This is a genomic window from Pantoea dispersa, assembly GCF_019890955.1.
Classification (GTDB): Bacteria; Pseudomonadota; Gammaproteobacteria; order Enterobacterales; family Enterobacteriaceae; genus Pantoea; species Pantoea dispersa.
The window spans coordinates 3,538,083-3,595,753 of the sequence record NZ_CP082346.1; the positions used below are offsets into that span (position 1 = coordinate 3,538,083).

45 protein-coding genes (1 of these 45 only partly in view) are annotated in these 57,671 nt (G+C 58.3%); 17 read left to right on the top strand and 28 right to left on the bottom strand.

The features are described from left to right. Both abgT and K7H94_RS16605 read left to right on the top strand, forming a co-directional pair. On the top strand, nt 1-1,227 hold the 3' portion of the coding sequence (abgT, locus tag K7H94_RS16600; protein ID WP_058759275.1) for a p-aminobenzoyl-glutamate transporter. Its footprint begins 294 nt before the window's first position; only the last 1,227 of its 1,521 coding nucleotides appear in the window; its start codon lies beyond the left edge, outside the window; the stop codon is at nt 1,225-1,227. Nucleotides 1,228-1,413: 186 nt separating this feature from the next. Further along, complete coding sequence (locus tag K7H94_RS16605; protein ID WP_222951363.1) at nt 1,414-2,823, top strand: MFS transporter; 1,410 nt, start codon at nt 1,414-1,416, stop codon at nt 2,821-2,823. Nucleotides 2,824-2,963: 140 nt separating this feature from the next. On the opposite strand, the gene K7H94_RS16610 is transcribed toward K7H94_RS16605, so the two are convergent. The 4 genes from K7H94_RS16610 to K7H94_RS16625 all read right to left on the bottom strand — a co-directional run bounded on the left by K7H94_RS16610 (nt 2,964) and on the right by K7H94_RS16625 (nt 10,520). Beyond that, nucleotides 2,964-6,467, bottom strand: a complete 3,504-nt coding sequence (locus K7H94_RS16610) for an Ig-like domain-containing protein (RefSeq protein WP_222951364.1) — start codon at nt 6,465-6,467, stop codon at nt 2,964-2,966. Nucleotides 6,468-6,664: 197 nt separating this feature from the next. After that, nucleotides 6,665-7,984: a c-type cytochrome gene (locus tag K7H94_RS16615; RefSeq protein ID WP_222951365.1), complete on the bottom strand. Its 1,320-nt coding sequence runs from the start codon at nt 7,982-7,984 to the stop codon at nt 6,665-6,667. Between the two features lie 11 nt (nt 7,985-7,995). Beyond that, the gene (locus K7H94_RS16620; RefSeq protein ID WP_222951366.1) at nt 7,996-9,780 is read right to left on the bottom strand and encodes a GMC family oxidoreductase; all 1,785 of its coding nucleotides are present in this window, start codon (nt 9,778-9,780) and stop codon (nt 7,996-7,998) included. Nucleotides 9,781-9,782: 2 nt separating this feature from the next. Continuing rightward, a complete protein-coding gene (locus tag K7H94_RS16625) occupies nt 9,783-10,520 on the bottom strand; it encodes a gluconate 2-dehydrogenase subunit 3 family protein (protein WP_136545823.1) in 738 nt (245 codons plus the stop codon). A 294-nt stretch (nt 10,521-10,814) separates the two neighbouring features. On the opposite strand from K7H94_RS16625, the gene sbmA reads away from it, so the two are divergent. Then, complete coding sequence (gene sbmA / locus K7H94_RS16630) at nt 10,815-12,050, top strand: peptide antibiotic transporter SbmA (protein ID WP_021507809.1); 1,236 nt, start codon at nt 10,815-10,817, stop codon at nt 12,048-12,050. A gap of 202 nt (nt 12,051-12,252) precedes the next feature. Here sbmA and K7H94_RS16635 read toward each other — a convergent pair whose 3' ends face one another. The 4 genes from K7H94_RS16635 to K7H94_RS16650 form a co-directional block, all read right to left on the bottom strand. Further along, complete coding sequence (locus tag K7H94_RS16635; protein ID WP_222951367.1) at nt 12,253-13,893, bottom strand: dihydroxyacetone kinase subunit DhaK; 1,641 nt, start codon at nt 13,891-13,893, stop codon at nt 12,253-12,255. A gap of 121 nt (nt 13,894-14,014) precedes the next feature. After that, entirely contained in the window at nt 14,015-15,070 is a 1,056-nt protein-coding gene (yncE, locus tag K7H94_RS16640) for a 7-bladed beta-propeller protein YncE (RefSeq protein ID WP_222951368.1), read from the bottom strand. Nucleotides 15,071-15,281: 211 nt separating this feature from the next. After that, nucleotides 15,282-15,491: a YdgH/BhsA/McbA family protein gene (locus K7H94_RS16645; protein ID WP_058757538.1), complete on the bottom strand. Its 210-nt coding sequence runs from the start codon at nt 15,489-15,491 to the stop codon at nt 15,282-15,284. Between the two features lie 291 nt (nt 15,492-15,782). Next, complete coding sequence (locus K7H94_RS16650) at nt 15,783-16,970, bottom strand: MFS transporter (RefSeq protein WP_222951369.1); 1,188 nt, start codon at nt 16,968-16,970, stop codon at nt 15,783-15,785. Between the two features lie 102 nt (nt 16,971-17,072). Here K7H94_RS16650 and K7H94_RS16655 point away from each other — a divergent pair, with 102 nt between their 5' ends. Further along, nucleotides 17,073-18,029: an AraC family transcriptional regulator gene (locus tag K7H94_RS16655; RefSeq protein WP_021507815.1), complete on the top strand. Its 957-nt coding sequence runs from the start codon at nt 17,073-17,075 to the stop codon at nt 18,027-18,029. Nucleotides 18,030-18,032: 3 nt separating this feature from the next. Here K7H94_RS16655 and K7H94_RS16660 read toward each other — a convergent pair whose 3' ends face one another. Then, complete coding sequence (locus K7H94_RS16660) at nt 18,033-19,577, bottom strand: methyl-accepting chemotaxis protein (protein ID WP_222951370.1); 1,545 nt, start codon at nt 19,575-19,577, stop codon at nt 18,033-18,035. Nucleotides 19,578-19,950: 373 nt separating this feature from the next. After that, nucleotides 19,951-26,010, bottom strand: a complete 6,060-nt coding sequence (locus tag K7H94_RS16665) for an autotransporter outer membrane beta-barrel domain-containing protein (protein ID WP_222951371.1) — start codon at nt 26,008-26,010, stop codon at nt 19,951-19,953. Nucleotides 26,011-26,142: 132 nt separating this feature from the next. Between K7H94_RS16665 and K7H94_RS16670 the strand changes: the two genes are divergently transcribed. Beyond that, entirely contained in the window at nt 26,143-26,382 is a 240-nt protein-coding gene (locus K7H94_RS16670; protein WP_222951372.1) for a hypothetical protein, read from the top strand. A gap of 94 nt (nt 26,383-26,476) precedes the next feature. Here K7H94_RS16670 and murP read toward each other — a convergent pair whose 3' ends face one another. The 4 genes from murP to gltP all read right to left on the bottom strand — a co-directional run bounded on the left by murP (nt 26,477) and on the right by gltP (nt 30,843). After that, nucleotides 26,477-27,916, bottom strand: a complete 1,440-nt coding sequence (gene murP, locus K7H94_RS16675) for a PTS N-acetylmuramic acid transporter subunit IIBC (protein WP_058774923.1) — start codon at nt 27,914-27,916, stop codon at nt 26,477-26,479. Continuing rightward, nucleotides 27,916-28,827 (bottom strand): N-acetylmuramic acid 6-phosphate etherase, encoded by a 912-nt coding sequence (gene murQ, locus K7H94_RS16680; protein WP_088517831.1) that lies wholly within the window; start codon nt 28,825-28,827, stop codon nt 27,916-27,918. The genes murP and murQ overlap by 1 nt, the downstream gene beginning before the upstream one ends. Nucleotides 28,828-28,973: 146 nt before the next feature. Next, nucleotides 28,974-29,378 (bottom strand): type II toxin-antitoxin system HicB family antitoxin, encoded by a 405-nt coding sequence (locus K7H94_RS16685; RefSeq protein WP_222951373.1) that lies wholly within the window; start codon nt 29,376-29,378, stop codon nt 28,974-28,976. Between the two features lie 163 nt (nt 29,379-29,541). After that, on the bottom strand, nt 29,542-30,843 hold the full coding sequence (gltP, locus tag K7H94_RS16690; RefSeq protein ID WP_058757544.1) for a glutamate/aspartate:proton symporter GltP: 1,302 nt from the start codon (nt 30,841-30,843) through the stop codon (nt 29,542-29,544). 581 nt (nt 30,844-31,424) lie between these two features. Here gltP and acs point away from each other — a divergent pair. From acs to K7H94_RS16705, 3 genes are all read left to right on the top strand, one after another. Next, nucleotides 31,425-33,380, top strand: a complete 1,956-nt coding sequence (gene acs, locus K7H94_RS16695) for an acetate--CoA ligase (RefSeq protein WP_222951374.1) — start codon at nt 31,425-31,427, stop codon at nt 33,378-33,380. Nucleotides 33,381-33,553: 173 nt separating this feature from the next. Next, a complete protein-coding gene (locus K7H94_RS16700) occupies nt 33,554-33,883 on the top strand; it encodes a DUF485 domain-containing protein (protein ID WP_021313201.1) in 330 nt (109 codons plus the stop codon). Beyond that, nucleotides 33,880-35,532 carry a cation acetate symporter gene (locus tag K7H94_RS16705; protein ID WP_021507822.1) on the top strand — a complete coding sequence of 551 codons (1,653 nt, stop codon included), beginning with the start codon at nt 33,880-33,882 and terminating at the stop codon, nt 35,530-35,532. Before K7H94_RS16700 ends, K7H94_RS16705 begins: the two co-directional genes overlap by 4 nt. Nucleotides 35,533-35,657: 125 nt before the next feature. On the opposite strand, the gene K7H94_RS16710 is transcribed toward K7H94_RS16705, so the two are convergent. The 3 genes from K7H94_RS16710 to K7H94_RS16720 form a co-directional block, all read right to left on the bottom strand. After that, nucleotides 35,658-36,203, bottom strand: coding sequence for a YfaZ family outer membrane protein (locus tag K7H94_RS16710; RefSeq protein WP_031279754.1), 546 nt, complete (start codon nt 36,201-36,203; stop codon nt 35,658-35,660). A gap of 163 nt (nt 36,204-36,366) precedes the next feature. After that, nucleotides 36,367-37,062, bottom strand: a complete 696-nt coding sequence (locus tag K7H94_RS16715) for an LrgB family protein (protein WP_021507825.1) — start codon at nt 37,060-37,062, stop codon at nt 36,367-36,369. After that, the gene (locus K7H94_RS16720; RefSeq protein WP_021507826.1) at nt 37,055-37,480 is read right to left on the bottom strand and encodes a CidA/LrgA family protein; all 426 of its coding nucleotides are present in this window, start codon (nt 37,478-37,480) and stop codon (nt 37,055-37,057) included. The genes K7H94_RS16715 and K7H94_RS16720 overlap by 8 nt, the downstream gene beginning before the upstream one ends. 102 nt (nt 37,481-37,582) lie before the next feature. On the opposite strand from K7H94_RS16720, the gene K7H94_RS16725 reads away from it, so the two are divergent. Then, the gene (locus K7H94_RS16725) at nt 37,583-38,485 is read left to right on the top strand and encodes a LysR family transcriptional regulator (protein WP_021507827.1); all 903 of its coding nucleotides are present in this window, start codon (nt 37,583-37,585) and stop codon (nt 38,483-38,485) included. A gap of 60 nt (nt 38,486-38,545) precedes the next feature. Here the strand turns inward: K7H94_RS16725 and K7H94_RS16730 are convergent, their stop codons facing one another. The 4 genes from K7H94_RS16730 to soxR all read right to left on the bottom strand — a co-directional run bounded on the left by K7H94_RS16730 (nt 38,546) and on the right by soxR (nt 43,226). Then, nucleotides 38,546-40,195: a Na+/H+ antiporter gene (locus tag K7H94_RS16730; RefSeq protein WP_021507828.1), complete on the bottom strand. Its 1,650-nt coding sequence runs from the start codon at nt 40,193-40,195 to the stop codon at nt 38,546-38,548. Nucleotides 40,196-40,331: 136 nt separating this feature from the next. Next, complete coding sequence (locus tag K7H94_RS16735; protein WP_222951375.1) at nt 40,332-41,681, bottom strand: NCS2 family permease; 1,350 nt, start codon at nt 41,679-41,681, stop codon at nt 40,332-40,334. A gap of 356 nt (nt 41,682-42,037) precedes the next feature. After that, nucleotides 42,038-42,706: a glutathione S-transferase family protein gene (locus tag K7H94_RS16740; RefSeq protein WP_215800442.1), complete on the bottom strand. Its 669-nt coding sequence runs from the start codon at nt 42,704-42,706 to the stop codon at nt 42,038-42,040. A gap of 43 nt (nt 42,707-42,749) precedes the next feature. Continuing rightward, nucleotides 42,750-43,226, bottom strand: a complete 477-nt coding sequence (soxR, locus tag K7H94_RS16745; protein WP_021507832.1) for a redox-sensitive transcriptional activator SoxR — start codon at nt 43,224-43,226, stop codon at nt 42,750-42,752. Between the two features lie 99 nt (nt 43,227-43,325). Between soxR and soxS the strand changes: the two genes are divergently transcribed. Together soxS and K7H94_RS16755 are read left to right on the top strand one after the other, a co-directional pair. Then, nucleotides 43,326-43,754 carry a superoxide response transcriptional regulator SoxS gene (gene soxS / locus K7H94_RS16750; protein ID WP_058757551.1) on the top strand — a complete coding sequence of 143 codons (429 nt, stop codon included), beginning with the start codon at nt 43,326-43,328 and terminating at the stop codon, nt 43,752-43,754. A 244-nt stretch (nt 43,755-43,998) separates the two neighbouring features. Then, a complete protein-coding gene (locus tag K7H94_RS16755; RefSeq protein WP_010618515.1) occupies nt 43,999-44,280 on the top strand; it encodes a YjcB family protein in 282 nt (93 codons plus the stop codon). A 54-nt stretch (nt 44,281-44,334) separates the two neighbouring features. On the opposite strand, the gene K7H94_RS16760 is transcribed toward K7H94_RS16755, so the two are convergent. Further along, the gene (locus K7H94_RS16760; RefSeq protein ID WP_031279756.1) at nt 44,335-45,285 is read right to left on the bottom strand and encodes an ATP-grasp fold amidoligase family protein; all 951 of its coding nucleotides are present in this window, start codon (nt 45,283-45,285) and stop codon (nt 44,335-44,337) included. Nucleotides 45,286-45,293: 8 nt separating this feature from the next. Further along, nucleotides 45,294-46,550 carry an oligosaccharide flippase family protein gene (locus K7H94_RS16765; RefSeq protein WP_222951376.1) on the bottom strand — a complete coding sequence of 419 codons (1,257 nt, stop codon included), beginning with the start codon at nt 46,548-46,550 and terminating at the stop codon, nt 45,294-45,296. A 527-nt stretch (nt 46,551-47,077) separates the two neighbouring features. On the opposite strand from K7H94_RS16765, the gene K7H94_RS16770 reads away from it, so the two are divergent. Further along, nucleotides 47,078-47,473 (top strand): transposase, encoded by a 396-nt coding sequence (locus K7H94_RS16770; protein ID WP_031279757.1) that lies wholly within the window; start codon nt 47,078-47,080, stop codon nt 47,471-47,473. A 909-nt stretch (nt 47,474-48,382) separates the two neighbouring features. Here K7H94_RS16770 and K7H94_RS16775 read toward each other — a convergent pair. Together K7H94_RS16775 and K7H94_RS16780 are read right to left on the bottom strand one after the other, a co-directional pair. Further along, nucleotides 48,383-49,336, bottom strand: a complete 954-nt coding sequence (locus tag K7H94_RS16775; protein WP_058757553.1) for a DMT family transporter — start codon at nt 49,334-49,336, stop codon at nt 48,383-48,385. A 72-nt stretch (nt 49,337-49,408) separates the two neighbouring features. Further along, nucleotides 49,409-50,239 carry an AraC family transcriptional regulator gene (locus K7H94_RS16780; protein ID WP_058757554.1) on the bottom strand — a complete coding sequence of 277 codons (831 nt, stop codon included), beginning with the start codon at nt 50,237-50,239 and terminating at the stop codon, nt 49,409-49,411. A gap of 126 nt (nt 50,240-50,365) precedes the next feature. Between K7H94_RS16780 and K7H94_RS16785 the strand changes: the two genes are divergently transcribed. The 3 genes from K7H94_RS16785 (at nt 50,366) to K7H94_RS16795 (ending at nt 51,871) form a co-directional block, all read left to right on the top strand. Further along, complete coding sequence (locus K7H94_RS16785) at nt 50,366-50,893, top strand: isochorismatase family protein (RefSeq protein ID WP_222951377.1); 528 nt, start codon at nt 50,366-50,368, stop codon at nt 50,891-50,893. A 73-nt stretch (nt 50,894-50,966) separates the two neighbouring features. After that, nucleotides 50,967-51,410, top strand: coding sequence for a type II RES/Xre toxin-antitoxin system antitoxin (gene parS, locus K7H94_RS16790; protein ID WP_058757556.1), 444 nt, complete (start codon nt 50,967-50,969; stop codon nt 51,408-51,410). After that, entirely contained in the window at nt 51,407-51,871 is a 465-nt protein-coding gene (locus tag K7H94_RS16795) for an RES family NAD+ phosphorylase (protein ID WP_088515717.1), read from the top strand. The genes parS and K7H94_RS16795 overlap by 4 nt, the downstream gene beginning before the upstream one ends. 51 nt (nt 51,872-51,922) lie before the next feature. Here K7H94_RS16795 and ssb1 read toward each other — a convergent pair whose 3' ends face one another. Further along, nucleotides 51,923-52,465 carry a single-stranded DNA-binding protein SSB1 gene (ssb1, locus tag K7H94_RS16800; RefSeq protein ID WP_021507842.1) on the bottom strand — a complete coding sequence of 181 codons (543 nt, stop codon included), beginning with the start codon at nt 52,463-52,465 and terminating at the stop codon, nt 51,923-51,925. A gap of 221 nt (nt 52,466-52,686) precedes the next feature. On the opposite strand from ssb1, the gene uvrA reads away from it, so the two are divergent. After that, a complete protein-coding gene (gene uvrA, locus K7H94_RS16805) occupies nt 52,687-55,515 on the top strand; it encodes an excinuclease ABC subunit UvrA (protein WP_021507843.1) in 2,829 nt (942 codons plus the stop codon). A gap of 275 nt (nt 55,516-55,790) precedes the next feature. Next, the gene (locus K7H94_RS16810) at nt 55,791-56,855 is read left to right on the top strand and encodes an NAD(P)-dependent alcohol dehydrogenase (protein WP_058757558.1); all 1,065 of its coding nucleotides are present in this window, start codon (nt 55,791-55,793) and stop codon (nt 56,853-56,855) included. Here the strand turns inward: K7H94_RS16810 and K7H94_RS16815 are convergent, their stop codons facing one another. Both K7H94_RS16815 and K7H94_RS16820 read right to left on the bottom strand, forming a co-directional pair. Next, the gene (locus tag K7H94_RS16815; RefSeq protein WP_021507845.1) at nt 56,856-57,212 is read right to left on the bottom strand and encodes an MmcQ/YjbR family DNA-binding protein; all 357 of its coding nucleotides are present in this window, start codon (nt 57,210-57,212) and stop codon (nt 56,856-56,858) included. 3 nt (nt 57,213-57,215) lie between these two features. After that, a complete protein-coding gene (locus K7H94_RS16820; RefSeq protein WP_222951378.1) occupies nt 57,216-57,632 on the bottom strand; it encodes a secondary thiamine-phosphate synthase enzyme YjbQ in 417 nt (138 codons plus the stop codon). Nucleotides 57,633-57,671: the final 39 nt, after the last annotated feature.

The following is a 57,671-nucleotide window of genomic DNA, read 5'->3' on the forward strand; positions in this document are numbered from 1 at the left end:
GCCGGCCTGGCGGAAAAAGTCGGGCTGCTGCAGTCGCTGATGGTGAAGATGGCGTCACGCGTCAGCCGTCGCTACGCCAGCTATATGGTGCTGTTTATCGCGTTCTTCAGCCATATCTCTTCCGACGCCGCACTGGTGGTGATGCCGCCGCTCGGCGCGCTGATCTTCCTTGCCGTCGGGCGTCATCCGGTGGCGGGCCTGCTGGCGGCGATAGCCGGCGTCGCGTCGGGTTTTACCGCAAATCTGCTGATCGTCACCACCGACGTACTGCTCTCCGGCATCAGTACAGAGGCCGCCAAAGCGGTCAGCGACACGGTCCACGTCAGCGTGATCGATAACTGGTTCTTCATGGCCAGCTCGGTCATCGTACTGACCGTGGCCGGCGCGCTGCTGACCGATAAATTTGTCGAACCGCGCCTGCCCGTCTGGAACAGCGGCCATCACGATCGCCTGCCACCGCTGACGGCGCAGGAGAATCGCGGCCTGAAGGCGGCCGGTCTCGCCGCGCTGGTGTTCATCGGCGTGATGGCGCTGCTGGTGGTGCCGGAGCATGCGCCGCTGCGCAACCCGAAAACCGGCGGGATCATCCCTTCGCCGTTTATTCAGGGCATCGTGCCGATCATCATCCTGTTCTTCTTTGTGGTGGCGATTGCCTATGGCGCGGTGACGCAGCAGATTCGCCGCGCTGACGACATCCCCCGACTGCTGGTGGATCCGATGAAGAGCATGGCCGGTTTTATCGTCATGGTGTTTCCGCTGTCGCAGTTCGTGGCGTTCTTCAACTGGAGCAACATGGGCAAGTTTATGGCCATCGGCCTGACCGATATGCTGGAGAGCGCCGGCATCAGCGGTGCGCCGGCCTTTCTCGGCCTGATGTTCCTCTCGGCATTTCTGTGCATGTTTATCGCCAGCGGCTCGGCGATCTGGTCGATCCTCGCGCCGGTATTTGTGCCGATGTTTATGCTGCTCGGCTTTCACCCGGCGTTTGCCCAGATGATCTTCCGCATCGCCGATTCCGCCGTGCTGCCGCTGGCGCCGATGTCGCCGTTTCTGCCGCTGTTCCTCGGTTTCCTGCAGCGCTATCAAAAAGACGCGCAGCTCGGCACCTATTACGTGCTGATCTTCCCGTATCCGCTGGTGTTCTTTGTGACGTGGATCGCGCTGCTGCTGGTGTGGTATCTGCTGGGCCTGCCCATCGGTCCGGGCGTTTATCCGCATCTGCCCTGACCTGGCGCCATGGACGGCGTACCGCTTTCTGTGAACTGCAACGCACGTTGCCAAAATGTCACCGCTGCGCCTCTCGGCAACCCCGGACGAATTGATTATTCTGCTATTTCTTCGCTTGCTAACGGTTAATGATTTCTGACAAACCACCACCGGGCGGATCCTGCAAACACCGAGGTAACAATCATAATGACAACCACCTATTCGACAGGGGTGGCGACCGATCGCATCGCGACCGAACGCCAGACGCTGGCCGGGCGCATCGACGCTCTGCCCTCTTCCGCCGGGCTGTGGCGCTTTATTACGCTGCTGGCGCTCGGCGGCTTCTTCGAGCTGTACGATCTGTTTGAAACCGGCTACATCAGTACCGGGCTGGTGGCCGCAGGCGTGTTCCACACCGGCGCCGCAGGCGTGTTTGGTATCGCCGATCAGGCGGCGTTCGCCTCGGCGACCTTTCTCGGCCTGTTTGTCGGTGCCAGCCTGCTGACGCCCTATGCCGACCGCTTCGGCCGTCGCCTGACCTTTATGTGCGCGCTGGCGTGGTACGGTGCGTTCTCACTGCTGATGGCGTTCCAGCACAGCGCGGAGATGATTATTCTGTGCCGCTTCCTGGTCGGTATCGGTCTGGGCGTCGAGCTGGTGACCATCGATACCTATCTGTCGGAGTGGGTGCCGGCCCATCTGCGCAGCCGCGCGTTTGCCTTCTCTTTTTTCATTCAGTTCCTGTCGGTGCCGACGGTGGCGCTGATGTCCTGGTGGCTGGTACCGCAAACCCTGCTCGGCCTCGAAGGCTGGCGCTGGGTCGTGATCGCCGGTGCGCTGTGCTCGCTGGTGATCTGGTTTATCCGGAAAAATCTGCCGGAGTCGGCGCGCTGGCTGGCGCAGCAGGGGCGGCATCAGGACGCGCACCGGGTGCTGAGCGAGATGGAAAAACGCTGCGGCATCGCGCCGGGAGACGATTTCTCTCAGCGTGATGCGGCGACACAGCTGCCGAAAAAAGGGCGCTTTAGCGAAATCTGGGCACCGGCTTATCGCCAGCGTACGCTGATGCTGGTGGTGATGAACTTCTTCCAGGCGATTGGTTTCTTCGGCTTCGGTAACTGGCTGCCGGCGCTGCTGTCCGGCAAGGGCGCCACCGTTACCCACAGCCTGCTGTACGCCTTTTTCATCACGCTGGCCTATCCGCTCGGCTCGCTGATCTGCAGCCGCTACGCCGACCGGCTGGAAAACAAATGGCAGATCGTTTTTTCATCGCTGATGACGGTGGTGTTCGGCACACTGTTCGCGCTGACCAGCAACCCGCTGCTGATGGTGGTGTGCGGTTTCCTGATCACCTACAGCAACGCCTGGCTCACCTTCAGCTATCACGCGTATCAGACTGAGATCTTCCCGACGCACATTCGTGCGCGCGCCGTGGGCTTCTGCTATTCATTCAGCCGGCTGTCGACCGCTTTCAGCAGTATTTTGATTGGCCTGATTCTGCAGTATGCCGGCAGTCAGGGAGTGATCGTGTTTATCGTGCTGAGCATGCTGATGGTGATGCTGTCGGTCGGGATTTACGGGCCGAAGACGCGGGGACTGGATCTGGAAAACATTTAAACCGGACGGGCGCAGGGTGGGCGGCGGCCGGTTCAGCCCGGCAATGCACACCCTTTGGAGCGGCACGATTCATCGTGCGATAAATCGCGCCGCTACGTCCTGGTGCAAACTTTTGGGGGCGTTTCCGCCCCCCGCCAGATTTACACCAGTTCGGTTTTCACCCCCTCCTGGATCAGCACGTCGGCATCGACGCCGCTGTGGCTGTAAACCTGATATTTCACGCCAGCCACCGTGGTGCTGCCCTGCTGTTTCACCCAATCGCCCACGTCACCGCCGTCGCCGAGGATGTCATCCAGTTTTACCACGTCCTGCGCATCGCCTTTGATCAGCAGCTGGGTTTTGCCGTCTTTCACGAACAGATCCTGACTTCCAACCTGCAGGATATCGTCAACCGCTACGCTCAGGACGTTTTTGCCGTGACCCGTCATATCGATGGTGCTGCCCTGCTTGCCCTGCGCCAGCACATCGCTCAGGGAAACGGCGAATTCATCGCCCACGGTGATGACGGCAGGAACATCAAAGGCGGTGATACCGACATGATCGTCATGCATGCCCCATTCAACGTCACTGATGCGCACGCCGCCCGGATTGTTCACCGAATCCACTTCTGCCGGATTGACGCGCACCACGGCTGAACCGATCAGCTTACCGGCCGGGGCGTGGTACTCGACAATGTCGCTTCGCAGGGTGCCAGGGTGCGCCTTCAGCTCATAGCTGTGCAGCAATTTACCTTGCGTGTCATAGAAATCGATGTAATTGCCTTTGCTGTGCACATAATCCGATTTCAGCACCACTTTCTCCGCCACGCCGTCGAAATCCAGCTTCATCTGGCCGCCACGGCCAACAATGATTTCGCCATGCTTCAGCGTTTTTTGCTCGCCGCCGATATTCGGTCCTTTAATCAGCGTCATTTTCAGACTGTCGTCGATGGTATAACTGACCCCGGTTTTAAAATCGATATAGCGCGGATGACCGTTAGCATCTTTCACCAGATCAGGTTGTCCACGAACCCGGCTGATTTCTTTAACCCCGATGTTATCGATAGCGAAATCGTTGCCGTTACCGTTATTAACCTCATTGGTTACCGCCACGCGAACCACTTCTGTTTTGCTGGCGGTATACAGTCCGCTGAAATGATTCCAGGCAGCATCCAGGCCCATGTTGGGAATCACTTTCTGTCCATTAACGTCCAGACCGATTTTCGGTTTCAGGCTACCGCCAGGAATACGGTAGCCATCAAAATCGAACTGGTAGGTTTTACCCGCTTCGACCTGAATATAGCGATAAACCACTTCTCCTTTGAAGCCGTTGGTGTTTGAACCGTTGGTCATGGAACCCAACTCATAAGAGGAATTGCCTGCGCTCCAGCGCTTAACCGCGATGTTGTCATTTTTGTGATACAGACCGCTGGCGATCCAGCCCTGCTGGGTGCCGTCGTTGAAATTCCACAATAACCCCTTGTGATCGACCTTCGGCGGATCGACATTGATCTCCAGCAGAAAGGTTGGCGCATTCACATCACGAATGGCGCTATCACTGACCTGAAATTGCGTCAGTCCTTTCCACGGCGAGCGATCGTAAGACTGGTAGCTCCAGTTACCCGTAGCATCCGCTGTGACCGAGTCCATTAATACCCAGTGGCCCTCAATATGGCAGCCGAAAATGTACACCACCTTATTGGGTGCAGACGTGCCTTTCAGGGTTGGCGTCATATCATCGGTGATATCACCGCTTTTCAGCTGGCCCTGCTTTGGTCCGCTGTCATCCCACGCAGAAATAATCTCTGTCTTGCCGGAGATTATCGTCAGGTCGAAAACGTCGGCGGCGGCGTCACGCACCGGGCTGTCTGACACCTGGAACTCATATTTGCCAAAGCCGCCGCGTAACGCGCGCACTTCGCTTTGCCAGTGACCATGAGCATCCGCAACGGCGCTGCCGAGCGTCACCCATACTCCGTTCACGTGGCGGGCATAGATATAAACCACGCTGTTTGCTGCAGCATGGCCTTTCAGCGTTGGCGTCAGGTCATCTGTGACATCGCCCTGATGCAGCACGCCGGTCTGCGCGCCAAAATTATCCCAGGCAGAAACGATGCCGGGTTTTTCCGGCACCATGTTGAGACTGAACACCTCGGCGCTGGTGTCGCGATCGGGGGTTTTGGCAGCCTGAAACTCATAAGTGCCGTATCCCCCGCGCAGCGCGCGCACTTCCGTTATCCAGTTGCCCCAGGCATCGGCCTTAACGCTGCCTAACACCACCCAGTGGCCATCAATATGCCGCGCATGGATATACACCATGCTGTTGGCTTCGGCTTTGCCCTGCAGCGTCGGCGCCATGTCATCGGTGATGGCACCATTGATTAATTTGCCCTGCTCGGGCCCGACATTATCGTGCGCCGCGTTGATGGTGGGCTTCAGGCGGGTGCCGTTGTCTGACACATACAGGTCGAAAAGCGGCGCAGCGGGATCGCGCGTCGGGCTGTTACTGGCCTGGAAGTGATACGGGCCGGCACCGCCATCCAGTCGGGCGATTTCCACCTGCCAGTGGCCAAAGGCATCCGCCTGGGTGCTGCCTTTCAGCCACCAGCTGCCGTTTTCGCGCGTGGCATACACATAGACGATACTGTTGGCTTCCGCCGTGCCTTTGAGCGTGGGGGTGAAGTCATCGGTCAGCGCGCCGTTTTCCAGTTTGCCCTGTGCCGGGCCAAAATTATCAAGTGCATACTCAATCTTCACCGGCGCGGTGGGCACCACCGTATAGGTAAACGGCTCGCTCGCATGGCTCAACTCACCACGGTTATTTTGCGCGCGGGTGGTAATGGTGTTTTCACCGTAGCCCAGCAGATCAACGTTGCTCTCCCAGCGCCATTGCCCGTCAATCACCGGTGCCACGCCGACGCGTACCCCGTTGACGTAGATGATGACGTTTTCTGCATCCAGCGGCGCGTTGCCGCTCAGGCGCGGGCTGCGATCGTCGCTTGCGCTACCGGCTTTGATCACACCGGTATTCACCCCTTCATTATCAAATACTTCCAGCAGCTGCGGCTTATCGATGCGCGGCGTATTGACGAACAGCGTATAGACCGGGGAATCGACACTCACCTGACCAAATTTGTCGGTGGCGGTGACGGACAGGCGCTGTTCACCGTCGCTCAGTGCCGGCGTAATGGTCCACTGACCATTTTTCGCCGCCTGCACGCTGCCAGTCAGCACGCCGTTGCTGTACAGGCGGACAATGCTGTCCGGCTCGGCATAACCGGAAATAGCTGGCGTTTTATCATCGGTGAAGCCTTTATTGCCAACCGGGCCCTGCACCGGTCCAAAATCATCCAGTACGCGCATAATCGCCGGCATATCGGGCGGGCTGAGATCGACTTCCAGCCGCGTCTGGAACGGAATCCCGGCGTTGCCGGCCCGGTCGAAAAAGCGCACGGTGAGATTGTGGCTCCCCTCTTCCAGCCGCAGCGGCAGCTGATACTCCCAGCTGCCATCGGCCTGAACCTGGGTGGTAAACAGCTGGCCGTTAATGGCAAATTCGATATAGCTGACGCTCTTATCCTCAATCACCCCTTTCCAGTACTGATAAGGTGAATTGACGTAGTTCTCCTGCCCCGGTTTGGTCGGGTCGTAATAGCCTACAGACATATGGTCATCCTTTTCGCCAGAGTTAATATCGTTAAAGTAACGCTTAATAAGCGGCAGGGATTTTTAAACGCAGGGGAAGGAATCTCTTACAAGAAACGTCTGAAAGGAAAATCTAAGATAATGAATTTTAGTGGGATTTTTCGCACCCTTCAGGCCATGAACCGCGCCATGACCTGAAGGAAATGCTTAAGACAGACTTACTGCTTTTCCAGCACCCGGATATCCGCGCTGCCCTGTTTTGGCTGCACGCTGTCATCCTGGCGCAGTTTCGCCACCTGTTTCGCCGTGACTTTGGTCTGCACGCCGTTGCCCCAGCTGCTGCGGATAAAGTTCACCACATCCGCCACCTGACTGTCGTTCAGACGCCAGCCAAACGCCGGCATGGTGATCGCGGTCGGTGCGCCTTGCACGCCCGGCAGCGTGCCGCCGACCAGTGCGATGTGAATCAGCGACGTCGGATCCTCTGCCATCACCACCGGATTCCCGCGCAGTGCCGGGTAGAAGCGTTGATAGCCGCTGCCGTCGGTTTTATGACACGCCGCACAGCTGTCGACATACACGCCGGCACCCGGCTGGCTGTCGTCACCTTTCCACAGCGCCCGGGCCACTGCGTCATCCTCACGGAACACCGCCTGAGACGGATCTTTCGCACCCAGCGATTTCAGGTAACGGGCAATCGCGCTGATATCCGCATCGCTGAGATACTGCAGGCTGTGCTGCACCACCTCGGTCATGCCACCAAACGCCGCCGTGTGATCGTTACGGCCATAGCGCAGGAACTGCTGCAGATCCGCTTCGCTCCAGCGCCCCAGGCCATCGCGGTTGTCACCGCGCAGGTTGCTGGCGGTCCAGCCGTCAATCGGCGCGCTGCTGCCGGCAAGATAATCATTGCCCTGGCCGTTATTCAGCGCCTTCTCCTGCATGGTGAAGCTGCGCGGTGTGTGGCAGGCACCACAGTGGCCCAGCCCTTCCACCAGATAGCGACCGCGCGCCAGCGCCGGATCTTCCTGCGCGGCCGGCTGAAACGCCTTCACATCTGGCGCAAACAGGCCGCGCCAGATCGCCAGCGGCCAGCGCATCGACAGCGGCCACGGAATATCGCTCTCTTTGTTAGCCTGCGCCACCGGTGCCACGCCGTGCATGAAGTAGGCATACAGCGCCTTCATGTCGTCATCGCTGACCACCGCATAAGATGGATAGGGCATCGCCGGATAGAGCGTGTCGCCGTTTTTCGCCACGCCATGACGCACCGCTTTCTGGAAGTCGTCATAGCTGTAGTCACCAATGCCGGTTGCCTTATCCGGCGTGATATTGGTGGAGTAGATGGTGCCAATCGGCGTCGCCATCGGCAGGCCGCCGGCAAACGGTTTGCCGCCTGCGGTGCTGTGGCAGGCGACGCAGTCACCGGCGCGCGCCAGATACTCACCGCGCTGCACCAGCGCATCGGCGGCGGTGTCCTCCGCCAGCGCGGCGAACGACAGGGTGCCCAGCAACAGGGCTGTTAAACTTTTGATCATCGCCATGTTCCTTATGCCTGTACCAGCGGGCCGGGGTTCTTCAGATACTGTTCACGAATCGCTTTAGCGGACCAGTAGCTCAGGGCCGCCACCATGCCGGTGGGGTTGTAGCCCAGTCCCTGCGGGAAGGCAGAAGCGCCGGCGACAAATACGTTCGGCACATCCCAGCTTTGCAGATAGCGGTTCACCGCGCTGGTTTTAGGATCTTCTCCCATGATGGCGCCGCCGCTCATGTGTGTGGTCTGGTACACGGTGGTATCGAAATGGGCACCCGGCCCTTTCGCGCCGCCAATGATCATCTTCGGATTCATCGCTTCGGTGATTTTGCGCATCTTGCCGATCATGAACTGCGCCATTTTGATGTCGTTGTCCTGCCAGTCAAAGGTCATACGCAGCAGCGGCTGGCCGTAAGCATCTTTGTAGTTGGGATCGAGATCGAGGTAGTTAGCGCGATACGACTGGTGCGCACCGTGCGCATCCATCGACACGTGATGGTTATAGGTATCCGCCACCGCCGCTTTCCACTGGCTGCCCCAGTTCGGCGTGCCCTTTGGCGTCGGCAGGCCGGAGATCGGCTTGGTGCCCGCCTGGTTGACCCAGAACGGTGAACCGCCGACAAAGCCGTACGGGCCATGGTCAAAGTTATCGGCGTTGTAATCATCCACCGCCACGCCGGCGCCACCGGCACCGATGAACGGATTGGTGGTGGTGTTTTTATCAAACAGCGCCTTCAGCGTGGAGATGTTCTGGTAGGCAAAGTTACGGCCGACCACACCCTCGTTGCTGATAGGGTTGTACGGCTTGCCAATGCCGGATAGCAGCATCAGGTGCACGTTGTGGAACTGGAAGGCGGAGAGGATCACCAGATCCGCCGGCTGCTCTACTTCACGTCCCTGACCGTCCAGATAGGTGACGCCGGTCGCGCGTTTTTTATCGTCGGTCAGGTTGACGCGCAGCACATACGCGTTGTTGCGCAGCTCAAACTTCGGCTCCTGGCGCAGCGCGGGCAGAATGTTAACGTTCGGCGACGCTTTGGAGTACATGTAGCAGGCGTAGCCGCTGCAGTAGCCGCAGAAGTTACACGGCCCCATCTGCGCGCCGTAAGTATTGGTGTAAGGACCGGAAGTGTTGGCCGACGGCATATCGTAAGGGTGATAACCCACCGACTCCGCCGCCTGGGCAAACAGCTGGGCCGACCAGGTGCGCTTCTGCGCGGGCAGCGGGAAGTCGCTGGAGCGATCCGGCGCATACGGGTTGCCGCCTTTCTCTTTGCCCACCACTTTACCCTTGATTGACCAGGCGCTGCCGGAGGTGCCGAACACTTTTTCCGCCTGATCGAAGAACGGTTCCAGCTCGTCATAGCTGACGCCGAAATCCTGAATGGTCATGCCTTCCGGGATAAAGTTTTTGCCGTAACGCTGCTCGTAGTGACTGCGCAGGTTCAGCTCGACCGGGTCGACGCGGAAGTGCACGCCCGACCAGTGCAGGCCAGCGCCGCCGGTGCCGGTGCCCGGCAGGAATGCCGCCAGCTGACGATACGGTACGGCGGTTTGTGAGGCATCGTGACGGATAGTTACGGTGCTTTTTGACAGATCCTGGAACAGCTTTTTGCGGATGTTATAAGTCAGTTCATCAATCGACTGTGGATAGGATCCATCCGGATAGGTATCGCGATGCGGCCCGCGCTCCAGCGCCACCACATGCAGACCGGCCTCGGTCAGCTCTTTCGCCATGATCGCCCCGGCCCAGCCAAAACCGACGATCGCCACATCCACTTTTTTTAACGCATTTGCCACGGTTACGCCCTCTCGCCGCGAATATCAACTGACGGGAACGGATAACGTTCGCCGCGCTCTACCCAATCCATAAAGTCGGCGCGTGCACCGGGGAAGCCGATCAGCTTCCAGCCCACCATGCCCTGATTGCCGCCGTGGATCGGATCGCTGAAGTAGCCCTCGCGGGTGTTTTGCAACAGAAAGGCGAAGAAGGTTTTGGCCGGCACCTGCGGGAATTGCGCGCTGCCGTTTTCGAAGGCGCTCAGCAGCGCGTCCTGCTGCGTGGGCGTCAGCTCAGCAAATACCTTGCCGTGCTGCTGTTTGCTCCAGCCATCGGCATCGGCCAGGCCGAGACGGTAGATCTGCTGCGGCACCAGCGGCAGCTGATAGCCGAGCTCTTTCGGCAGATCCGGATTGAACGGTCCCTGCATATACCAGTTGCTGCCGGTGGCATACGGCGTATTCATCTGGCGATCGATAAACTCCGGTACGCCGGCTTCCAGCGCGCCAGGACCGCGTTCATCGTTGGGGATCAGGCGCGCCACGGCGGCTTTGATGAAGGCAAACTCTTCGGCGGTAAACCACACCGGTTGATATTCGCGCGCCTGCTGCGGCGCAGCGGCTGTAGACGCTGCCGCACCGGCGGCCATTGGCGCGACCAGTGCGCCCATCGCCGTACTGCCTACCGCCATTGCCGGCGCCAGGGTAATGGTTCTCAGCAGGAAATCCCGGCGAGTGTGACCCTTTTTTTCTTCTGACATGACATTGCCTCATTACCGCATATAATGCGGCATGAAAGTTAAGTAGTTGCGTTGTAATGATTTTTATTGGCGTTTTAAGGGATACAGCAAGACTGTTACCGGTAACAGTTGGCATAGTGTAACACCATCGCCGTTAATAATTTAGTTTCCCGAAACAAATGAGCACAAAAAACTTAACAACTAACTCTGCCGCTTTACATAAATGCGGCGATGCTGTCATCGTCGGATACAACCGACAACAGACAGATAAATGCCGGAAGCGGTATAAAGAGTACACACAACAGCGGAGTGCCTATGTTTAAGTCCTATTTTCCGCGGCCGGCGCTGTTTTTCAGCTCGGCCGCGATTTGGAGCCTGATTGCCATTTTTGCCTGGTTTGGCTTTTTCAATGATTTTCCGGCGCGCTTTCCCGCTTTGCAGGCGGCGATGCAGCAGCCGCTGCCGACCAACGCCAGCCGCTTTATCCACGCCAGCCAGCTGTGGTTTTATGCCTATTACTGGATCATGGGCGGCGCCTTTGCGCTGGTGTGGCGCATCATCGACAACCATCCGTGGCAGCGCTGGTCGGTATGGGGATCGTTACTGATTATCTTTGTCACCTGGTTTGGCGTGCAGGTAGGCGTCGGCGTTAACGCCTGGTATGGTCCGTTTTACGACATGATTCAGCAGGCGCTGACCAAAGCCGGCTCGGTGAGCATCAATCAGTTCTATGTGCAGGTGCTGGCGTTTCTCGGCATTGCGCTGATCGCGGTAGTGATCGGCGTGATGAACTCGTTTTTCGTCAGCCACTGGGTGTTCCGCTGGCGTACCGCGATGAACAACTACTACATGCATAACTGGCAGCGCCTGCGTCTGGTAGAAGGTGCCGCACAGCGTGTGCAGGAAGACACCATGCGCTTCGCCAGTACGCTGCAGGACTGGGGCATCAGCTTTATCCAGGCCATCATGACGCTGGTGGCGTTTCTGCCGGTACTGGTGACGCTATCGCATCATGTGAAAGAAGTGCCGATCCTCGGCAATATCCCTTATGCGCTGGTGATCGCCGCGCTGCTGTGGTCGCTGTTTGGTACCGCGCTGCTGGCGCTGGTGGGGATTAAACTGCCGGGGCTGGAGTTCCGCAATCAGCGGGTGGAAGCCGCGTACCGTAAAGAACTGGTGTACGGCGAGGACGATCCGCAGCGCGCCGCGCCGCCTACGGTGCAGGAGCTGTTCAGCCGCGTGCGTCACAACTATTTCCGCCTCTATTTCCACTATCTCTATTTCAACATCACGCGCATTCTCTATCTGCAGGTGGACAATGTGTTCGGGCTGTTCGTGCTGTTCCCCTCGATTGTTGCGGGCACCATCACGCTGGGGCTGCTTAACCAGATCACCAACGTGTTCGACCAGGTGCGCTCCTCCTTCCAGTATCTGATCACCTCGTGGTCCACGCTGATTACGCTGATGTCGATCTATAAACGTCTGCGCAGCTTCGAGCAAATTCTGCAGGATATTCCGCACGACGAAATGCTGCGCGAAGCCTCGGAGTAAGCGGAAAAAGCTGGGCGGCAGGAGCGCGCGCTATACTCCGACATCACTCCGGACAGTCCCCTCTCCCGCCCGCGGGAGAGGATTAGGGTGAGGGCCGGGTGCAGACCTGCACTGTACTCCGACATCGCTCAGAACAGTCCCCTCTCCCGCCTGCGGGAGAGGGTTAGGGTGAGGGCGAACCCCGCACCCATCCGCCCCATCCTCAGCCCGCCAGCACCCCAAACACCCTCTCGATGGCGTACGCGCCCGGATCCTTCACGCCATCCAGGCTCTGCTGATTGAGATAAGCCGAACGACCTGCCTTCGCACTCTGCATCTGCGCCGTCGCGTCGGCGCCCCGTTGCGCCGCCGCCGCCGCCGCAGCCAGCGACTCTCCGGCCGCTAACGCCTCCAGTGCCGGCTGCAGCGCATCCACCAGGGTGCGATGTCCCGGCTGCGCGCCGCCGTAGTGCTTCATCCGTTTCAGCCCGTGCATCAGCGCCTGCGGCAGCGTGCTGCCCTCCTCCAGCTGCTGTCCGGCCGAAGTAAACAGAATCGACATCAGCACGCCGCTCGATCCGCCCATCACCGTCGCCAGCTGTTCGCCCACCAGCGCCAGCAGCGTAGGCAGCTCATCCAGCGGCAACTGCTGTTCACGCAGGCCGCGCTGGATTTTCTTCGCGCCGGCGGCAAAGGTCGAGCCGGTATCGCCATCGCCGACTTTGGCATCCAGCGCATTCAGCTCGCTCTCCAGATCGATCAGCGTCTGCGTCACGCGCTCAACCACCTGCGCCACTTCAGCGTTATCGGAAGGATCGAAATCCAGCACGCTGCCGATGCGTTCAGCGCGCTGCAGGCTGATGGGCGCAAAGTCGTACATTGGCGTCCAGCCCAGCACCTGCACCGGCGCATGCAGCGCCTCGAAAAACGCCTCTTCCAGCGCCAGCAGCGTCAGCGAAAACCCTTTCATATCCAGCGCGCTGACCAGGGTTGCCGGGCCAATTAAATGGGTGATGCGTGCCGCCAGCGGCGACTGCAGTACTTCGCGCGTGAGCAGCGCCAGCTCCAGCTGGGAAAAGCCGCCGAGATTGTTGATCATCAACAGCGCCTGTTTGCCGTCGGGCAGCGCCTGCGCCAGCTGATCGGTCATGATGCTGGTAATTTTACGGCTGTTTTGCGTATCCAGCGTGATCACGCCCGGCTCACCGTGAATGCCCATCCCCAGCTCGCTGTGACCGGCTGCCACACGATCGTCGCGCTTTTCACCCGGAATATGACAGGTGGCAAACGCCAGGCCGATAGAGGACGTGGCGTCGATGGTGCGCTGCGCCAGCGCTTTTACCTCGTCAAGCGATTGGCCGTGCTCCGCAGCGAAGCCGGCGATTTTGTGCACCAGCACGGTGCCGGCAATGCCGCGTGGCTGCGGGTTCTCCGGCAGTGCGATATCGTCCTGCACCATCACCAGCTCCACCTTGTAACCGAGATTTTTCGCCTTCTCCGCGGCGAGACCAAAGTTGAGGCGGTCACCGGTGTAATTCTTCACAATCAGCAGACAGCCCGCCTCACCGGTGACGTTAACGATGGCGTTCAGCACCGCATCAACGCTCGGCGAGGCGAAGATATCGCCGCACACCGCAGCGGTCAGCATCCCTTTGCCGACAAAGCCCGCGTGCGCTGGTTCGTGGCCGGAGCCACCACCGGAAATCAGTGCGACTTTGCTTTTATCCCAGTCCGAACGCACCACCACGCGAATCTCATCGCCCAGATCGAGACGGGTCAGGTTGTGCCACGGTGTGCTGAGTAACACGCCTTCGATCGCTTCGTTCACCAGATCGTTTTTTTCATGCATAAAAAACTGGCTCATTGCACTCTCCCCTTAGGTGTTGTCGTCCTAAAGGTAGCGTAAGCCGGGCGGGAAAGGGGGGATCAAGGCCGGAAATGCAAAGGGCGACACACGTCGCCCCTGAGTTTCGGATAATTACGCCCTACAGCGCGATGCGTAACACGCTGTCCGGGTTTTTTGGCGGTTCCTTGCGTGAGCCCGGCTGCTTGATGCTGACGAACAGCGTGTTGCCATCGGCGGAGAGCGCCAGGCTGTTCGGCAGGCCCGGCGCTTTCACCGTGCGTTTCACTTTATAGCTGCTGGCATCGATGATGCTGATCTCACCGGCTTTACGGTGCGTGACATACAGCTCGTCACGGTCAGCATTGAACAGCACCGCCAGCGATTCCGGTACCTCAATACGCTGAATCACCTGCTGTGTCCGGGTATCCAGCACCAGCACCTGTGGCTGCTTCGCATCGCTGAGGAAAGCGCGGTGGCCTTTGCTATCCAGCGCAATATTCAGGAAAAAGTGCTCTTTATCACCGTCAATTTTCTGACGCTTTTCAATCGCGTTCAGGCGGGTATTGATGGTGACCAGCTCGCCATCGGCATTGGTGACATACAGTTTCTGCGCGGCAGCATCCAGTGCCAGCCCGGTGCCCATTTTGCCGGTATTCGGGATAGTGCTGATGAGCTGTAGCGTTTTGCCGTCCACCACCCACACCACGCTTTGCGCACCGAGACCGGTGATGTACACGCGATTGGTTAGCGCATCCGCGACCAGTTCACGCGGCTGCAGCGGACGAACCGTGTCACCGCGCTTGCGGCCATCCAGCACCAGCGTGTTGATCACCTCACCGCTGCTGGCATCCACTGCCGTCAGCGCACCGTTAACCGTGTTGCCAAAGTACAGCACGTTGGTGTGCTGATTGATGGCGGCACCAAAGGTCTTCAGCTCAGTGCTGATGGTTTGTTTCACCGCCAGATTCTGCGGATCGAGACGGTACACGGTACCGCCCTGCGGATTGCCGGCGTTTTGCGCCGTGGCGAGGAACAGCGCGTTGTCGCTGTTGCTGAAGGCCAGTTCGTAGGCACCTTTGGCGATCGGCTGATTGAGCGGCTGCGTTTCCGCCGCCTGCAGCGCGCTGCAGGACAGCAGCGCCGTGGCCACCAGTAGCGGACGCAGCGCCCACTGCATTGTTTTATTCGCTTTCATAACTTCTCCATAGCAAAACCACCGCCGTGCGGCAGTGAAATGAAAGCCCGACATTGCAACCAATAGGAAATTCAGCCCGAGGCGAGCCGATAAGGATGTTAGTTTTTGCGAATAATAATCATTTATGCGGAAAAGGGACAGGATTTTATGGCGTTAGCAACGCCGCCAGGGCGCCCGAAGGCACCCTGTCAGCACAGAGGGTAAGGCAAACTTATTGGGTCAGTTCTGCGGTCATGTGAACGCCGTTGTTGAAGTTGGCTTCAGTCACTTTGTAGGAAGCACCAAGTTCCTGTGCTTTAGCAGCGATTTGCGCTTCAGCACCGTCAAGCGTAGAGGCGGTAGCGGTCACGCTTTGCGCGAAGCTGGCAAATGGCAGAACAGAGAGAGCAATAACAGCAGCAAAAGTTTTGATGGTTTTCATGGTCATTTCCTTAATGATGTTTGGTTGAATAAGGCGACATCGCCTTGATAAGAGATATAGTAGGCCGGAAACCGATCAAAAAAAAGCGCAGAGATTTGCCTAAGTCATTCGAATATTTTGACTATAAAAAGCACATTTAGCGCAACCTGTGCGCAAAGGGTTAAAAAACCACAATTTGATTAAAAGGCAGGATTTATTGCTGTGATTGGTGAGACCAGGCATACGCGGCAAAAGCGGCGCCGCGACACACCCTGAAGCGTGTCGCGGCGCGCCTGATGGCGGTAAACGGATTTAACCGTGATGCCGCACGCGGGTAAAGATGGTGATGGCGGCCAGCAGCATCAGCACGCCGCTGGCAAGGAAGACGCCGCCCGCGCCCTGCAAATCGAACATCCAGCCACCGGCTGCCGCACCGGCGGTAATCGCCAGCTGAATAGTGGCCACCAGCAGACCGCCGCCCGATTCGGCGTCGTCCGGCACCGCGCGCGACAGCCAGGTTGACCAGCCAGTCGGCATTGAACCAAACGCCAGCCCCCACAGCGCGACGCCGCTCGCCACCAGCCAGGAGACGTGGCCAAAGCTCACCAGCAGCACCGCCGTCACGCTCATCACCAGCGCCATGCCGGTCAGCGTCAGCGACACGCTGCGCGTCACCAGCCACGCGGCCAGCGAGGTGCCGAAGAAGTTCGCCACGCCGAACGCCAGCAGCACCAGCGACAGCTGATTCACACTCAGCTGCGCGCTGGTTTCCAGGAACGGACGCAGATAGGTAAAGAAGGCGAAATGGCCGGTAAACATCATGATCACCGCCAGCATGCCCCAGCGCATCACGCTCTGACGCAGCAGGTCCAGCACGCCGCCGCTGCGCGCTTTGTTCTCCGGCGGCATCGACGGCAGGGTGAAGAACTGCCAGAACAGCGCCAGCACGCCCAAAACACCGGTCAGCAGGAAGATATTACGCCAGCCAATCAGCCCGCCAAGATAGCTGCCCAGCGGCGCGGCAATGATGGTGGCCAGCGAAATACCGCTGAACACAATCGACAGCGCGCGCGGCACCTGATCGGCGGGCACCAGCCGCATGGTAATGGCGGTCGACAGCGTCCAGAAGCCGCCAATCGCCATGCCGAGCAGCACGCGCGCCAGTAAAATCATCGGCAGATTTTCGGCAAACGCCACAAGTAGCGCCGAGGCGATGAGCAGCAACGTGAACGCCAGCATCACCAGGCGGCGGTCGAGGCGGCGCGTGACGTTACCAATCACCAGGCTGGTCAGCAGCGCCACCAGCGCGGTAACCGTGACCGTCTGGCCCGCCTGCCCTTCGCTGACGCGCAGCGAGTCGGCAATCGGTGTCAGCAAGCTCACCGGCAGAAATTCTGCGGTGATCAGGCCGAAGACGCCAAACGCCATGGCGAACACCGCGCCCCATGCGGGTTTCTCTACCGCAATGCTTGTTTCCACTACTTCAGTATCCAGACTCATCTGCGATCCCCATCACAAAATATCAGGCTGTAAGCATAGAGAGACGACGCAAGACGATCTATGATACAGAAACTTTGTTTTTTGATAATTCGTCTGGATTGTATGAGCCGCTATGAAGATTTGACCAGCGAACTGCTGATGGGCATGCGCCTGTACGGCGTCAAATATCAGCGCATCGCGCTGCATGCGCCGTTTGGCCTGCAATATGATGACGCGCCGGGCAAGGCACAGCTGCATTTTGTTGGCCGCGGCTCGCTGCTGATTCGCTCCGCTTCCGGCACCGTCTATCCGCTGCAGGCGGGCGATGCACTGCTGATTCCGCACGGTAAGCCGCACGCGCTAATCTCCGGCGAAGATGCGGTGTGCGTGCCGATCGCCACGTTTAACAGCAAACCCATCTGTGACAGCGTGTGCGCGATTAACGATGCGCCGGACGCGGATGCCTGCCCGGACGACAGCGATGTGATTTTATTCAGCGCCTGCATGGCGTTTGAGCTGGGCGGCATGCAGCCGCTGGTGCACACCATGCCGGATGTGATGCTGGTCAGCACACTGCTGGCGCAATACCCGGAAATCCAGCCGATTCTGGATGCCATGGAGCGTGAAACGCGTCAGCGCAAAGCGGGCTTTGCCGGCATTTTGTCGCGGCTGGCCGATGTGGTGGCGGCGCAAATTGTGCGGGGCTGGGTGGAGAATGGCTGTGGCCAGGGCAGCGGGCTGGTGCAGGCTCTGCGCGATCCGCGCCTCAGCCTGGCGATGGCGGCCATGCACCGCGCGCCCGGCGAAAACTGGACGGTGGAGCGGCTGGCGCGCGAATCCGGCAGCTCACGCTCGGTGTTTGCCGCGCGCTTTCAAAACGCCACCGGCATGACGCCGCTGCGCTACCTCACCGAACTGCGCATGCGTCTGGCGGTGGAGCGCATAGTTAACGATGGCGAAGCGGTGGAGAGCGTGGCGTTCCACCTCGGTTACGGTTCACTGGCCGCCTTCAGTCGCGCCTTCAAACGCATTGTCGGCACACCGCCCGGCGCGCTGCGCGCCGGACGTGAAGCGTCGTGAAACTTAGCGAAACACGCTGATCGCTTCAACCAGCCGGTTGGCCTGATGCGCCATTCGGCCAGAGGCTTCTGCGCCTTCCGCCACGCGCGCCGCGTTCTGATGGGTGATGTCGTCGAGATCCTCCACCGCGCTACTGACTTCGCTCAGCGCGATGGATTGTTCGGCCGTCGCTGCGCTGATTTGCGCGATCAGGGCGGTGACATTCTGCACCTGATCGACAATCGCCTGCATCGTGTGGCCGGCCGCATCGGCGTGATCGCTGCCCGACTGCACGCGGCCGGCGCTGGTTTCCACCAGGTTTTTGATCTCGCTGGCGGCTTTGGCGCTGCGCTGTGCCAGATTGCGCACCTCGCCCGCTACCACCGCAAAGCCTTTACCCTGCTCACCGGCACGTGCCGCTTCCACCGCCGCGTTCAGCGCCAGAATATTGGTCTGGAAAGCGATGCCGTCAATCACGCTGGTGATGTTGGCGATACGCTTCGAGCTGTCGGCAATTTCCGCCATCATGCCGACCATCTCCTGCATCACTTCACCGCCTTTGATCGCCGCTGCGCTGGTGCTGGCCGACAGCGTATTTACTTCACTGGCAGTTTCCGTGTTGCTTTTGACCGTGGCGGTCATTTCGTTCATGGTCGCCGCCGTTTGCTGCACGTTCGCCGCCGCCTGCTCGGTGCGACGGCTCAGTTCATCATTGCTGCGCGCGATGGCGTCGCTGGCGCTCAGGACGTTGATCGCCTGGCCGCTGACGTCATCCACCAGCCAGCGGAACATCAGGCCCAGCTGGCCGATAGCGCGCTGCGTCATGCCGATCTCATCCACCCGATCGATGTGCTCGACTTTGTGGCTGGCGCCGGTGGCCACGCTCAGCGCCTGACGGCACATGCGCTCCATCGGGCGCGAGATCTGCTGATCCAGCCACAGGCTGGCCAGCAGCAGCAGCCCGGCCATGCCGCCGCTGAAGCAGCCGATCGCCAGCGGTGCCATGCCCAGCAGCCAGACGCTCAGCACCGACAACGGCAGCAGCGCGATCAGCGTACTGCGGATGCGCCAGCGCAGCGGCAGCGTTTTCAGCACTGAGGTCAGTCGCCGCCAGCCGCTGCCGACAATCAGCCCTTTATGAAAGCGACGCCCTTTGGCACGCCCTTCACGAAAATCACGGTACAGCGCCTCGCACTGACGGACCTCCTCCGCCGACGGTTTGGTGCGTACCGACATATAGCCCTGCAGCTTGCCCTCGCGCACCACCGGAATAGCATTGGCGCGCACCCAGTAGTGATCGCCATTCTTGCGCCGGTTCTTGACCAGCGCGGTCCAGGGTTCGCCCTGCTTCAGCGTGCTCCACATATCGGCGAACGCTTCCGGCGGCATATCCGGATGACGCACCATGTTGTGCGGCTGGCCGTTGACCTCTTCCGGGCTGAATCCGCTGACCTCAATAAAGGCGTCGTTGGCGTAGGTGATGTGGCTGTTGAGATCGGTGGTCGACATCAGCGTGGCGCGATCGTCGAAGACGAATTCACGCTGGGTGATGGGCTGGTTATTACGCATGTGTGAGTCCTTGCAAAACGCAGGCTGAAGAGAAATCGATAATACTTTTTTACCTTTTCGGCAGCACAATGGCCTGGCTTTAGCGCGGCTATTTAATTTTTGTTCTTAATAAAGCCGGAGTGCGCGGCGCTTCACAGTTCTGGCCGCGGGCGGGATCGATAAAAAATCATTTAGGGTAAATGAGATCGAGCTTTGGCTGAGTACAATAAGTTTGTCAGTTGAACCTCAAACTGTTCGACAATCGTTGCACATTTGGTAGCGGCGCAATTTATTGCGCGATAAATCGCGCCGCTACAAATTTTGTGCGATTTGCGGCTGCCCTGACCGGTCGGCATTACACCGTTCACGGCGACCGCGTCATGTGCACGTACTGTCAGAACTGCCAGCGCACGCCGAGGTTGTAACGCCAGCCTCTGGCGCCGTTGCCGTCGATCTCCTTGCGGTAATCCGCTTCGGCGTACAGCGACACATCCTGCTGCAGCGTCACCGTGCCGCCGGCACCCACTTCCCACATCTGGCCAAAATTACCGCTGCTGAAGCTGGCGCCGAGCGCCGGGTTATCGGCTGCCGACACCGACGCCTGCGCCGTACCGCCCCAGCCTTTGTAATAATTCGCGCGCAGATAAGGCGTGTACTGGCGGTTGCTGTCATCGGTCCAGCTGCGGTCGAGACGCGCGCCGAGACGGCCAATCGTCTGGTGATAATCGCCATAGCGCACCTGGTTATTGTCCTCGTCCGTGAAATCATTCATGTTCAGTTTCAGGTACATCAGCTGCGCCTGCGGCTCCAGCTTGTAGCCCTCGCCGAGTTCAAACGGATAGCCGCTCTCCAGCGAGGCGGTCCAGCCGTGGCCCTTCAGCCTGGCCTCGCGCTGCTGGCGCGCAATGTCGGTTTCACCACGATGCCAGTCAAACGACAGCACGCCGTCAAGGTAAAAGCCGCTCTGGCGCTGCCAGGTGCCGTACAGCGCCAGGCTGTCGCTATCGAAGCTGGTGCTGCTGTAACCGTCTGCCGCCTGCGGACGGATGCGCGTATTGCCGCGCGTGTAGGCCACGCCGCCGCGCAGGCTGTCCTGCTCACCGTCGAGATGCAGCAGATTGCCGCCAAGCTGCACCGCGCTGTAGTCGAGGTCAAATCCGTAGCCGTAATCGCTAAAGCTGCGGTCGCTTTTGTATTTCAGATTCGAGCCGATGTAGCGCAGGAACATCTCACCGCCATTACCCGCCGGACGCGTCTGCTCGTGACGCAGTTCGCCGAGACGCTTGTGCAGGTCATCGATAATCGCGGCGGTGTAATAGGCGAGGCCAACCGGTGCTGAAATGTACGAAGGCACCTGCGGCACCACCGCCGGACGCGCATCGTAGCGCTGTGGCGTACCAAATCCGCTGGTCACCAGCGCCGGCTGGCAGCTGTCGCTGTCCTCGCACACGTAGTAGTTTGCCAGCCGGTAGTCCCAGTAATTGTTGCCGCTGCCGCTCAGCAGGCGCTGCGCCGGATCACTGCTGCCCGGCGCGAAGCTGTACAGCCGGTACTGCCACGGTCCGGCACCGAGATAGCCATCCCTGAGCGCAAAGCTGTTCTGGCCAGCGTTGCCGCCCACCTGCGCCAGCGAAATGCCTTCGTTGCCCTCAATGCCGCCGTTGCGGTTGAGATCGGTGAGCGCCGCGCTGCTTGCCGCATCAAGCCTGACGTTGAGCAGCGTGGTGCCGCTGGCGTTACCGCTGACGTTGATGTGGTCGGTGAACTGGTTGCTCAGCGCGCCGCCGTCATTCAGGCGGGTCACCAGATTCGCCTGACCGCCCATCGACGCCAGCGAGCCGTTGATGTCCAGCGTATTGCCTGGCGAACCGCTGCCATTGGTGAGATCCAGCGTGCCGCTGTTATTCACCTGCAGCGAATCCGCTGTGCCGCCCGCCAGCGTGGGATGCACGTTGTCACCGGCATACAGCGTCGAGCGCCCATCAATGTTGATGGTGCTGTGCGCCAGCTGCAGATTGTCGGTCAGCGTCCAGCGGCTATCCGCGAAGTTAATGATGCTCCAGCCGCTGCCGAGGTTAACGCCTTTGCTCAGGTCATCGGCGCTGAAGCTGCCGCCGCGCGCCGTAATCTGGTCAAAGGTCAGGCTGTTACCGGTGCCGTTGCCGCTGGTGAGATGGTAAGTAGTGCTGAGATCGACGCCGCTGACGTCGGCGATATTGTTGTTGTCTGCGCCCATGGTCAGGCTGCCGTTGAGCGTGCCGCCGGTCCAGCGGAACGTGTCGCTGCCGCCGCCAGGATTGATGTCGCCCAGCACGTCACCCTGGGTCAGCAAAATCACATCGTCGGCGTTACTGCCCGCCACCGCCACGCTTTGCGCCGTGGCGGTTACGATTGTGCCAAGGTTCTCGAATACCGTTTTGCCGCCGCGCAGATCGACCACCGGTGCCGTCAGGCTGCTGGAGCGGAGTGTGCCGCGGTTGACGATGGTGCCGGCGGTGCTGGAGACCAGCGCCGAACCGCCTGCCGCATTAGTGATATTAACGCTGGCGGCGGTGACGATATTTCCTGTGGTGTTGGCGCGAATCCCGGTGCCGCCGGCGCCGGTGACATTGAAAACGTAACCCGAACCCAGCGTCAGATCGCCGCCGGTGGTCGATCCATCGGCGTTGGCGACAGTCAGGCCGTTACCGCTGCCGGATACATTGGTGGTCACGGTGGAGGCGGGATCGAACGCGACGGCAGTGCGGATGCCGTTGCCATCGCCAACGTTAAGCGTCAGGTTGCTCAGGCTCACGTTGTCCAGCTCCGCGCGGTTTTCGATGCCGTTGCCGCTGCCCAGTACGTTGATGGTGGCGTCGCGCGCGCTGAGCGCCGCCGCGCCGCTGTCGAGCAAAATGCCATGCGCCGTGCCGCGCGTGGTGATCAGCGTATCGCTGCCGGTCAGCGCCAGCTGTGCGCCGTCGCTGATGCGCACGCCGGCCACGCCGTTATCAACATTAATGCTGCCGCCCTGTGCCAGCGTGGTGCCGTTGCCGCCGACATCTAACCCGGTGCCGCTGCTGATGTTAACCACGCCATTGTTGGTCAGCGTGCTGCCGGCGCGCGAGCGCATGCCGATGCTGTTGCTGCCGGTCAGCGTCACTGCGCCATTGTTCTCGAGTTCCGCGCCGTTGGTCAGGTCGAAACCCACGGCACCGTTGCCAGCGCCGCTGATGCGGGCGTTGCTGGTGACGCGGGTGACGGCAGCGCTGCCGTCCAGCACATTGCTGAGATCGCTGCGCAGGGTATTCACCAGCACGCCCACCGCGTTGTTGCCGCTGAGCGTGATATTGCTGCTGCCGTCGAGCGTCGCCGCTGCGCCGCCCTCGACGCGCACGGCGGTGCTCTCCTCGCCGCTGGCGGTCAGATTGAGGTTGGCGCTGTTGAGGCTGCTGCCGCTGCCGGAGACAATTACGCCGATGCTGCTGGCGGCGCTGGCGCTCAGGCTGCTCGGCGTGCTGAAGCTCAGCGCCGCGCCGTCATCAAGGCGGTAGCCGGTGGAACCACGCGTGCTGACATCCAGCGCGCTGGTGGCGGCGCGAATGCGCGAACCGTTACCTGCGGCGTGATAGGCGATCTGGTCGCTATTGTTAAAGATCGGTGTCGATCCGGCGGCAATATTCACCAGCGCACCGTCCAGCGCTTCGGCGCCGATGGCGCCACTCCCGTTGAGCGTGAGCGTGCCGCCGTTGAGGTTCGCCACCGCCTGGCTACCGCTGGCGCTGACGCCGCGCGTACGGCGGATGGTGTTGCCGCCATTGACGTCGATGTTGCCGCTGTTGCTGGCGGTGGTGGCGAAGGTGCTGCCCGCGCTGTTCACCGCAATACCGGTGCCGCCGTCGCTGATGCTGATGTTGCCGCTGTTGCTGCCGGTCGCCCCGCTCTCCACGCGCAGGCCGGTGGTATTGGCCCCGCTGAAGTTGATGTTGCCGCTGTTGCTGAGCTGCGCGCGGTTGCGAGCCAGATAGCCGGTGATGCCGTTCTGCGCCGAATTGAGTTCTGCGGCGGAGGTCAGCCGCGTGCTGGCGACCGGCGCACGGCTGTTAGCACCGGTCAGCGTATGTTTCTGCCCGTCGGCAATCGCGCCCGTGGCGTTGCTGCCACTGAGGGTAATGGTGGTCGCCGCGTCAATGTTGCCCTGCGCACCGCCCTCGATATTGACGCCGGTGGCACCGGTGCCGCTAACGTTAATCGTGGCGTTGTTGGTCTTCACCAATGTTCCGCCACCGCCGGTGCCGTTCACCGCCACCGCACCCGCGCCGGAGGCGGTCAGCGTGGTATTAGTCCCGTCAAACGTCGCGCCCTGTTCGATGCGGAAGAGCGTCGAGTTAGTGGTGGTGACGTCAAACGCGTTGTTGTCGTCCACGTTGATCAGCGCATTCGGGCCATAGGCAAAAAAACCGATTTGATTGCTGCCGGTGCTGAAACGGGGAATGGCATTCTGCGTGACGTTAACCGTGGCGTTGCCGCGCGCGTGCACGCCAATCGCGCCGTTGCCGGTGAGGTTAATCGGCCCGTCCACGTTCGCTGCGGCAGTGCCGCTACCCTGACCTTCCACCCACACGCCAAAGTTGCGTGTGCCGCTGGCCGGATCGGCTCCGCCCGCCACATTGATGGTCCCGGTGGAGCTGGCGGCGGCGCTGTTACCACTGGTGGCCAGCACTTTCAGGCCGGTGCCGTTAACGCCGTTGAGGTTGATGGTGCCGCGATTCTCCAGCGTACCGTTGCTGTTAGTGACCAGCATGCCGACGTTCTCGCGCGGCACGCGCGCAGCGCTGCCGTTGACGTCGATGGTGCCGCTGTTGATCAGCGTGGCATTGCTGGCACCGCTGACCGACATCCCGGCGGCGTTCTGTACGCGCGAGCCAATCACAATCGCCCCGTCGTTGGTGGCGCTGCCGTTGGCCAGCAGCGCAATGCCGCTGGTCAGCCCGCTCTGGTTCAGGGCTGTCTCCGCCACGTTGTCGCTCAGGCTGTTCTGCGCGCCTCGCCCGAGGTAAATCGTGCCGCCGCTGGTGTTGGTAAATCGGCTGCTGTCGCTGGTGAGCAGCACGCCGGAAGTGGTGCCACGCGCGCTGGAACCGTTGACGCCCACGTTGATATTGCCGCTGTTAGCGGCCTGCGCATTGGCATCAAGGCGGATGCCCGCCACGCCGTTGGTCAGATTGCTGCCGGTAGTACCGAGGTTAAGCACGCCATTGTTAGTGAAATCACCGCCGTTTTGCACCGTTACCGCCGTGGCGTTGTTGCTGGCCGCGCCGACGCCGGTGCCATCAATACGGTTGAGGAAGCCGCCGTTGATGACGCCGCCGCTGCTGTTGGTAGCCGTCGCGCCATCCAGCGCCAGCGCGGTGCCGCGGCTCGCCAGTTTCCCGTCGATGGTGGCATTGGCCCCGCTGGCCACGCGTACCGCGCCATCGCTGGCCCCAACCACTTCCAGCGTTTTACCGGCGGCGATAGTGACCTGCGAACCGGCGCCTTCGGCATTGATCACCACGCGGCTACCTATCGGCTGCGTCACTTCATCCGGCGCAGTGGCGCTGACGTTATAGACAATATCGCCGTTGGTGATAGTGACCGCCTGATTGAACGCGCTGAGGTAGCTGGCCGGCGCGAGATTGCCGGCCTGCAGCTGGCTCACCAGCCAGTTATTGTAGCTTTGCAGCTGGCTGGCATTGGTAACGTTGAAGGCGGTGGTTTTGCCGTCCAGCGTCTGCACGCTAAAGCTGCCGTTATAGGTCGCAAGGTTTTGTACCGCCAGGCTGTCGGTCACCTGGCCGCCGGAGACGTTGGCCGCAGAACCGTTGAAGGTGATGCGGTTGTTGTTGTTCCAGTTGAGGGCGCCGCCGTTACTGACCTGAAACAGCGTGGTGTTTTTGGCCGCCATGGTCCAGGCGTTGGTGCTGGCGCTGCTGTTGGCGTTAGCCTGACCAATGCTGACATCCAGCGAACTGCCGCTGCCGCTGACGTCGGCGATACGCGCGTCGATATACTGACTGTCATTCACGTTTTGCAGATCCGGCACCACCGTGCTGGCGGTAACCGGTGCCTGCGCCACCAGGCTGGCGGAATCAAACACCTGAAAGGTGGTGTTGCCGCCGGTAGTGGGATCCGGCACGGTGATGGCGAGGTTTTGCGGACCGGGATCGAGACGTGCCTGATTGAGATATTGTGCGCCCGCCGCGATGGTCACCTGGCCGAGCGTGGTGTTGACCGCCCCGTCAATGCCCGGCTCAAACGCCTGATTACCAGTTAAGGTTGCGCTGCCGCCGTTAACAATCAGCGCGCCGCTCTGCTGGTCGTTATCGCGCGGATTATACGCGCCCAGTGTTGCCGCTTCCCCTAAGCCGGGGAAATAAAACACCGCCTGCGCAGCGACGATCCCTAACGCAATGGGATTCCGGGTGAATCTCATACAACCTCCAGTAACAAGCAATCAGCGACGCTGTGAAAGCACAGCGAAAAAAAGAACAAAGGGGCAGATGGGCGAACTCTATTTTCACAAAACGAATCAAGTGGTTAATTATGGGCACAGAGGGTGCCGCTGATGCGTGAAAATCAGGAGAAAGCTGTTGCTTATATAGACTTTATGGCTGCACAGATCAAAAGCGAGCCCGGAGATATTTATCGGAATGAAATAAGAATTTTGCAGGAAATGAAAGGCTATAACCCTGGTTTAAATAAGGCTTATAGGGATAACGCATTAATATCACGTGATTTATTTTCATCCACTCCAGTAAAGTCTGGATGGGTGATAATTCTCACGCTCAATAATAAGCAGCGCTAACGAAATGCTGCAATTGTGAGCCAGGCCACAATTGCAGCAAAATCATCCATTTAATGACATCGGACCTCTTGACGGTCTGCTGGCGCGGGCTTTTCTAACTTAAATCAACGTTTTTGGTGCCGCCCCACCAGGTAAAGACGAAGCCGCCGATCCACGCCACGATCAGCCCCACCAGATAGACCGCCATCCCGGCAAAGATGCCCTGCGAAGAGGTCATCAGCGGCAGCGTCACCAGTCCTGACGGGCCAAACACCGTGTTCATGCCCACCGGCAGACCGAGCCACGCCACCAGCCCGATAAAGAAGCCGCCCAGCGCACCGCCGAAGCAGGCGGTGATAAACGGTTTAAGACGCGGCAGCGTCACGCCATAGATAAGCGGCTCACCGACGCCCAGCAGACCTGGCACGATAGCGCCTTTAATCTGGCTGCGCAGCAGCGAGTGCTTGTCGGCTTTGCACCACAGCGCCAGCGAAGCACCGACCTGACCGGCACCGGCCATGGCGAGTATCGGGAACAGCGAATTGAAACCCTGGGTTTCCATCAGCGCAAAATAGACCGGAATAAAGCCCTGATGAATGCCGAACATCACCGCAATCAGGAATAAGCCGGCCAGAATGGCACAGCCGAACGGGTTATTGTTCAGGTGGATAAACAGCCACGACATGCCTTTAAACAGCTCGCCGCCAATCGGCATGATCACCAGAAACGTCACCGCGCCGGTAATTAACAGCGTCAGCAGCGAGGTAAGGATCATATCGAGATTATCCGGGATAATTTTGCGCAGCTGTTTCTCCAGCCAGGCACCAAATATCGCCGCCAGCAGCACGCCAATAATATTGCCGCGCGGATCGATAGTCAGGCCGAAGAAATCCTGCATGCCGCTGTAATAGCCGACGGTCGCGTTCGGGACATAACCCAGCACAAACAGCGAGGCGATGATCGCGCCGTTCACGCCGGTGCCGCCAAACGCTTTCTGCGCGTTATAGCCGATTAAGATACTCAGGAAGGTGAACAACCCTTTACCGAACACCTTCATATAAGCCACGGTGTCCAGCAGCCAGCGGGCGTGTTCCCCGGGCTGATTAAGATGGCACACCTGCTCAATCAGCGTGGCAAACCCCAGCAGCAATCCGGCACCGATAAAGCCCGGGATCAGCGGGGTAAAAATGGTGGCAAAGCAGGAGAGAAAACGGTGCAGCGCGCTGGTTTGCTTCGCTTTCATCTGCTGCTTCTGCGCGCTGGCGATGCTGTGCAGATCGCCCGGCGCCTCTGGCGTGGCGCTGTTCAGCATCGCCTGCATTTTTTCCGCTGCGGTTTGCGCTTTGCCAGGGCCGAGCACAATCTGCAGCTGGGCATCGCTGTCAATCACGCCCAGCACGCCGGGCAGCGTTTTCAGCCGGGCGCTGTCGACCCGCGCGGCATCGGCCAGCGTCAGACGCAGGCGCGTCATGCAGTTACCGCAGTGCACGACGTTGCCTGCGCCGCCGACCGCCTGCAGGATATCGCGCAATAAGCTTTCGGTAATCGCCGCCATCATTGCGCTCCTGCGTGGTGTAATGCCTGGCGGATAAAGCCGTGGTTCTGCGCCAGCAGCGCCTGCGCTTCATCGGCGTTCAGGTCCGCCAGTATCATCACAATGGCGGTTTTACAGTGGCCGCCACACGCTGCCAGCGCCTGCTGCGCGCGGGCATCGTCACATTCGGTGGCCTGCTTAACGATGTTGATTTGCCGCTGCACCAGTTTCTGATTGGTGGCTTCTACGTCCACCATCAGGTTGCCGTACACTTTGCCGCTGCGGATCATGGCGCCGGTGGTCAGCATATTGAGCACCAGCTTCTGCGCGGTGCCGGCTTTCATGCGTGACGAGCCGGTGACCACTTCCGGGCCTACCACCGGCGTCAGGGCGACGTCCGCCGCCTGCGACATGGCGCTGTTGGGATTACAGGTCAGCGCGGCGGTGAAGGCGCCCTGCTGCTTCGCCCAGGCCAGCGCACCAAGCACATAAGGCGTGCGGCCGCTGGCAGCAATGCCGACCAGCACATCGCGCGCCGAAAAGTCGATATCTTTTAAATCCTGCGCGCCCTGCTCGCGGTTGTCCTCGGCGTTTTCCACCGCCTGCAGAATGGCGGTATGGCCGCCGGCGATCAGCCCGACCACCTGACTGCGCGGCGTGCCGAACGTGGGCGGGCATTCACTGGCATCGAGAATACCGAGACGGCCAGAGGTCCCGGCACCGCAGTAAATCAGACGTCCGCCCTGGCTGAATGCCGCCGTGATGGCATCCACCACCTCAGCAATCTGCGGCACGATAGCTTCCACCGCCAGCGCCACCTTTTTGTCTTCATCGTTAATGACGCGCAGCATCGCTTCCGTGTTCAGCTCGTCAATGTTCTGGCTCGCCGGGTTGCGGCCCTCGGTGATCATCTGGCTCAGATCGATGTTCATGTTCGCTCCCTTCAGGAATAATTTATTCTTGAAAATATATACCATACAGAATTGTTAATTCCTCCTGCTCAGGTCAATTTTTTTGCCTTTTGCGGCAGCGGGCATAAAAAAACCCGCCAGAAGGCGGGTTGGATTAAGGAGAAGCGCTAGATGTTTGCCAGCTCTCTGCGTGCCAGCGCGGCGAGAAAGCCGCTACGGGAGCCGTATTCGCGGTGTGCTTCTACGTGGCTATCGATTTTGGTCAGTAAGTTTTGCGGCAGGGTGATGTTCAGCTTCACCGCTTTACCTTCGTAACGACTGAGATCAATCTCAACGAAAGCCCAGTAACCTCCCTGGCACTCTTCATCATTAATATGGGTTTCAACGCTGGCTGCTTTTGGAATGGCCTTGCCTGCGTCCGCTAACGATTCCACATGCGCATCGATTGCACCAAATGCATCGCTTAACGCCTCGTCAACGGTGTTGCCCGCAAAAAAACATCCCTGCACGTCAGGTACGAAACCTGACCAGCTGCCGTTTTCTATTTTGTGCAAATAAACGGGGAATCTCATGGTGAGTCCTTATGTAAATTGCCTTCTTGATTATCTACGGCGGATGCGAGTGGTTATGGTGGGTATAAATTTAAACTTTCTTAAGCAGCTCACCACGACAGGACTTGTCTGCAAAATATAAAAAAACCCGCCAGAAGGCGGGTTCAGTCAGAGAGCGTGCCGCTTAGCTGGCGCTTTGCGTGCGCAGCTGCAACTCGTAGGCGGCGGCCTGTTTGGTATCAAACTGGTTTTCCCAGCGGGCGATAACCAGCACCGCCAGCGCGTTACCGATGACGTTGAGCGCGGTGCGCGCCATGTCCATGATACGGTCGACGCCGGCGATAAACGCCAGACCTTCCAGTGGAATACCGACGCTGCCCAGCGTAGCCAGCAGCACCACAAACGAGACGCCCGGCACACCCGCGATGCCTTTCGAGGTCACCATCAGGGTCAGCACCAGGATGATTTCATCGGTCAGCGACAGGTCAATGCCGTACAGCTGGGCGATAAAGATCGCCGCAATGCTCTGATACAACGTTGAACCATCCAGATTGAACGAATAGCCGGTTGGCACCACGAAGCTGGTGATCGCCTTCGGCGCGCCGTAGGCTTCCATCTTCTGCATGATGCGCGGCAGCACGGTCTCTGAGCTGGAGGTGGAATACGCCAGAATCAGCTCATCTTTCAGAATGCGCATCAGGGTGGTAATACGCAGCTTGCAGAAGCGCGCCACCGCACCCAGCACCACGAACGCAAAGAACAGAATCGCCACGTACACCAGCAGCACCAGCTTGGCCAGCGGGTAGAGCGAGGCAAAACCGAAGTTAGCAATGGTGACGGCAATAAGCGCAAACACCCCGACCGGCGCATAGCGCATGATCATGTGCGTCACTTTAAACATGGTTTCGGAAATGGAACGGAATACGGTCACCAGCGGATCGCGATGCTCCGACGGCAGCGCCGACAGTCCCATGCCAAACAGTACCGAGAAGAAGATAATCGGCAGCATGTCGCCTTTGACCAGCGAGGCGAAAATATTCTGCGGGATCAGCGACAGAATGGTGGTCACCAGGCCATGTGGCGCACCCTGCACGGCTTCCGTGGTGGCTTCGTATTTAGAGATGTCCACCGTTGCCAGCGTTGACATATCAATGCCGCTGCCGGGTTGGAATACGTTGGCCAGCGTGATGCCGACCACAATGGCAATGGTGGTAATCACTTCAAAATAGATGATGGTTTTCACACCAATCCGCCCGAGCTTTTTCGCATCACCCACGCCGGCGATGCCGACAATCAGTGAGGAAATAACAATCGGCACCACAATCATCTTGATGAGATGAATAAAGATGTCGCCGGCAGGAGTAAGAATGTTAGTGATTAACCATTCACGATCGTCTGGCTGATTATGCAGCACGGTTCCGACGATAACGCCGAGAATCAGGGCAATCAGAATCTGCCACGCGAGGGTGAGTTTAAAACCTTTCATAACGCGTTATTTCCTCAGTTAAAACCCCTTTGCTCTGCTGCGAAGGTGCAGAAGACATTACACACAGGGAAGTGAGCAAAAGCCCGATAAAATAGAGGGTTATAATGGACTGCATCGGTTACCGCCTGCGCCGGCATTATGCGCCCGCGCGATGATGCAGCCTGAGTTGATACCTGCTGAACAGGGCCGAGATAAGTACCATTTTCACTACGGTAAATGCAACCCCTGGGGCGATAGCTTAAATCCCGCACAGCCAGGTAGCATAAAATGCTGCTGACATGCGCCTGTCATAACTCGCTGTTATGAAAAGTGTTAATTCGATAATTTTCCGCATAGCTATTCAGGATTGCTGAAAAAACGTGCCGGTCTGTTTGCTGCTTATTTAACCGGCTGGTTCATAATTTTATTGATCCAGCCAGTGGTTTTGCCTCATTTCCTGCGCCGGTAAACAGATTGAATTGGGTGACTTTTCAGCCTTACACAAGGTCGTGATCCAGACTGCAAAACAGAAACAAAGCCCGGCCTCACTCTTCAATTAACCTTTGATTGACATATGATTAACATCTTCAAGGAGGTCAGCCATGAGCCAAATACACAAGCATCCCGTACCCGCTGCCATTGCAGCGAATGCCCTGATAAATGCCGATCAGTATGCGGCGCTGTATCAACAGTCGGTTGACGATCCTGAGGTCTTTTGGGGCGAACAGGGCAAAATCCTCGACTGGATGACGCCCTACAGCAAAGTGAAAAATACCTCGTTTGCCCCCGGCAATATTTCGATTCGCTGGTATGAAGATGGTGCGCTGAACCTTGCCGCCAACTGTCTCGATCGCCACCTGGCTACGCGCGGCGATCACCCGGCGATTATCTGGGAAGGCGATGACGCCAGCGAAAGCAAAACTCTGACCTTCCGTGAACTGCACGCCGACGTCTGCCGCTTCGCCAACGTGCTGACCGGCCTTGGCGTGAAGAAAGGCGATGTGGTAGCGATCTACATGCCGATGGTGCCGGAAGCCGCGGTCGCCATGCTGGCCTGCGCGCGCATCGGCGCCGTGCACTCGGTCATTTTTGGCGGCTTCTCACCTGAAGCGGTGGCCGGACGCGTAGTGGATTCCAGTGCAAAACTGGTGATTACCGCTGACGAAGGCGTACGTGCCGGACGCAGCATTCCGCTGAAGAAAAACGTGGATGATGCGCTGAACAATCCAAACGTCACCAGCGTGAAAAACGTGGTGGTGTTCCAGCGCACCGGCAAAGAGACCGGCTGGCGCGAAGGCCGCGATCTGTGGTGGCATGAACTGATGGCGAAAGCCAGCGATCAGCATCAGCCGGTAGCGGTCGAGGCCGAACATCCGCTGTTTATCCTTTATACCTCCGGCTCCACCGGCAAGCCGAAAGGCGTGCTGCACACCACCGGTGGTTACCTGGTGTATGCTGCCACCACCTTCAAATATGTTTTTGATTATCATGAAGATGATGTGTACTGGTGCACCGCCGACGTGGGCTGGATTACCGGGCACAGCTATCTGATCTACGGTCCGCTGGCCTGCGGGGCTACCACGCTGATGTTCGAAGGCGTACCCAACTGGCCCCAGCCCAGCCGCATGGCGGAAGTGGTGGATAAACATAAGGTCACGCTGCTGTACACCGCGCCAACCGCTATCCGCGCGCTGATGGCCGAGGGTGATAAAGCGATTGCCGGCACTCAGCGCAGCAGCCTGCGCATCATGGGATCGGTCGGCGAGCCCATCAACCCGGAAGCCTGGGAGTGGTATTACAAAAAGATTGGCGACAGCCGTTGCCCGATCGTCGATACCTGGTGGCAGACCGAAACCGGCGGCTTTATGATTACGCCGCTGCCCGGCGCCACCGAGCTGAAGGCCGGCTCGGCCACTAAACCGTTCTTTGGCGTCCAGCCGGCGCTGGTGGATAACGAAGGTAATACGCTGGACGGTGCCACCGAGGGCAACCTGGTGATCGTTGACTCATGGCCCGGCCAGGCACGCACGCTGTTTGGCGATCACGATCGCTTTGAGCAAACCTACTTCTCGACGTTTAAAAATCGCTACTTCAGCGGCGACGGCGCGCGCCGTGACGACGATGGCTATTACTGGATCACCGGCCGCGTCGATGACGTGCTGAACGTCTCCGGCCACCGGCTTGGCACGGCGGAGATCGAGTCCGCGCTGGTCTCGCATCCGAAAATTGCCGAAGCCGCGGTGGTGGGGATTCCGCACAGCATTAAAGGCCAGGCGATCTATGCTTATATCACGCTGAATCACGGCGAAGAGCCGTCGCCAGAGCTGTACAGTGAGGTGCGCAACTGGGTGCGTAAAGAGATCGGCCCGATTGCCACGCCAGACGTGTTGCACTGGACCGATTCGCTGCCAAAAACCCGCTCCGGCAAAATCATGCGCCGCATTCTGCGCAAGATCGCCGCCGGCGATACCAGCAACTTTGGCGATACTTCAACGCTGGCCGATCCGGGCGTGGTGGAGAAATTGCTCGAGGAGAAACAGTCGATCACCATGCCATAACCGGCATTGACCCGGCGGAGAGTATCAGCCTGTCCCCGGCAGGCAGCTCTCCGCTCTTCCATCCTTACGCCGTATGCTTTTCACCATCGCACAACCTTTATAACTAGAATATTCAGCCAGTTAAATCACGTTGCCGTGAGTTTTCTGTCTGCCTTGCCTCTGGAGAAAATGTGATGAACGAAGCCCTGAACCAACAGGAAGCCGTCTGGCAACAAATCGAAAGCAATCCGCGTTTTCAGGAGCTGGTGCACAAACGTCAGTCGTTTGCGCTGCTGCTCAGCCTTATCATGCTGGTACTGTATGTCGGCTTTATTCTGCTGATTGCCTTCGCGCCCGGCTGGCTCGGCACGCCCTTGCACGCCGGCACTAATGTGACGCGCGGCATCCCCATCGGCGTCGGCCTGATTGTGGTGTCGTTTCTGCTGACCGGCGTTTATGTCTGGCGCGCCAACGGCGAGTTTGATCGTCTGACCAAACAGATTGTCAGCGAGGTGAAATCATGAAGCGCCTGCTCTCCGCCTCGCTGGCTATCGTACCAGCCAGCGTATTTGCCGCCGATGCCATTACCGGCGCGGTGCAAAAACAGGCCACCAACTACGAAGCGATCATCATGTTCGTGGTCTTCGTGGCAGCCACGCTCGGCATTACTTACTGGGCTTCCAAACGCACCCGCTCGCGCAGCGATTACTACACCGCCGGCGGCAACATCACCGGTTTCCAGAATGGCCTGGCGATGGCCGGTGACTTTATGTCGGCCGCCTCGTTTCTCGGTATCTCCGCGCTGGTCTACACCTCCGGCTACGATGGGCTGATCTACTCGCTCGGCTTCCTCGTCGGCTGGCCCATGATTCTGTTCCTGATTGCCGAACGCCTGCGCAACCTGGGCCGCTATACCTTTGCCGATGTGGCGTCCTATCGCCTGCAGCAAAAGCCCATCCGCACCCTTTCCGCCTGCGGTTCGCTGGTGGTGGTGGCACTGTATCTGATTGCGCAGATGGTGGGGGCCGGTAAGCTGATCCAGCTGCTGTTCGGTCTCGACTACCACATCGCCGTGGTGCTGGTCGGCATTCTGATGGTGCTGTACGTGCTGTTTGGCGGCATGCTCGCCACCACCTGGGTGCAGATTATCAAAGCGGTGCTGTTGCTGTTTGGTGCCAGCTTCATGGCCATCATGGTGATGAAAGCCACCGGTTTCAGCTTTAATACGCTGTTTACCGAGGCGATGGCGGTGCATCCGAAAGGAAGCGCAATCATGCAGCCAGGCGGTCTGGTGAAAGACCCGATCTCCGCGCTGTCGCTCGGTCTGGGCCTGATGTTTGGCACCGCCGGCCTGCCGCATATTCTGATGCGTTTCTTCACCGTCGCCGATGCGCGGGAAGCACGCAAAAGCGTGTTCTGGGCTACCGGCTTTATGGGCTACTTCTACTTCCTGACCTTTATTATCGGCTTCGGCGCGATTCTGCTGGTCGGCGCTAATCCGGCCTTCAAAGACGCCAGCGGCGCGCTGATTGGCGGCACTAACATGGCGGCAGTGCATCTCTCCAATGCGGTCGGCGGCAGCCTGTTCCTCGGCTTTATCTCGGCGGTAGCCTTCGCCACCATTCTGGCGGTGGTGGCCGGACTGACGCTGGCCGGCGCTTCGGCGGTGTCGCATGACCTGTATGCCAGCGTGATCCGCAAAGGTCAGGCCACCGAGCGAGAAGAGCTGCGTGTGTCGAAAATTACCGTGCTGGTGCTGGGCGTGGTGGCGATTGCGCTGGGGATTCTGTTTGAGAAACAGAACATTGCCTTCATGGTCGGCCTGGCGTTCTCGATTGCCGCCAGCTGTAACTTCCCGATTATTTTGCTGTCGATGTACTGGTCAAAACTGACCACGCGCGGCGCCATGGTGGGAGGCTGGCTGGGCCTGCTGACGGCGGTGGTGCTGATGATTCTCGGCCCGACCATTTGGGTGCAGGTACTGGGACACGCAACGCCAGTCTATCCGTATGAGTATCCGGCGCTGTTCTCGATGCTGGTCGCGTTTGTCGGCACCTGGCTGTTTTCCATTACCGATCATTCCCAGCAGGGGGCGCTGGAGCGGGCGAAATTCCGCGGACAGTTTATCCGTTCACAGACGGGCGTCGGGATTTCGCAGGGGAAAGCGCATTAAAATTGAAGCAGTGCGGTGATTGACCAGGTCGCCATGAACGTAGTGCGGTGATTGACCAGGTCGCCATAAATGGCGACCCTACGGAATTTCGTAGGGTGCGCATTCATGCGCACCTGGTCCCGTCATCAGAAACGCAGCGACGCACCGACGTACGGGCCGTCGACCAGCACGTTATCTTTGCGGTCGCCTTTGTTGTTCAGCTCAATGTACTGATAGCCAACACGCAGGTTCAGCAGTGAAATCGGCGTAAAGCTCAGGCCGCCTGAGGCTTCTTTATAGCTGTCCAGACGATCGGAGAACGCTTCCGGCGCATAGTAATATTCGCCGTACAGGCCCCACATGCTGTTGAAGTTATACTGCGCACCGGCACCCAGCGCCACGGTGAAGCCATCACGGCCATCTTCCGGATGGGTGAACAGCGCTTTCGCCGTCGGTGCCACGCGGAAATCACCCACATCCAGGTTATACCCCATACCAAGGCCGTAGGTGCTGCCGTCGTGATCGCTGCGCAGCCAGTTGCCTTTCAGAAACAGACCCGGTGAAGCGGTGCCGAGGCCAAGGTTCAGGTTGGTGCTGTGCTCACCCACGTCAACACTGCCCTCAATCGCCTGCGCGCCGCCGCTCAGCAGTGCCAGGCCTAAAACGCTTCCCGTAACAAGTTGCTTAAACATAACAATCCACTCCATGAAGGACACATAATTCGGCGCAAAGGGTAAACAGCGCGGCGACGTGACACAACTTTATTTGGAAAGCTTTACGTAAAAATGGGTTACAGCGGGCAGAAACTGACCGCATCCGATAACACGCAGGACGATGCGGGCGCAGATTTGCTCGTCAGGCATGCCACAACAGCTGTCCCAGCAGCGGGGCCAGCAGCACCGTGAGCACGCCGGAGAGCATCATCACCAGGCTGGAGACCACGCCCTCCTGCTGGCCGAGCTGATAAGCGCGTGCCGTGCCGGCACCGTGCGAGGCGGCGCCAAAGCCGGCGCCCTTCGCCACGCCCTGCTTAATCGCGATGCGTAAAAACAGCACGTCGCCCACCGCCATGCCAAACACGCCGGTAATCACCACGAACAGCGCGACCAAATCGGGCTGGCCGCCAATCGGCTGGGCCGCTGCCAGCGCAAAAGGCGTGGTGATGGAGCGCACCGCCAGGCTACGCTGGATGCTCTCCGGTAATGTCAGCAGCCGCGCCAGCCACACCGAACTGCACACGGCCACCAGCGTGGCGGTGATCACGCCCACGCTCAGCGACAGCCAATGGCGACGGATAATGTGCAGGTTTTCGTAAACCGGCACCGCAAAAGCCAGCGTCGCCGGACCCAGCAGCCACAGCAGCCAGTGGCTTTCGGCGATGTAATCCTGCCAGCTGACGTGCGTCAGCAGCAGCAGCGCCACCAGCACCAGCGGCGTTAACACCAGCGGCATCAGCAGCAGCGTGGGCCTGCGCCGGTACAGGCGTTTATTGAGGTAGTAAACCAGCAGCGTCAGCGCCAGACACAACAGGCTAATGATAAAGTCAGTCACGATCGCCCTGCTTACGCGCCGCGCGCGCCAGTTCGAAGCGGTATAAGCGATCGACCACCAGCGAGGTGGCTGCCAGCACCATCAGCGTACTGACGGCGATCACCACACAGATGCGCCAGCCCTCACTGCGCAGCAGGTCGCTGTAATTCACCACCGCGACCACCGCCGGAATAAAAAACAGCAGCATTTCGGCCAGCAGCCAGTTGGCCCCGGCTTTAACCCAGCGCAGCGGCACGATACCGCTGACGATCAACAGTAACAGCAACACCATACCCACGACATTGGCCGGTAACGGCAGATGCAGCCAGCTCACCAGCTGACCGCTGGCAACGAACAGGGCGATATACAGCACCAGCTGCAGCGGCACCGTGACGCGTTGCAGGATATCCGTGGTGCGCGGACGAAGCGCGGACGCCATTTCTCTCTTCCCGTTAAAAATTCAGGGTTGCAGTATAAATCCGCGCCAGAGTGTGAAAGAAATGAATTAAAATTATTCAAACTATGCCAAAAAGGAATGTTTATGGACGTGCGTGCCCTGCGTTACTTCACCGAAGTGGTGCGTCAGCAGAGCTTTACCCGCGCGGCGGAGAAGCTGTTCGTGACGCAACCCACCATCAGCAAAATGCTGCGCCAGCTGGAAGAAGAGCTGGGCTGCACGCTGCTGCTGCGCGAGGGACGCAAGCTGCATCTCACCGACAGCGGCCAGGCGGTGTATCAGCGCGGCCTGGCGATTTTGCAGGAGTTTCATCAGCTGGAGGCGCAAATCAGTGACATCAACCAGTTGAAAACCGGTGAGCTGCGGCTGGGCATTCCGCCGATGGTCGGCATGCAGATTGCCGGGTCGATCTCCGCGTTCCGCCGCCGCTATCCCGGCGTACAGCTGAAAATCTCCGAATTTGGTGGCCTGACGGTGCAGCAGGCGGTGCTGAGCGGCGGGCTGGATATTGCGCTGACCGCCCTGCCGATTGATGCGGAGCTGCCGCTGAACACGCTGGAACTGATGCGCCATCCGCTGTGCGTGCTGCTGCCGCGCAGCGCGCGCTGGCTCAACCGCACCAGCCTGACGCTGGCCGAGCTGGCTCAGCATCCCCTGCTGATCCTCAACGAAGAGTTTTCGCTTAACCGCCAGCTGATGAAAGCGTTTCAGCGCCAGGGAGTGATGCCGGATATCGCGCTGCGCAGCGCGCAGTGGGATTTTCTTGCCGCGATGGTGCAGGCGGATATGGGGCTGGCGATCCTGCCGGAGCCGATTTGCCAGCGGCTGGATAAACAGGCCTTGCTGTGGCTGCCGCTGGAGTCGGAGCTGCAGTGGCGTCTGGGGCTAATCTGGCGCGAAGGCAGTTATCTGTCGCGCAGCGCACAGGCGTGGATTGCCTGCTGCCGCGAACACTGGCCGGATAACGCGCCACGGCTATCGCTGTAGCAAAGCGGCCGCCCTGTAGGTCAGGCGGCCGCGGGATCGGAGAGCAGCAAAACGCGGCGGCTATTCCTCTTTCTCTATCAGCAACGCTTCCAGCAGGTCGAGATCGCGCAGCAGGCGCTGCATGGTCTCGTTGGAGATCTGCTGGGTGGCGCGCAGATGATAAACCTCGGCACGTTCGGCGCGCAGCGCGGTCAGACGGAAACGGCGCTCCAGATTTTCCGCAAACAGCGCCTGCTCCATATCATCTTTGCCATCGACGCGACGACGCAGATTACCAATCACCCGCAGGCTGACCTCTTTCAGCAGCTCAGGATCGATGTTCTCTTCAGCGTCGTTTTCCAGCCGCTGCTCCATTTTGTGCAGGCTTTCGATCGCCACGCCGGCCATCGCAGCACGCGCACTCTGGATTTCGCGACGGTGCCCCACTTTGTCGTGGCTCTCCATGCCGCGCAGCAGAATCGGCAGCAGAATCACGCCGACAAACAGCGAGAACAGAATCACGCCGGTGGCGATAAACACCAGTTCGTAGCGCGCCGGAAAAGGTTCGCCGTTGCTGAGGAACAGCGGAATCGACAGCACACCGGCCAGCGTGATAGCACCGCGCACGCCGGCAAAAGAGGCGATCAGCAGTTCACGCAGCGAGTAGCTGGAGAACTCCAGCGGCTTCTTCTTCAGCAGGCGCAGGCTGGTGCGCTTCATGATCCACAGCCAGCCGAAGCGCACGATCATCAGCGCCGCATAGACCAGCCCGACGTCGGCGAACAGCATCCACAGCTCGACGTTAGGATCGGCGTTCGCCTGAGCAATCGAGGTGGAGAGAATGTCCGGCAGCTGCAGGCCCAGCATCAGGAACACCATGCCGTTGAACACAAACTCCAGCATCTGCCATACGCTGTTGGCGCGTAGGCGCATTGCCAGCGGTGCCTGACGGATGATGCCGGAACGGGTGATGGTCATACCGGCCGCTACCGCCGCCAGAATGCCGGAGACGCCGAGGTGTTCAGCAATCAGGTAAGAGGCGAACGGCAGCAGCAGCAGCAGTACGGTTTGCGTTGCCGGGTCGTCACCGCTCCAGCGGCTGAGCAGGCGCAGCGAACGACCGTACAGCCAGCAAACGGCGACACCGGCCACCAGGCCGCCAATCGCCACTTTAAGGAATTCGACGCTGGCGCCGCCCCAGGTGAACACCATGGTGCCCATCGCCACCGCGACGGCAAACTTGAGTGACACCAGGCCCGACGCGTCATTCATCAGCGCCTCGCCCTGGACAATCGACATGATCTTTTTCGGGATGCGCCCTTCGCCGACGATGCCGGAGAGCGCCACCGCATCGGTCGGTGACAGCACCGCCGCCAGCGCGAACGCCGGAATCAGCGGAATGCCCGGCACCAGCCAGTAAATCAGGTAGCCGATACCGACCACGGTAATCAGCACCAGCACCAGCGCCAGGCCGATAATTTCACGGCCGTGATGCAGAAACTCGTTGATCGGCGTTTTCCAGCCATCGGCAAACAGCAGCGGCGGAATAAACAGCACGAGGAACAGTTCGGGGTCAAAATCGACGTGCAGACCAAAGGTTGGCCAGGCCAGCAGCGCGCCGGCCGCGATCTGTACCAGCGGGAGCGGGATCTGAAACGGCAGGATACGTGCCGCAACGCCGGACAGCGAAACCACCAGCGTCATGATGAGAATAGTAAAGAAGATTTCCATGCTTTCCTTAGGCGAATCATATTAATCGAAGCGATGTTGCGTCGGAAAGTGTAAAACAAAACGCCGCCCGGCGGGGCTACCCGATGTGCGGCGTGTGCGATAAAGAGAATAATCCGGACTGACGCCCGGATTGCGGTCAGATAGCCCAGCCGCCCGCGTAGAACGCCACCAGCGCCACAGCAATCACCACCGTGCCAGCGTTGAGCTTGCGCCACTCGCCGGCAAACAGACGGCCAATCACCAGCGCGGCAAAGCCGAGCATGATGCCGGTGACGATGTTGCAGGTCAGTACGATGAATACCGCCGTCAGCAGGCCAGACATCGCATCGACGAAATCATTGAAGTCGATTTTGGCCACGTTGCTCAGCATCAGCAGGCCGACATACATCAGCGCGGGTGCGGTGGCATAGGCCGGAACCAGATAAGCCAGCGGCGACATAAACAGAATCAGCAGGAACAACAGACCCACGACAATCGCCGTCAGGCCGGTTTTACCGCCGGCGGCAGTACCCGCAGCGGACTCGATATACACTGCGGCGGGCGAAGCACCCACCAGTCCGGCAAACAGGCTGCTGATAGAGTCGGTGGTCAGCGCGCGACCGCCATTGATAATCTGGCCCTCTTTATCCAGCAGGTTCGCCTGCCCGGCCACCGCACGAATGGTGCCGGTGGCGTCAAACACCGCGGTCATCACCAGCGCCAGCACGCTCGGTAACACCACCGGCTGCAGCGCGCCCATGATATCCAGGCTAAACATTGCCGACTGGCCGCTGGCATCACGCAGGCTTGGCATGGCAAACAGCCCCTGCCACTTTACCGCCGGGTCGAAAATCAGCCCAAGCAGCGAAATCGCAATGATGGTCAGCAGAATGCCGCCCGGTACCCTTCGTTTTTCCAGACCAAAAATCGCCGCCAGCCCGATCAGCGCCATGATCACCGGGAAAGAGGTGAAGTGACCAAGCGCCACCGGCAGGCCTGCCGCCGGGTTTTTTACCACCAGACCAATGCCATCGGCGGCAATCAGCAGCAGAAACAGGCCGATACCGACGCCCGTGCCGTGCGCCACGCCCATCGGCAGGTTACGCAGAATCCACGCGCGAATGCCGGTCACGGAAATTAGCGTGAACAGCAGGCCCATCAGGAAGACCGCGCCCAGCGCCACCGGCACGCTAATGTGCTGGCCCAGTACCAGGCTGAACGCGGTAAAAGCGGTCAGGGAGATGGCACAACCAATCGCCATCGGCAGGTTGGCCCACAGTCCCATGATGAGGGAGCCAAAGCTGGCCACCAGACAGGTGGCGACAAACACCGCCGTCGGTGAGAAGCTCGCTTTACCGAGCATGCCAGGCACCACGATGACCGAATAGACCATCGCTAAAAAGGTGGTGAGGCCAGCCAGCACTTCCTGCCGCACGCTGCTGCCGCGTGCTGAAATGTGGAACCAGGCGTCCAGTTTTCCCCTGGCCGGGCGTGATTCGCCAGACATAGTTATTCCTCTGTGTTTTTTAAGATATAGGTCACCGCGCGGCTCGCGTTTGCGCATCATCCTGGTGAAGATGTCTCAGAGAGAAAAGCAGGCAAACGATTACGTGGCCGCGTATTCCAGGTCAAAAAGGGGTGACGCGGAAAAAAGGCAAACGATTATCTGGCGTTTGGGGTGGCGTTTTCAACTGCTAATCACCTGGCAGGCAGGATAATGCGCAGCTCAGGCGCAATTATGGCTGGCGTTACGCTAGCGGAAGCAGGAAATCATGGAGGAAAAATGCTGGCATTTCAGGTGGTTTGCTGCGGTGCCGCGACAGCGCGTCGCGGCATCCTGTATCGTCGCGTTACCGCTGCGCCTCAGCCGTTATTGAACTGAATCGGGCCGCCCTGCTCCAGCGCGCGCTGCCACGCGGCGCGCTGCTGCATATTCTCCAGCCAGTGCGCCGTGGCGGGCATCTCACCCAGCGCGCCGCGCATCTGTAACGCCAGCAGCGGAAAACTCATCTGCACATCGGCAATACTGAAGCGTGAACCGGCAAAAAAGCGCTGCTGGCTCAGATGCTGTTCAATCACGCGCCCGTGGAGCGCCAGCTGCTTGTTCAGCCACGCTTTCTGAATGCCTTTACTCAGCGCCACGCCGGCCGGGCGCAGCAGCCATGGCACCGGCTTTTTGCCCAGTTGCGCAAACACCAGCTTCATCACCAGCAGCGGCATCAGCGAACCTTCAGCATAGTGCAGCCAGTAACGCGCCTGAATTTGCTCCTCTTCCTCATGCAGCGCCAGCAGATGCTCGCTGTCGTATTTCAGCTGCAGATATTCAAGGATGGCACCCGATTCGGCGATCACCCGATTGCCATCGGTAATCACCGGCGATTTACCCAGCGGATGCACTTTCTTTAATTCGTCCGGCGCCAGCAGGGTATTTTCCCGCTGATAGCGTTTGATTTGATACGGCACCGCCAGCTCTTCCAGCAGCCACAGCACCCGATGAGAACGGGAGTTTTCCAGATGGTGAACGGTAATCATGCGCGATTCCTTGCTGCTAAGGGTTGGCATCTAGTATAGCGGATTAACGTTGCGGCTCGTCCTGTTGCGGATCGAGCAGGACCGCTCCGGAGCCCTGCTGTCCCAGACGGTCACCCGGATTGCGCAGCGGACAGTCGCGCATCGACAGGCAGCCGCAACCAATGCAGCCGTCAAGATCGTTGCGTAGACGCGTCAGGGTTTCGATGCGTTTATCCAGCTCTTCGCGCCAGTGCTGCGTCAGCGCGTCCCACTCCTGCGTCGACATGCGCTTATTCGCCGGCACATGCATCAGGCTGTCGCTGACCGTCGCCAGCGGAATCCCGATGCGCTGGGCAATTTTGATGATTGCCACACGGCGCAGCACATCACGGCTGTAGCGGCGCTGATTACCGCCATTGCGCGTGCTGCTGATCAAGCCTTTGCTTTCATAGAAGTGCAGCGCCGATACCGCCACGCCGCTGCGTTTCGCCACTTCGCCCGGCGTCAGCACCGGTTTCGGGTAATTGCGTTCTTTTTTCATTTAGGGCCTTTACCTCAAGTTAACTTGAGGAATTATACTCGCACCCCAGCAAAACAGCGAATTTCAAACCAGGCGATAACCTTGCAGAAGGAACAGGCTATGATGCAACAGGAAATCATCCATTCACTGACTAACTGGATCGATCAGAATCTGGATAAAACATTGTCGATTGATGAAGTGGCGGCAAAATCGGGTTACTCGAAATGGCACCTGCAGCGTATGTTCCGTACGGTTACGAAACAAACGCTGGGTGGTTATATTCGTGAGCGCCGCCTCACGCTGGCCGCCGAAGCCTTGCGTCAGACGCAGCGTCCGGTATTCGACATTGCGATGCAGTACGGCTACGACTCGCAGCAGACGTTTTCACGCGTGTTCCGCCGTCAGTTCTCGCAAACCCCTACCGCTTACCGTCACAGCATGCGTCGCCAGGCGATGGTGCAGCGTCCGCGTCTGGTCAACTTTGACTGCAGCGAAGGCATGAACAGCTTTGCCCAGCGCACCACCGGCGAGTGCTGCCCGGTACGCTGAAGTCAGTGCGCCCCGCGCGGGCGCGCCTTTCCCCTTCTCTTCACCTTCCTCCAGCCCTTTCTTAGCCTGCCATACCAGGTCTAAATTTTGTTCAAATTTTCAAATCCAGTGATATAATGTGACCCAAGTCACAGATTCAAGCTGTATTAAGACGACAGAAGGGCTTCCCTGACCTCCCTTGTCTGCCGCCAGTGATGTCCGATGAATGTCAGGGATATTACTGATTTCAAGAGGTTTTTCGCCGATGGCTACGTTAACTACCAGTCTGATCGTCATGCGTTGGGAACTGCTCAGCGCGGTAATGATGTTCTTCGCCAGCACCATGAAAATTAAATTGCGTCAGAACAGCCACCACGTGATGGCGCTGATGTGCGGCGGCGTGGGCGTAGCGATGTCATGCTGGTTCGTTACCGGTCTGCTCGGCATTACGCTGAGCATGGAAAACGTGCATAACTTTATGTCCATCACCAAAGAGGCGTTTATTCAGGTGATGAGCCAGACACCAGCCGACTGGCCAATGCCGTAAACGCGGCGCATAAAAAACCCCGCTAAGCGGGGTTTTTTATTTTGCTGTGTGATTTCAAATTTTCTTCAATACGGCTGGAAGTGGTACTTCCGGCACCGTGACGTCCGATCTCTGCGTATCGCGACGATCCTGAATCCACATATCACCCATCATCTGATTGAGCCCCCGATCCAACCCGGTGACCAGCCCGGCGCCTGGCGTGAACGTCAGCTCACCGAAGTAGATCTGTTCGCCATCGATATACCAGTCCACACGCACATAATCGAAGTCGCTGGCCAGCGTTTTACTCAGCGCCAGCGCGTGCTGCAGTTGGGGCAGCAGCGGTGACACATCCAGCCCGGTGTCACGAATTTTGTGATACGCCTCGTTAAGATTGTTGACGTAAAAGTTCATCGACAGCAGCGGATTACAGCGGTTGTAGATCACCTGCAGCACATATTCAAAATTGCCGTCGCGCTTGTTGAACATGTGAAACTTGTAATCGATCGGCGCGGTTTTGCCATCGCCGATGTACTTCTCTACCAGAATGCGCGGCTTAATATAGCGATAGTGAATCTCGCGCGCCTCGTTGGCGAAATCGGTCTTCAGCCAGCGCTGGCAGTCGCTGATAATCTGCTGTTTTTTTAGCGCATCCGGTTCTTCCAGCAGGATCTCAACCATGTTGGAGCCGTGATTCGGCTTGATAACCGTGTTCTTCCAGCTCGGCAGCGTATGCAGTGAGTGCGGATCGCTGGTCTCATAAACCAGCGGAATCAGATACTCACTGCCCACCTTTTCGGCAATGTACTCACGCACCGAAAATTTGTCCGACAGGCGGCCATAGCACTGGTAGTCGCCGTAGACGAATTTGCGATACAGCACTTTCTCGTTGAACACCTTCGGCTGACGCAGGTTCGGCAGCTTACGGAATTTGTGAAAGTAGTAAATGCGATCCTGGTAAGCCCAGGGCATCTTTTTGATGAAATACTGTACGCTTCTTCTGAGTTCGTCTTTCAACCTGATCATATCTGACCTCATTTGTAGGTTTTGTAGTCGAGTGAGGAAACCTGAATTTTTTGGATGACGCCGTTTTTGAAGAAGTAATTCATTACGGTCAGGGACAGTAACTCCGTGATGAAGACGCTCCAGGCGGCACCCATGATGCCGTAGCCCTGGATCAGCCACCACGACAGCGGCAGGCTGATGACCATCAGACAAATGATCTTCTTCAACAGATAGTTAAACCCGCCCTCTTTCACCATGTAGCGATAAGCGACGGTCCCCATTGCCGAAAAGCAGGTTGCTAACGACAGTAACGTAATGAGACTTCCGGACTGTGTGTACTCGTGACCATATAAAGCGATGATGATTTTTTCGCCGTATAAGGCGATCACCGCTAATAGCAGCAATGAAACTCCCATGACATAGCCGTTCAGCCGCGCGGTGAGCTTGATCGCGGCTGCTCCACGCTCGCGGAAAATCTCCGAGAAGCAGGAAGTGATGATGGCAACCGGGATAAAAATCCAGGAAGCCGAAATGGTATTCGCGGCGGCGAACAGGCCAAGGTCGCGCGCTGAGGCGATGCCCGCGAGGAACATCTGTGCGGCTTTCACCTGCACCGAGATAAAGATGCTGGAGATAGCCAGCGGCAGGCCGGCATACATTAGGTAGCGCAGGTAGGTGGTGCGCTTGTCCTGCGGCGGCGCCAGATCCTGATGTTCGCGATAGAAATTGACGCGCTTGATGGCGTACGGCACCAGCGTGACGGCCACAATCGAAGCGGTGAGCCACAGTGGATTGAGGTGCAGCCAGGCGATGGTGAAGCTCATGGCAAAGCCCAGCAGCAAGCCGGCCGAGTTGGCAATGGTATTGAGCCGTGACGCCAGCCGCGCATTGTTATACACGCTGAACGTGTCCTGGGTAACAAACACCGACGAGATAAACGAGGCCAGTGCAAACGCAAGGAAGTTTTCCTGCATGTTGTACCAGACCCAAATCAACACCGGGATTGATGTCAGCAACAGCAGCACCAGGCGCATGGTCCGCGCCACGGCCATTAACCGCAGGCCTTTCGGCGCACTTTTGCTGATGCGCTTGAACAGGATGGTTTCGGTACCAAAAATCGCCACGGTTTGCACCATGGAGAACAGCGAGGTCGAAAATGCCATTTGGCCAAACACCGTTGGGCCAAAGGATTTTGCCACGTAGGAGGTCACAAATATGACGCCGAATACCGAGACGATCTTCTCAGACATCATCCAGGCGGCATTAGACATTACGCTCAATTTCATTGACTGGTCCTTAGTATTACGTACAGCAACTGCTTTTCGGTACAACGTCCTTGAAATGAATTAACAAGCGCTCAGTGGGCCTGACACAATTTAATAACTTCAAACCAGGCTGGTCCGAAAAATGAGACTCGCGTCAGAGTTTAGCGATTAAATTCAGGAAAATTCCGATTAAACCTGGTGCGAAGCCCGATGGATGTAAACGATTTCAACCCGAATTCAGGACAAAAGTTCACAGGCATATCCTGAGTTTTTTGCAAGCAGGCTATGCCGAATTTCCAATGATTGTCGTATTTTTCTGCATTTGGGATGGAATGAATCTATATCAAAAACCCAGCACCAGGAAGGCGTTCAATGGCATTCAGAATAAAATAAGATTTATCCCATGATGATATTTATTCTAAATAACTTAATTTAACCCTCGCAATTCTAATCGCGCACTTTAATACTGCATTAATACCGTTTTTGCAGTACCAGATATTAATACAGTAATTCTCATCCACTAATTGATAAGAAAGGTAAGAGCATTTATGAGAAAGTCACGATATAGCGAAGAGCAAATCACAAATGCCATTAAAGCTTCTGAAACGGGAGTGAAAGTCAGGGAGATTTGTGAGGAGCTGGGCATTTCCGAGGCCACCTTCTATAGCTGGAAGAAGAAGTTCTCCGGGCTTTCTTCAGAGGAGGGTCGAAAAATCAAGGAGTTGGAGGATAAACTGCAGAACCTTACGCGCGAGCTGCAGACCCTGAGCTCCGACAAGGAGATGCTGCAAAGCGTGCTGAAAAACTTCTTCACTACGAATGAAAAGCGTCAGGCGGTCAACTTCCTGCAAACCACTTTCGACATCGGTACCCGTCGCAGCTGTCGTTTACTGGATATTAGCCGTAGCGTTTATCATTACCCTTCCGGTTCCGATAATCGCTAATACCATTGAGGCCGATGTTATATGACTTAATGCTGAGATTTGTTCTTACCAGAAGAGATGAAGATCATTAAATTCGGCATTCGCTACATAACAATTCGAACCACTTTTTCCTGATGAATGCCATCACGGAATCACTTCCTTTTTTGCGGTAAAATTGATTCACACCAGCAAAAGCCTCGCGTTTCAAGCCATTTAGACTTAGCCCAATCTCATTTTGGTGAGATTGGTGCTTAGTCTATTACTTCACGATTACTAATAATCAGACCTGATCACAGACAATTCTGTTAAGCGTTAATGAACAACACGGTGTAACCGCTCACACATTGGCTCAGTTTTAAACTGGATCTGGCCGCTGCGTTTATGATCGCTTTGGCGATCAGCGCTAGTCGGCTAACTCTTAAACCACACCAGGAATACTCCGGTTCAAAAACGTTATGATGTTTAAACTATAAAGTCGAAAAACGGTTATCCACGGTAAATACTGCGCTTAAATCCATCGTCATCTTTAATCTTTTTTTCTGGCAGCTGTTGGGAATCATTCTTAACAATGCCGGTAACGCTTAAGGCTAAGGTGGCTTCTCACGCTGGAATTTCAGTGCCACAGTCGGGTAAAAATCCGACTGGCGAAGAGTTTTTTACGCGCCAAACCGGCGAATTGTTGCCCGATATGCGCTTTTTTTATCCCACCGGAATGCTAAAAGGCAGCTAAAGTCGACCTTTTACCGTGCTGACGGCAGGGAGTTTTATAGCGGAAGAGAATGAAAACCGGGCAGCCGTAGCGCTGCTCGGTTATATAGCGTGCGCGTGGCGGCCAGTATCAGGTCACTGAGGCGGGATTATCGGCTGGTCAAATTCCTAAAATATCAGAGGAAAGCGCTGCTGAGTGGATGACTCAGCAGCAGGGCAGGGTTAAGGAAGTGCGGTCAAGCGCTGCGGTTTAATGCGCATGGCATAGATCACGCCAACGATCAGACAGCCGATACCGATGCTGGTGAGCAGCGGTGGCCAGCTCTGGCGGTAAATAAAGGTCCACAGCAGGCCAGAGAGCGTCTCGAATACGATGAGCGGCCCCATCACTACCGTTGGCAAACGCTGACTGGCGGCATTCCAGCACAGCGCCGCCAGCCATGAGCAGAACAAACCAATCGCCAGCATCAGCCAGATAAAGCGCGCCGGCTGCGGGCCGAACGGCAAAGCGAAATCGGGCTGCTGCCAGTGAATCTGCAGGCTCACCAGCCCATAAAACACCAGCGCCAGCGGCAATGTCACCAGCCCCTGCGCGGTGGCCCAGCTCGACGGTTTGTGCTGAGGATGTTCGCGCAGCCAGCGCGCATTACGCAGCGGATACCAGGTCCAGCACACCACTGCCAGCACCGCCAGCAGCAGGCCACTCAGGTAGCCCCAGAGATCAAATGCCGGCCCCTGCCCGTGCAGTTCCGCCGCGTTGACGCAGCCCAGCCCGGCAGCAATGATGATCAGCGCGGGCATCAGCCGGCGCCATGGCAGGCGCCCTTCGAGATGGCCGTAACAGAGGTTAGCGGTGACGGTGATCACCACCGGCAGCGTACCGATGATCATGGTGGAGACCGGTGCGCCGGTGCGCTGAATCGCGCTGGCAAGGCAGGCGTAATAGAGCAGATTGCCCACCAGCGACAGCTTCACCGCCTCCGTCCAGTCCGGGCGCGTCAGCTGTTTTAGCCGGCGCCGGCTGAGCCACGCCAGCGGCAGCACCACCAGACCAAAGGCAACATAGCGACCCGCCGATTGCAACGTGCCCGGATAATCGGGTATCAGCAGCGGCCCGACAAAAATCATGCCCCACATCAGCCCCGCCGCGAGAGCAAACACTATTCCTGCAAACATACACCCTTCCTTTATCTTTAATCCGCCACAGTGTGACGCAGGAAAAGGTGCAAGGCTTGTAGCAGATTGCGGTTAACGTCCGCTGAACACCTGCTTTTGATAGCGTCCCGGCGTGATGCCGTAACGATGGGCAAACGCCCGCGTCAGATGCGCCTGGTCGGTGAGGCCAACCGCCGCCGCCACACTGGCGGCGCTTTCGCCCTGCGCCAGCCGCTGCTTGGCCTCGAACAGGCGGAAGGCCATCAGCATTTGATGGGGAGTGACGTGAAAGTGTTGTTTGAAACTGCGCAGAAAATGCCACGGCGACAGCGATACCAGCGCCGCCAGCTCCTCCAGCCGCACCGGTTCTGCCAGGTTATCGCGCAGCCAGGCTTTTACCACATCAAAGCGGTGGGCGCCTTCGCGCGGCCGCGCGACGCCCTGCTGCGCCAGCGGACGCAGCCACTCCAGCAGATCCAGCAACGCGCCCTGCCGCTCCAGCGCACTTTGCGCCTGCCACATCTGTGCCAGCGCGTGGGAGAAAGGTTGCGCCAGGCGCGCATCGGTGCGCAGCGCATCGCTGAACCACCAGTTGCGATCGCCGGTCAGCCGATCCATCTCCGCCGGATCGATATAGATCATGCGATAACGCCAGCCTTCGGCACAGGCCGATTCACCGGTGTGCAGTTCATCGGGATTCATCATCACCAGCGAATGCACCGGCGCGACATAATTGGTGCCGCGGTAGCGAAAGCGCTGCGCGCCGGATTCAATGGTGCCAATCCCGAAGGCTTCGTGGGTATGGGGCTCAAAAGCGTAGCGGGAGATGTGCGCCTGATAAAGCTCAATGCCCGGCAGCTCAGCAAAGTGCTGAAACTGCGCACGATCCTGCTCACAGGGAAAGACTTCGGGAACCACCGTCACCACACACCTCCATACGCTATCAGGCAGTAAGCATGCGCGGCGCGCACAAAAAAAGCAAAGCCCAATCGCTTTACGCGCCTACCCCTTCAGCGCGACACTGGGGCCTGACCTATAAAGGAGGCGACAATGGCACAACGGGTGGTAATGGTAGTGGATATGCAAAATGGCGTGCTGGCAACGCCGCGTTACGACCGCGCCGGACGCTGCGCGCGCATTAATCAGCTGATGGCCGCCGCCGATCAGGTCATTTTTATTCAGCATAGCGGGCCGGATTTAGCCGTTGACTCCGCAGACTGGCAAATAGTCGCCGAACTGGAACAACCCGCCGGCGCGCTTTACATCACCAAAACCGCCTGCGACAGCTTCTGGCAAACCGGGCTCGCGGCGCAGCTTGAACAGCATCAGATTGAAAGCTTTGTCATTTGCGGCTGCGCCACCGATTATTGCGTCGATACCACCATCAAAGTCGGGGCCAGCCTTGGCTATCACGTCACCGTGGCGGCCGATGCCCACACCACCGCCGATCGCACACATGTGTCGGCGCAGCAGCTTATTAATCAGCACAACGAAGTGTGGGCGGATTTGATCATGCCGGGCAATCCGGTGCGGGTTAAAACCACGGAAGAATTACTGCGGGAGTGGCGCGCGCATTAAGGGTTGCGCTATTGAAATAATCTGACAAGTGTCAATAATAGAGCATGACACTTGTCTGTATGGAGTTTCTCACATGCGAGCTTATATTCCTCAGCCTGGGGCCAATGACAACGCGCTGTGGCGGGTTGCAGGCCTGCCTCCACGTGGTATTGAGTTAACGCGTATGCTGGAAGCCGGTTTGCCGGTGGCCGTCATTGATGATATCCGTCACTGGTCGGCCATGACGCGCGCCGAAATCATGAAGGTCACAGGGATTAATGAACGCAACATTGCCCGTCGTAAAAGCACGGGTAAAAGTCTGTCACCCGACGAGAGTGAACGTGTCGCCCGCTTCGTCCGCGTGATGGATGCCGCCGTTCAGCTTTTTGCTGGTAATAAAGAAGAGGCCACCCAGTGGCTGAGCCGACCGGTGAAAGGGTTAGGCAATGTTGCGCCCATCACCTTACTGACGACGGAGAGCGGTGCGCTGGATGTGCTCGATTTGATCGGCCGTCTGGAGCACGGTGTTTTCTCGTGATTTTTTATCGGCTGACGAAGAGCCAGTATGCGGCTGAAGCCTGGTCCGGTTATGGGGCAAAACAGTATGGTGGACGCTGGAATCATAAAGGCTATCCCACCGTTTATGTTGCCACGTCGGTGTCACTGGCGGCACTGGAAGTGCTGGTTCATATCGGAAGAGAGTCGGTGCTGGATGAGTACACCTTACTCAGTATCGACATCCCGGATGCAGAAGTTGCCTATCTTGCTGAAGCATTTTTGCCGCCGGACTGGCGTCATGATCCAGCGCCACTCTCGACAATGGATCTCGGCACCGGCTGGCTGCAATCCGCTGAAGGCGCCGCGCTGATGCTACCTTCCACGATTATCCCGATGGAAAACAACGCCATTCTGAACCCTCTCCATCCTGCCTTTAGTGACTATCTGCCGGGCGTGAAAGCGTTACCGTTTATGTTTGATCGCCGGCTTATCAGGACATAAAAAAACCCTCGCAGAAGCGAGGGCTGGATAACGCGGTGATCGGTGCGCCAATCAGAACGGGATATCGTCGTCGAAATCCATTGGTGGTTCGTTGTTCGCCGGTGCGCTCTGCTGCTGTGGACGCTGCTGCGCGCCGCCGCTGAACTGGTTGCCCCCACCCTGCGGCTGCTGCGGCTGGCCCCAGCCGTTATTGTTGCCGCCGCCCTGGCCGCCCATGGGTGCGCCACCGCCGTTGCCGCCCTGCTGACGGCCGCCCAGCATCTGCATGGTGCCGCCCACGTTCACCACCACTTCGGTGGTGTATTTGTCCTGACCGCTCTGGTCCTGCCATTTACGGGTGCGCAGCTGGCCTTCAATGTAGACCTGCGAACCTTTACGCAGATATTCGCCGGCGACTTCAGCCAGCTTGCCGAACAGCACGACGCGGTGCCATTCGGTGATCTCTTTGTTTTCACCGGTTTGCTTGTCGCGCCAGCTCTCTGACGTGGCCAGCGTAATGTTGGCTACCGCGCCACCATTCGGCATGTAGCGCACTTCCGGATCCTGACCCAGATTCCCGACAAGAATCACTTTGTTTACGCCACGACTGGCCATGTTGCTGTCTCCCGATGAGTTGATGCTAAAAGTCTAAGCGAAAAATTGTATCACGTCACAATGACGCTTCCCACTTTCGAGCGGGATTCCAGTTTTTCGACCGTGACAGGATAGCAAAAACACTGGATATTTATTCAGTTTATTTTTTGTGCCATAATGATGCGTTTCTGCTGGTCGTGCTGGCAAGGCATGGCGAGCGTTGCCTAATCCGGGAAAGGTGAATGGATAAGATTGAAGTCCGCGGTGCTCGCACCCATAATTTGAAGAATATCAACCTGATCATCCCACGCGACAAGCTCATTGTAGTGACCGGTCTGTCGGGTTCCGGTAAGTCTTCGCTGGCGTTTGATACGCTGTATGCCGAAGGCCAGCGCCGCTATGTTGAATCGCTTTCTGCCTATGCGCGCCAGTTTCTTTCCTTAATGGAGAAACCGGACGTAGACCACATTGAGGGGCTGTCGCCTGCCATTTCCATTGAGCAGAAATCGACGTCGCACAACCCGCGCTCGACCGTTGGCACCATCACTGAAATTCATGACTACCTGCGTCTGCTGTTTGCCCGCGTGGGTGAGCCGCGCTGTCCGGATCATAACGTCACGCTGGCGGCACAAACCGTCAGCCAGATGGTCGATCAGGTCCTGGCGCAGGAAGAGGGTCGGCGCCTGATGCTGCTGGCGCCGGTGGTAAAAGATCGCAAAGGCGAGCACACCAAAACGCTGGAAAATCTGGCGGCGCAGGGCTACATCCGCGCACGTATTGATGGCGAAGTGTGCGATCTGTCGGATCCACCCAAGCTGGAGCTGCAGAAGAAACACACCATTGAGGTGGTGATCGATCGTTTCCGCGTGCGTGACGATCTGGCGACGCGTCTGGCCGAATCCTTTGAAACGACGCTGGAACTGAGTGGCGGCACGGCGATCGTCGCGGATATGGACGATCCCGATACCGAAGAGATGCTGTTCTCAGCTAACTTTGCCTGCCCGGTATGCGGTTACAGCATGCGCGAGCTGGAGCCGCGCCTGTTCTCGTTCAATAACCCGGCCGGTGCCTGCCCGACCTGTGACGGCCTCGGCGTTCAGCAATATTTCGATCCCGATCGCGTGGTACAAAATCCGGAGCTGTCGCTGGCCGGTGGCGCCATTCGCGGCTGGGATCGCCGTAACTTCTACTATTTCCAGATGCTGCGCTCGCTGGCGGAACATCTGGATTTCGATGTCGAAGCGCCGTTCAATAGCCTGAGCGACAAAGCGCGCGAAGTGATTCTGTACGGCTCCGGCAAAGAGAACATTGAGTTCAAATATATCAACGATCGCGGCGATACCTCGGTGCGTCGTCATCCGTTCGAAGGCGTGCTACATAACATGGAGCGCCGCTACAAAGAGACGGAATCCAACGCGGTGCGCGAAGAGCTGGCGAAGTTTATCAGCAACCGCGCCTGCGCCAGCTGCGAAGGGACGCGCCTGCGTCGTGAAGCGCGCCATGTGTTCGTGGAAGACACCAACCTGCCGACCATCTCGGATATGAGCATCGGCCACGCTATGGACTTCTTCCGCAATCTGAAGCTGAGCGGCCAGCGCGCCAAAATCGCCGAGAAAGTGCTGAAGGAAATTGGCGACCGTCTGAGCTTCCTGGTCAACGTCGGCCTGAATTATCTGTCGATGTCGCGTTCAGCGGAAACGCTGTCCGGCGGTGAAGCACAGCGTATTCGTCTGGCGAGCCAGATTGGTGCCGGTCTGGTTGGCGTCATGTACGTACTGGATGAACCGTCCATCGGTCTGCATCAGCGCGACAACGAGCGCCTGCTGTCGACGCTGATTCACCTGCGCGATCTCGGTAATACCGTGATCGTGGTTGAGCATGATGAAGACGCGATTCGCGCCGCTGATCATATTATTGATATCGGTCCGGGCGCTGGCGTGCACGGCGGCCAGGTAGTAGCCGAGGGCGATGTGCATGCCATCATGGCGCACGAAGATTCTCTCACCGGTCAGTTCCTCAGCGGCAAGCGTGAAATCGCGGTGCCGGCAGAGCGGGTAAAAGGCGATCCGTCCAAAGTACTGAAACTGAGCGGCGCGCGCGGTAATAACCTCAAGGATGTCACGCTGACGGTTCCGGTTGGGCTGTTTACCTGTATCACCGGCGTGTCCGGTTCCGGCAAATCAACGCTGATTAACGATACGCTGTTCCCGATTGCGCAGCGCCAGTTGAATGGTGCTACCAGCGGTGAAGCTGCGCCGTATCGCGAGATCGCCGGGCTGGAGCACTTCGATAAAGTGATCGACATCGATCAGAGCCCGATCGGCCGGACGCCGCGCTCAAACCCGGCCACCTACACCGGGATTTTTACCCCGGTGCGTGAACTGTTTGCCGGCGTGCCGGAAGCGCGTTCGCGTGGCTACAATCCGGGCCGCTTCAGCTTTAACGTGCGCGGTGGGCGCTGTGAAGCCTGTCAGGGCGACGGCGTGATTAAGGTCGAAATGCACTTCCTGCCGGACATTTATGTGCCGTGCGATCAGTGCAAAGGCAAACGCTATAACCGCGAAACGCTGGAGATTAAATACAAAGGCAAGAGCATTCACGAAGTGCTGGAGATGACCATCGAAGAGGCGCGTGAGTTCTTTGATGCAGTACCTGCGCTGGCGCGTAAGCTGCAGACGCTGATTGATGTCGGCCTGTCGTATATTCGTCTTGGCCAGTCGGCAACCACACTGTCCGGCGGTGAAGCGCAGCGCGTTAAGCTGGCGCGTGAGCTGTCGAAGCGCGGCACCGGTCAGACGCTGTACATTCTCGATGAACCGACCACCGGCCTGCATTTTGCCGACATCCAGCAGCTGCTGGAAGTGCTGCATCAGCTGCGCGATCAGGGCAATACCATCGTGGTGATTGAGCATAACCTCGACGTGATCAAAACCGCTGACTGGATTGTCGATCTCGGTCCGGAAGGCGGCAGCGGCGGTGGTGAAATCCTGGTGGCCGGCACGCCGGAAACCGTTGCACAGTGCGAAAAATCGCATACTGCACGCTTCCTCAAGCCGATGCTGAAAAAATAGGTTTAACGCGCCGCACCCGCTGTTGCGGCGCGTTTTTTCTGATCTCGCCACGGCTCACCGCTCCGGTTGCTTACCAGCCGGTGCCATTGTCTGAATGCCTTAGCAAATGCAGAAACAGGCAAGAAACAGACAACTTCAGGCATATACGCATCGCGTCCCGCTGACTATTCTTACTGCGTTCCTTTTGGCGCCGCTGACGCGCCTCTGTCCTTCAGTGTCATCACTGAACGGACCCCTCGCAAAAAATACTCACGACACATCTGACTGGAGACACCATGAATATTACGCATGCCTATGCCGCACAGGACGCGAAAGCCAAACTCGCCCCGTTCGATTATAAGCCGCGCGAACTGCGCGCTCATGATGTGCAGATTGAAGTGTTGTACTGTGGCGTCTGCCACTCGGACCTGCACCAGGCGCGCAACGAATGGCGCAACACCGTATTCCCGGTGGTGCCAGGCCATGAAATCGTGGGTCGCGTTACCGCCGTTGGCGCGCACACGCACAAATATAAAGTGGGCGATTTAGTCGGCGTCGGCTGTATGGTCGACTCCTGCCGCAGCTGCCCAAGCTGTCAGGAAGGACTCGAGCAGTACTGTGAAAACGGCTTTGTTGGCACTTACAACGGCCAGGATCGTGAAACCGGTGCCATCACCTACGGCGGCTACTCCACCAGCATGGTGGTTGATGAAAGCTTTGTGCTGCGCGTACCGGAAAACCTCGATCTGGCGGGCGTTGCGCCGCTGCTGTGCGCCGGTATCACCACCTATTCCCCGCTGCGTCACTGGAATGTCGGTCCCGGCAAAAAAGTCGGTATCGTCGGTCTGGGCGGCCTCGGCCATATGGGCGTGAAGATCGCGCATGCGATGGGCGCGCACGTGGTGCTGTTCACCACGTCACCGTCAAAAATTGAAGACGGCAAACGCCTCGGCGCTGACGAAGTGGTGATTTCGAAAGAGGCTGACCAGATGGCGCAGCACGCCAACAGCTTCGACTTCATCTTAAATACCGTCGCCGCGCAGCACGATCTCAACCCGTTTATCGCCCTGCTGAAGCGCGACGGCAACATGACGCTGGTCGGCGCGCCGGAGCACGATCACCCGGCGCCACAGGTATTTAACCTGATCCTCAAGCGTCGCAGCATTGCCGGTTCACTAATTGGCGGTATCGCCGAAACCCAGGAGATGCTGGATTTCTGCGGCAAGCACGGCATCACTTCGGATATCGAGCTGATCGCCATGAACCAAATCAACGACGCCTACGAGCGCATGCTGAAAAGCGACGTGAAGTATCGCTTCGTGATTGATATCAACACCCTGCGTGAAGAGTCTGCGGCTTAATCAGCGCGTCTCATCATCATGGCTGACGCCCGCCGCGCGCGTGGCGTCAGCCTGTTGCCATGACGCATCAACCAGATAGTAAATCTGCGAATCCTTCAGCGATCCATCCAGCCACAGCGTGCTCCAGTGCGACTTATTGAGATGTTCACTGGGAAACACATCGTGGTGTTCATCGCGCAATAACTCCGCCAGCGCGGGCGAGGTCTTCAGCGACAACGCCGGTCGCCCTTCAACGTCATGCACCATGGCAAACAGCACGCCATCGCTCTTCACCTGGGTTGCGTCCCACTCATCTTTATAACTTTGTGAAGCGCCCGGTTTGCTCATGCAGTAGGTCAGTAAATCCGACGTGTTCATGTTTTATTCCCCTTGTAAGGTGGCGACGATGCGCCGCGCGCCGCCGTGTACCCGATGTTCGCCCAGCCAGATCCCCTGCCAGGTGCCGAGCAGCAGTTTGCCGCGGCTGACCGGGATCAGCAGCGATACGCCAAGCAGTGACGATTTGATGTGCGCCGGCATGTCATCAGCGCCTTCATAGTCGTGCTGGTAGGGCGCATCCTCTGGAACGTGCCGCAGAAAGTGCTGCTCCATGTCGCTGCGCACCGTAGGAACGCAATTTTCATTGAGCGTCAGCGACGCTGAGGTGTGCTGCAACAGCAGATGCAGCTGGCCGATGCGCAGGTCCGTTAAGCCCTTAAGCTGGCCGACAATCTCGTCGGTAATCAGATGAAAGCCGCGCGCCTTCGCGCTCAGCGTGAGAGTTTGTTGCTGCCACATGCCACATTCCTGGGTTAAACCGTTTACTTAAGTGTGCAG

What these genes read in the sequence shown, in the direction of transcription:
- K7H94_RS16605 (WP_222951363.1), top strand. Translation starts at nt 1,414, where the DNA reads ATGACAACCACCTATTCGACAGGGGTGGCGACCGATCGCATCGCGACC.
- K7H94_RS16610 (WP_222951364.1), bottom strand. Translation starts at nt 6,467, where the DNA reads ATGTCTGTAGGCTATTACGACCCGACCAAACCGGGGCAGGAGAACTAC.
- K7H94_RS16615 (WP_222951365.1), bottom strand. Translation starts at nt 7,984, where the DNA reads ATGATCAAAAGTTTAACAGCCCTGTTGCTGGGCACCCTGTCGTTCGCC.
- K7H94_RS16625 (WP_136545823.1), bottom strand. Translation starts at nt 10,520, where the DNA reads ATGTCAGAAGAAAAAAAGGGTCACACTCGCCGGGATTTCCTGCTGAGA.
- sbmA (WP_021507809.1), top strand. Translation starts at nt 10,815, where the DNA reads ATGTTTAAGTCCTATTTTCCGCGGCCGGCGCTGTTTTTCAGCTCGGCC.
- K7H94_RS16635 (WP_222951367.1), bottom strand. Translation starts at nt 13,893, where the DNA reads ATGAGCCAGTTTTTTATGCATGAAAAAAACGATCTGGTGAACGAAGCG.
- yncE (WP_222951368.1), bottom strand. Translation starts at nt 15,070, where the DNA reads ATGAAAGCGAATAAAACAATGCAGTGGGCGCTGCGTCCGCTACTGGTG.
- K7H94_RS16645 (WP_058757538.1), bottom strand. Translation starts at nt 15,491, where the DNA reads ATGAAAACCATCAAAACTTTTGCTGCTGTTATTGCTCTCTCTGTTCTG.
- K7H94_RS16650 (WP_222951369.1), bottom strand. Translation starts at nt 16,970, where the DNA reads ATGAGTCTGGATACTGAAGTAGTGGAAACAAGCATTGCGGTAGAGAAA.
- K7H94_RS16655 (WP_021507815.1), top strand. Translation starts at nt 17,073, where the DNA reads ATGAGCCGCTATGAAGATTTGACCAGCGAACTGCTGATGGGCATGCGC.
- K7H94_RS16660 (WP_222951370.1), bottom strand. Translation starts at nt 19,577, where the DNA reads ATGCGTAATAACCAGCCCATCACCCAGCGTGAATTCGTCTTCGACGAT.
- K7H94_RS16665 (WP_222951371.1), bottom strand. Translation starts at nt 26,010, where the DNA reads ATGAGATTCACCCGGAATCCCATTGCGTTAGGGATCGTCGCTGCGCAG.
- K7H94_RS16670 (WP_222951372.1), top strand. Translation starts at nt 26,143, where the DNA reads ATGCGTGAAAATCAGGAGAAAGCTGTTGCTTATATAGACTTTATGGCT.
- murP (WP_058774923.1), bottom strand. Translation starts at nt 27,916, where the DNA reads ATGGCGGCGATTACCGAAAGCTTATTGCGCGATATCCTGCAGGCGGTC.
- murQ (WP_088517831.1), bottom strand. Translation starts at nt 28,827, where the DNA reads ATGAACATCGATCTGAGCCAGATGATCACCGAGGGCCGCAACCCGGCG.
- K7H94_RS16685 (WP_222951373.1), bottom strand. Translation starts at nt 29,378, where the DNA reads ATGAGATTCCCCGTTTATTTGCACAAAATAGAAAACGGCAGCTGGTCA.
- gltP (WP_058757544.1), bottom strand. Translation starts at nt 30,843, where the DNA reads ATGAAAGGTTTTAAACTCACCCTCGCGTGGCAGATTCTGATTGCCCTG.
- acs (WP_222951374.1), top strand. Translation starts at nt 31,425, where the DNA reads ATGAGCCAAATACACAAGCATCCCGTACCCGCTGCCATTGCAGCGAAT.
- K7H94_RS16700 (WP_021313201.1), top strand. Translation starts at nt 33,554, where the DNA reads ATGAACGAAGCCCTGAACCAACAGGAAGCCGTCTGGCAACAAATCGAA.
- K7H94_RS16705 (WP_021507822.1), top strand. Translation starts at nt 33,880, where the DNA reads ATGAAGCGCCTGCTCTCCGCCTCGCTGGCTATCGTACCAGCCAGCGTA.
- K7H94_RS16710 (WP_031279754.1), bottom strand. Translation starts at nt 36,203, where the DNA reads ATGTTTAAGCAACTTGTTACGGGAAGCGTTTTAGGCCTGGCACTGCTG.
- K7H94_RS16720 (WP_021507826.1), bottom strand. Translation starts at nt 37,480, where the DNA reads ATGGCGTCCGCGCTTCGTCCGCGCACCACGGATATCCTGCAACGCGTC.
- K7H94_RS16725 (WP_021507827.1), top strand. Translation starts at nt 37,583, where the DNA reads ATGGACGTGCGTGCCCTGCGTTACTTCACCGAAGTGGTGCGTCAGCAG.
- K7H94_RS16730 (WP_021507828.1), bottom strand. Translation starts at nt 40,195, where the DNA reads ATGGAAATCTTCTTTACTATTCTCATCATGACGCTGGTGGTTTCGCTG.
- K7H94_RS16735 (WP_222951375.1), bottom strand. Translation starts at nt 41,681, where the DNA reads ATGTCTGGCGAATCACGCCCGGCCAGGGGAAAACTGGACGCCTGGTTC.
- K7H94_RS16740 (WP_215800442.1), bottom strand. Translation starts at nt 42,706, where the DNA reads ATGATTACCGTTCACCATCTGGAAAACTCCCGTTCTCATCGGGTGCTG.
- soxR (WP_021507832.1), bottom strand. Translation starts at nt 43,226, where the DNA reads ATGAAAAAAGAACGCAATTACCCGAAACCGGTGCTGACGCCGGGCGAA.
- soxS (WP_058757551.1), top strand. Translation starts at nt 43,326, where the DNA reads ATGATGCAACAGGAAATCATCCATTCACTGACTAACTGGATCGATCAG.
- K7H94_RS16755 (WP_010618515.1), top strand. Translation starts at nt 43,999, where the DNA reads ATGGCTACGTTAACTACCAGTCTGATCGTCATGCGTTGGGAACTGCTC.
- K7H94_RS16760 (WP_031279756.1), bottom strand. Translation starts at nt 45,285, where the DNA reads ATGATCAGGTTGAAAGACGAACTCAGAAGAAGCGTACAGTATTTCATC.
- K7H94_RS16765 (WP_222951376.1), bottom strand. Translation starts at nt 46,550, where the DNA reads ATGAAATTGAGCGTAATGTCTAATGCCGCCTGGATGATGTCTGAGAAG.
- K7H94_RS16770 (WP_031279757.1), top strand. Translation starts at nt 47,078, where the DNA reads ATGAGAAAGTCACGATATAGCGAAGAGCAAATCACAAATGCCATTAAA.
- K7H94_RS16775 (WP_058757553.1), bottom strand. Translation starts at nt 49,336, where the DNA reads ATGTTTGCAGGAATAGTGTTTGCTCTCGCGGCGGGGCTGATGTGGGGC.
- K7H94_RS16785 (WP_222951377.1), top strand. Translation starts at nt 50,366, where the DNA reads ATGGCACAACGGGTGGTAATGGTAGTGGATATGCAAAATGGCGTGCTG.
- parS (WP_058757556.1), top strand. Translation starts at nt 50,967, where the DNA reads ATGCGAGCTTATATTCCTCAGCCTGGGGCCAATGACAACGCGCTGTGG.
- ssb1 (WP_021507842.1), bottom strand. Translation starts at nt 52,465, where the DNA reads ATGGCCAGTCGTGGCGTAAACAAAGTGATTCTTGTCGGGAATCTGGGT.
- uvrA (WP_021507843.1), top strand. Translation starts at nt 52,687, where the DNA reads ATGGATAAGATTGAAGTCCGCGGTGCTCGCACCCATAATTTGAAGAAT.
- K7H94_RS16810 (WP_058757558.1), top strand. Translation starts at nt 55,791, where the DNA reads ATGAATATTACGCATGCCTATGCCGCACAGGACGCGAAAGCCAAACTC.
- K7H94_RS16815 (WP_021507845.1), bottom strand. Translation starts at nt 57,212, where the DNA reads ATGAACACGTCGGATTTACTGACCTACTGCATGAGCAAACCGGGCGCT.
- K7H94_RS16820 (WP_222951378.1), bottom strand. Translation starts at nt 57,632, where the DNA reads ATGTGGCAGCAACAAACTCTCACGCTGAGCGCGAAGGCGCGCGGCTTT.